The following is a 57,671-nucleotide window of genomic DNA, read 5'->3' on the forward strand; positions in this document are numbered from 1 at the left end:
GCGGCCGGCACCTGCTGACGGCAGCTTGAAAGAAAGAAGCCGCCCGAGGGCGGCTTCTTCATGCGTCATCGAAAATGCTCAAGCGTCGCGAGGCTGCTTGTTACCAGCTATAGCTCAGCCCCAGCTGTGCACTCGTCTGGTGATAGCCCGACGCACGCTGCAACGACAGCCCGCCCCAAGCACCGATGCCATTGGCGAACTTCACCGAGGCACCGCCGCTGAACTCACCACGGCTGCGCGGGATGCGCGCATCCACACGTTCATCGTCCATGCTGACCTGCGATTCTGCGCGGGTGTGCAGCCAATGGGCCGCCAGATACGGCTGTACCTGTGCCGCGCCATTGCCCCAGCGGGTGACACCGGACAGGCGCAGGCCGACGCGGCCGAACAGCCCATCGGCATCCTCGGTGGTCACCACCGTGCCATTGCTTTCGACGTGGCGCACGTCATCCCAGCGGTTGTAGCCGACCTGCAGTTGCGGCTCCAGGAACACGCTGGCATTGGCAGCGCCACCCACACGGAAGGCGTAGCCGGTTTCCACGGCACCCTGCCAGGCGCGGCTATCGTAGCGCTCGCCTGCCAGGCCGACACCTTCCACGCGATTGCGGAACTGCGCCCGCTGCACCGAGCCATCCACATAGAAGCCGGCGTACGGATCGACTGCATTGCCGCCCCGCCAGGTGCCATACACGCCCAGCGCCTCACCCTTGACCTTGCCACGGGCGTAGTAGCCGGTGAGCGCATTGGTCGAGGTGCTGCTGGCATTGCCGCTGGACAGCATCACGCCTACGCTGCTGCCACTATCGGCGCGCCACACATCCGCGCCGACGCTCAGCGCCTGGCTGTTGCCGCGGATATCCAGCTGGCGGCTGACCGCGTCGAATCCGGTGCGCGCGCCATCCACGCGGGCCCAGGCGCGGCCACTGTTCTGGCCGGCATGACGGTCGTGATAGCCGATCTGGAACATAGACTGGGCTGCCTGCAGGTTGGCCAGGTATGCACCCGCTTCCGGGCGCAGGACCGGCTGCGGGTCAGGCGTGGGATCTGGCGTCGGGTCCGGCGTAGGATCCGGATCGACCGGCGTGCAACCGGGCAGGGTGGGATCGGCCACGCAGGGGTCCGGCACCACCGGCAGCTCGGAGCGCAGATACCAGTTGCCGTTGTCCGTGCCCTTGAACAGGAAGTACTCGTATTGCCCGCCGACGGCGCGCCCGGCCAGATCGAATTGACCGTTCGATGCGCCAGCGACGCTGATCAGCTCGATGCCCTGGTCTGTCACGGCACCGGCGCCCCCGACATTGTTGACGCGCACGTTGGCCTGGCCGCTGGTGCTGCCACCGATCACGAGCTTGTCGCTGGCCGAATCATCGCCGGCCAGTGCGGTGTTGAACAGGATGGTGCCGCCGTCGCTGCTGAAGTCACCGCCGACCTCCAGCGTGTGGAAGGTGCTGCCGTCGCCCATCGAGATTTCACTGCCACTGCCCAGGGCCAGCGTGCCGACCTGGCTGTCGCCGGTCAGCGCCCATTGCGATTGCGCCAGGCTGAGCGTGCTGATGTTCTGCAGCTGACCTTGGAGGGCAGAGCGGGTCATGTCGATATGGGCGAATGCGCCGGACTCGACGCGGATGTCGCCACGCAGCTGGGAATCGGCCACATGCACGTTGGCCGTCGCCGTATCGCGAACATCCAGCATGACGCCATTGCCGCCGGTCAGCTGGGCACCATTGCGCAGCGTGATATCAGCGTTGGTGTCGATGGGCGTGTCGCCATCCGGAGCATTGGCAACCACGATGGCGCTGTCGTTGCGGCCCAGAACGTGGGAACCATCAATGACGAACGTTGCGCCGGTCTCGATTTCACCGGGGCCGACGAGATAGTCGTTCTCGACGATCAGCAGGCCGTGTTTGTCGCCCGTTACCTGGCTTCCATCGCGGAACGTGGCGTGGCTGCCATACGAGATGTACCCGATACCGCCGTCATAGAAGCCGGCAAGACCGTTGTCCACACCCACCAGTTCGGAGGCGCTCAGGTCAGCGGTCGCGCCGGCCCAGGCGCCGATGCCCATTCCCTTGCCCTGGATGTAGGTGCGCTCGGCCGTCAGTTGGGAGGGCACGTCCGGCGTGCTCGGCATGCGCGCTACGGCCAGTGCCAGGCCTCGGCCTGTATCAGACACGATGCGGCTGTCGTACAGCTCACCGATCGCGCTGCGGATGATCAACCCCGTGTGCCCGGCCGTGTCATACAGGCTGCCGTTGCGGAAGGTCACGCGCGTCCCCTTGTCCGCTTCGACTTTGCCGGTCGCTCCGCCATCACGCACGGTCAGTTCGGCGCCGTTGTACAGGCGCCAGTCTTCCATCGGGGAGGTGGAATCGACGATAGCGATACCGCCATTCTGATTGCCTGCCTTCACGGCAGTAGGCGACAGTGCCAAGGCGACCATCATCGGTAGCAACGCGGTGGTGAAAGTGGGCTTGTTCATGGTGACCTTGGCGATTGAAAGTGGGTTGATCGCGCCAGTTCCATCGGCCAGCGTGAGCAGGCGCACACTCTGGAGGCGATCAAGGTCACGAAATCTAGGTGTCGCGCGGGGCCGTGGCTATGCAACTTGTTGTATTTGCGACACCGCCATGCGGCCCGCAGATGATCCATTCAGGAAGTGCCCCGGTGCTGCTGCCGAGCGAATCCAGCCCGCACCGCAACATGCCAGCCCCACCGGCCAGTGCTAGGATCAACCTCACCTGAATCGATCTAAATTCAACGCCATGACAAAAACGGGGACGGTACGGTGGTTGGGGCTCGCGGTAGGGGCGATGTTGGTGGCCGGCACCGCCACGGGAGCGCCGGCGAAGGTCGGCGAACGCGCGTACGCCGCGGTGGATCCGTTCATCGGGACGGCGGGGGAGGGGCATACCTATCCCGGTGCCACGGTGCCGTTCGGCATGGTGCAGCTCAGTCCGGACACCCGCATCCAGCCGCGTGAGAAGGCGTATGGCTGGGCGGCAGGCTACCGGCATGACGACACCAGCATCGTCGGCTTCTCGCACACGCATTTTTCCGGCAGCGGCCATTCCGATCTGGGCGATGTGCTGCTGATGCCGGTGCGCACCGATGCCAGCCTGGAGCGTGGCGATCCGGACAAGCCCGGCAGCGGCTATACCTCGCGCTTCCGTCACGATGACGAGCGCGCCGAGCCGGGCTACTACGCGGTCACCCTGGATGACCCCAAGGTACGCGCGGAGCTCACCACCAGCACCCGCGTGGGCGTGCACCGCTACACCTATCCGGCCAACCAGCCCGCGCGCGTCCTGCTGGACCTGCGCACCAGCCTCTACGACTACCCGGGCAAGATCATGTGGTCGCGCCTGCGCGCCCGCGAAGACGGCACCATCACCGGCTTCCGCGAGACCCGCGGCTGGGCACCGGGCCGCCAGCTGTATTTCGCGATGCGTTTCTCGCGGCCACTGACCGGTCACGCCTTCCACAACACCGAGACCGACATCGCCTACAAGGGCTTCCCGCCGCCGGGCCACCAGAGCCCGGCGCAGCGTGCACAGATTGAAGGGCGCCAGTTGGTCGGCACCTTCGATTTCGGCGCGCTGGACACACCGCTGGTGGTGACGGTGGCGATCTCGTCGGTCAGCGAGGCCGGGGCGATCGCCAACCTGGAAAGCGAAGTGCCCGGCTTCGATTTCGACCGCGTCCGTGCCGAGGCCAAAGCGCAGTGGACGCAGGCGCTGTCGGTGCTGGATATCGACGGCCCCGAGCATGACCGCCGCAGCGCCTACACCGCGCTGTATCACAGCCTGCTCGGGCCGACCGTCTTCATGGACAGCGATGGCCAGTACCGCGGCTCGGACAACGCCGTGCACCGCGCCGAGGGCTATACCAACTACTCGACGTTCTCGCTGTGGGACACCTACCGCGCCCTGCATCCGCTGCTGACCCTGGTGCAGCCGGAAAAACGCAACAGTGATTTCATCAATTCACTGCTCGCCCACCAGCACAACAGCGCCTACGGGATGCTGCCGGTGTGGGCGTTCCATGGGCAGGAAACGTGGTGCATGATCGGCTACCACGCCGTGCCGGTGATCGCCGATGCCTACCTCAAGGGCATCCGTGGCTTCGATGAGAACAAGGCATTGGCCGCGATGGTGGCCACCGCCAATTACGGCCCGTACGATGGCATCGCGCAGTACCGCGAGCTGGGCTGGGTGCCGATCGATGAGGAGGGCGAGGCGGCCAGCAAGACGCTGGAGTACGCCTTCGACGACTGGACCATCGCGCGCATGGCCAAGGCCATGGGCAACACGAAGGTCGCCGATGAGTTCGAGAAGCGCGCCACCAATTGGCGCAACGCGTACGACAAGGACACCGGTTTCATGCGGGCGCGCAAGCGTGATGGCAGCTTCCGCACGCCGTTCGATCCGAGCGCGAGCGGTTACGGCACGGACTACACCGAAGGCAACGCCTGGCAGTACTCGTGGTATGTGCCGCACGATGTGGCCGGCCTGGCCGCCGCGCACGGGGGCAGCGACGCGCTGCTGGCCCGCCTGGACGAGGTGTTCGAGGCCAAGGTCGACCCCTCGATCTTCGAACACATGGAAGACATCACCGGCCTGATCGGCTGGTACGCGCACGGCAACGAGCCCAGCCACCACGTGGCCTACCTGTATGCCCATGCCGGGCAGCCGTGGCGCACCCAGGCGCGCCTGAAGCAGATCATGGACACCCAGTATGCCGACCGTCCCGATGGCCTGGCCGGCAATGACGACCTGGGCCAGATGTCGGCCTGGTACGTGTTCACCGCGCTGGGCTTCTACCCGGTCGCCCCGGGCAGCGGCGAGTACATCATCGGCCGTCCGTTCCTGCCCAAGGCGGCGCTGCACCTGCCCAACGGCAAGACCTTCACCATCGTCACCGACGGGCTGGGCAAGGGTCACGACTACGTCGGCGCGGTAACCCTCAATGGCCAGCCGCTGCAGCGCACCTTCCTGCGCCACGACGAGATCCTGGCCGGCGGCGAGCTGCGCTTTACCCTGCAGGCCGAGCCGAACAAGGCCTGGCCGGGGCAGGGCGCAGAGCAGCCGTACTCGATGTCCCACTGACGGGCCTGCGGACCCTCCTTCTGGCCAAAATGGGATTTATGTCCAATTTGGCCAGAAGGGGTATAGTGGGCACATCCCGTCCTGGAGCGTGCCATGACCCTGCCACTGGATCTGCCCGGCCTTGAGAAGGCCACTGCCTCCTCGGTGAAAACCCGCGGCTGGCCCAGCCTGATGCGGACCGTCCGCGAGAAGCAGGCGCTGGTGATCACCAACCACAATCACCCCGAAGCGGTGATCGTGGATATCAAGACCTACCAGGAACTGCTGGCCAAGGCGGCTGGCGGCGATGCCGATGAGCGAATGGGAGAGCTGGAACGCCTGCGCGCTGCGTTCGACACCACGCTGGCCAGCCTCTGCCGTGAGGGTGGGCTGGGCAAGGTGCTGGGTCAGCCGATCCGCCGCGGCCGCAAGGTCGCCCTCGGCAGTCCACTCTGACCGATGGGACGGATTCTGGTGCTGGCCGGCGTCAATGGCGCCGGCAAGAGTTCACTGCTGGGCATGTGGCTGGAAGAAGAAGGCCTGACCTGGTTCAACCCGGATACGTTTACCCGCCGCCTGGTCGAGATGGGCTGGGCGCTGGGCGAGGCCAATGCCGCGGCATGGAATGAAGGCGCGCGGCGGCTGCGGCAGGCGATCGACGAAGGCACCGACTTCGCGTTCGAGACCACGCTGGGCGGCAACACCATCCCGCGTCTGCTGCGCGAGGCCTGCGACCGCCACCACGTGGCAATCTGGTTCTGTGGCCTGCAAAGCGTGGAACTGCACATGCAACGCGTCGCCGCACGGGTCAGCCGCGGCGGGCATGACATTCCGGCCGACAAGATCCGCGCCCGCTACGATTCCTCGCGCGAGAACCTGCTGGCCCTGCTGCCGCACCTGGCCGAGCTGCATGTCTACGACAACAGCGCCCCGGCCGATGCCGATGGCGCCGAACCGCTGCCGGTGCTGCAGCTGGACCGCAACGGGCTGCACTATCCGGCCTCGGCGATCGAGCTGCTGCAGACGCCGGACTGGGCCAAGCCGATCGTGATGCGCGCGATGGAGCTGCACGGTATCCGGTGAGGCACGGCTCGCGGCTGCGCCTTGAGACGCGCTCAGCCCACCGGCTCGTGGATGGGGCAGCCGTTGAACCGCGAACGGAACTGACGCGAGGCGGCCATCACCACGCGGCGCGCACGATTCAAGCCGCCGAGCGGACGATGTTCGGCCAGTGCGTGCCACGGCGCGAACGCCAGTGCATCCTCGACGCCGGGCGAGGTATCGGGTTGCCACGCCTGCTGCTGCGCCACGCTCAGGCGTGCGACCGGCAGGAACGGGCTGTCCGCCTCGGGCCAGGCAACCGACGCATCTTCGATCGGCATGCGCTCCACATCGCGGCACAACTGCACCCGCAGCTCCCATTCGACCGGATTGGGCAGGTCGGTGAAGAAGGCCACCACCGCGTCGCGCTGCGCATCTTCGTCCGAGCCGATCTTGTCACCGGTCAGCGCAAGCAGCGCAGGTGAGACCGGGGCGAGGGAAAACTTGGCCATGTACGGGCCATACAGGAACGGCACCTGGCTGAAGAACGTCTCCCCCAGCGGATGATGCTGCGGCTCACCGCCCATGCCCTTCAACGTGGCACTTTGCCCGCCGACGGCTTCAAGCGCCGCCTCGGCACCGCGCAACGTCGCCGAGATCATCCGTTTGGTGCGGGGCATCCGCTCGGTCGTGGCGGCCAGCAGTTTGGCCGCGCGCAGGAAACCAGCCACGCCGGGGGTGTTGAAGGCCGGACCGTTGACCATCAGGAAATCCTGCGTGTGCTGCTCCTCGGCGCCTTCCGCCCGCGGGCCCTGCACGCCGATCACCTTGAGCGCCATCGCGCGTGGGGTGGAAACCGAATCGGGGAGCTGCTCGGCTGGCGGCGAGGACAATCGCACCCGCGCGTCGTAGCTGCCGGGCCGCGCAAACAGGCCGTGGCGCAGCTCCGCCGGCAGTTCGTCCAGTACGCGCAGCCGGCCCTTCAACAAGCCCTGGCCCTTGGCATGCACCGCGCGGTGGGCGTGACCTTCCTGCTCGGCCACCGTCAGCGCCATGCGCGCGAACACCTCGGTCAGCTCACGGATGTGCGTGGCTTCGTCTGCGTCGGCGTGTTCGAGCGAGGCGTGGTAGAGAACGGGTGGGCGCAGGGCCATGGAGGCTCCGAAGGGGACAGGGTGTTTTCGACGCTAGGCGCGTCGGTGTTAGTCCGGCGCGCTTTGTTGTGAAGGGGCTCTGCACGCGTGCTCAGGGGTCGTCCGGCCACGCTTTCAGCAAGGGCAGTGGATCGTAGGCACCGTCGGTTCCATAGATGCCCCAGTGCAGATGTGGCGGGGTCCCCTTGGCATTGCCGGTGTCACCGACATAGCCCAGCACGTCGCCCTGCTCGATGATGTCGCCACGCGCCAGGCCTTCGCGCCAGTCATCCAGATGGGCGTAGTAATAGCGTTCGCGCGCCGGCCCCATCACCCAGACCTGACGCCCGCCCAGGCCGCTTTCGCGGATATCGGCAACGATCCCCGGGGTAGCGCTGCGCACCTCGGTGCCCCGCGTGGCGAAGATATCCACGCCGGCATGCGTGCGGTCGCGCCCGCGAGGTGCACCGAACGTATCGGCCACCTGGCGGGCGGCAACGCCGGCCACCGGCACAGGCAGGGCGGTGGGCGCGGGCATCTGCGAGAGGCGCCACAGCGCCCGGGGCGATTCGGCGATGGGGCTGTTCCACACCACCCCGGCCACCACGATGCAGACGACCAGGACGAACACCCGCACCAGCCAGCGTCGTACGCGGCGGGCCGGGGAGGTGGCGGGTGGCGGGGAACTCACGGTGTGCTCCCGGCCGTTTTCTTCGCCGCGGTGCGTCCCGACACATGCAGATGCGCTGGCACATGCCAGCGCCACGGAAACTCGATGGCCTTGCTGATGCCGATCCGGGGCCCGACCACCGGGGCTTCCGGTGGCGGCATCCCATCGGACACGATGCGGATGCCGCGGTCATTACGCACCAGGTCCGCGCCGTCCAGGGCTTTGGTGATACCCATGGCCTGCGACAACCGGCCCGGGCCACTGGCCAGATCGCGCGCGCGCTTGATCGCCGGCCGCGCTTCCTGGATCAACGCCAGTCCCGCCACCGGCTCCAGCGCCCGCAGCAGCACGCCCCAGCCTTGGCCGATCTCGCCACACACCGCGTTCGAGCCCCAGTGCATGCCGTAGCTGAAATACACGTACAGGTGCCCGGCTTCACCGAACATCGTGGCGGTGCGCGCGGTCATCCCGCGATACGAATGCGCCGCCGGGTCCTGGTCACCTGCATACGCTTCCACCTCCACGATGCGCCCCGCGCGACCGTCATCGCGCACCAGCAGCTTGTTCAGCAGCTCGGGCGCCACTTCGGCCGGGTGGCGCTGATAAAAGCGCCGCGGCAGAACCTTCCACGTCTTCATGATCCTCCGCGCAATGGATACCCCTTGCCAGTCCGAAACGAGCGCTTACTGTGACGCGGCGAGGGTCAATGCACGATCAACGCCGTCATCGTCACGCCGCGCTCGCCCGGCATTCGCGGCAGGTTGATTGGCGCAGGTCAATCCTCGAGGCCCGTCTCCGCCGCCACGCAGCACGCACCGTGCCCGCCAGAAAGCGCCTGAAAATCGCGACCTTCAACGTCAACGGCGTGCTGACCCGGCTGCCGCATCTGCTCGCCTGGCTGGCGCGCGAACAACCGGATATCGTCGCACTGCAGGAGCTCAAGGCCACCCAGGAGGCCTTCCCGGAGGCCGCCATCCGCGATGCAGGCTACGGGTGCATCTGGCAGGGACAGCGCTCATGGAATGGCGTCGCGCTGCTGGCGCGCGGCCAGGACCCGATCGAGAGCCGGCGTGGCTTGCCCGGCGATCCGAAAGACGACCAGAGCCGCTATCTGGAAGCCGCCGCGCACGGGGTGATCGTAGGCGGCCTGTACCTGCCCAATGGCAATCCGCAGCCGGGCCCGAAGTTCGACTACAAGCTGACGTGGATGCAGCGGCTCCACAAGCACGCCAAGACGCTGGTCGCATTGCCGCATCCGGTCGCACTGATCGGCGATTTCAACGTCGTGCCGACCGATGCGGACATCTACGATCCCAAATCGTGGCGCAAGGACGCGCTGCTGCAGCCAGAGGTGCGCGCGGCGTATCAGGCGCTGCTCGGGCAGGGCTGGACCGACAGCCTGCGCGCGGTCCACGGTGACGCACAGATCTTCACGTTCTGGGACTACTTCCGCGAGCACTTCGCCCGCGACCGTGGACTGCGGATCGACCATCTGCTGCTCAATCCCGTGCTCGCGCCCGGGCTCAAGGACGCGGGCGTGGACAGGTGGGTGCGCGCCCTGGAAAAGCCCAGCGACCACGCACCGACCTGGATCGACGTGCAGGCGCCGCCGAAGCCTCGCTAGCCGCAATGCCGATATCGAAAACACCCCGGACGGGGTAGAGTCCTCCGGCAGGTCGTTTGCGAGGATATTGCCATGCCATATCGGAAAAGGGACATCGCCCCGGGCGTCGGCGAGGGCAAGCGACTGCCGGCGGGACCGGAGACGCCGGTGTTCTGCCGGGCGCGCGAGTATCCGGCGGGCACGATCATCGCGCTGCACCACCATCCGGACCGCCATCAACTGGTGTATGCCGAAACCGGCGTGCTGGTGGTCCAGGCCGGGGCAGGGCGCTGGGTGGTCCCGAGCACGCGCGCGATCTGGATCCCGGCCGGCATGGGCCACAAGGTCAGCTGCATCGGCGCGGTCGGCATGCGCAGCCTGTATATCCTGCCGCAGGCGATCGCCCAGCCGCCGGCCAGCGCATCGACGGTCTCGGTGACACCGTTGCTGGCCGCCTTGATCCACGCAGCGATGGACGTACCGACGCCCTACCGCGCGCAGTCGCGCGACGGGCGGCTGATGCAGTTGATTCTGGATGAGTTGCAGATGCTGCCGGTACTGCCGCTGCATCTGCCCCAGCCTGCCGATCCACGCCTGCAGGCGATCAGCCGGCAGCTGGAATCCGCGCCGGACGATCCGTCCACCCTGCAGGACTGGGCCCGCCGCCTCGGCGTGGATGTCAAAACCATCCAGCGCCTGTGCGCACGCGAGCTGGGCATGACCTTCGGGCAATGGCGGCAACAGGCGCGCCTGCTGCGTGCCTTGGAAAAGTTGGCGCACGGCGAAAAGGTGATCGACGTGGCGCTCGCGCTGGGCTATGCCAGTCCGAGCGCATTCACTGCGATGTTCAAGAAGCGCTTCGGGCAGCTGCCGAGCCAGTTCTTCCACTGAGGGCAGATCCAGTCTCTCCGAGCCACGCCGAAGCCAGTTGCGCCCGTCGTTCGTTTGGATCTTTGATGATGCCCGGGCCTCGCCTAACGGCCTGACCAGACGTCAATCGAATTTGTTCGCACTAGCGTGAGAGCGCTGGAGTGAGGCGCCTCTTTTGATTTCCCAGCTCCACCACGATGGCGGATATTTGATTCTTATATTGATCCAGGCTGGCACTTTCAATCGATGGAATTCTTGCGTCCCACGGCTTTATAACCAGGCGCTCTGCACCATCAACAATAAAGAATGCCGCCAGATCGCCGTCAAATGTCTCGATACCAATGGGCAGGCATGAGCTTCTAATGTCCTCTTGCAAAAGGCCTGTAAATTGATCGTGCAAATTACGGGCGTTACAACGCACTGGCTTGTACTTGGTCAGGCGAAAGCTCAAGTCTTCAAACGCGCCAACAAGTGCGTTTGTCAAAACTATTTGATCAAAGTCGCCCAGGGCGGTTGAGGCGAATTCAAGTTGGCATCTGGAAAACAGGTGCTTCCTGTCGTCTGAGAGAAATGTGACCAATTTTGCAAATGGGACGCTCACTTTTCCTGACTCCGTAAATGCAGCTCTCATCACGCCAAGTGCCGTGCGCCCCCGGAGCCTTTCTCCAGGACGAGGTGTCAACGATGCCTTGGATCCAGCGCCCCTGAAATTCCCTGATGAGAAATCAGGCGTTTCAGTGTACTCGGGCTCCCTGGTCGAGTGCTGTGTTGCTGCATGGTCTGCGCCACCCGCAACGGCTGCCCGATTTAAAAAAATCGTGGGTCAGGCGCTCCCGCTTGTCGTTGTAGCCACGCTCTGAGGTAGCCGCCTCAGTGCATGTTCGTCTTCGGCAGGAACGCCGTCGCCAGCCCGAGCAGCGGCAGGTACGAGGTGAAGTGGTAGACCCATACGATGCCATGCACGTCGGCCAGGTTGCCCAGCCCGGCTGCACCGATACCGCCGATGCCGAACATCAGGCCGAACATCAGGCCCGACACCATCCCCACACGGCCCGGCACCGCCTCCTGCGCATACACCACCAGCGCAGCGAAGGCCGAGGACATCACCAGCCCGACGGCCACCGCCAGCACTGCAGTGCCCATGAGGTTGGCGTAGGGCAGGGCGAGCGCGAACGGCGCCACGCCCAGGAAGGAAATCCAGATCACCGCCTTGCGACCGATCCGGTCACCGACCGGGCCACCAATGAAGGTGCCCAGCGCGACCGAGGCCAGGAAGATGAAGAGGTACATCTGGCTCTGCTGCACGCTCAGGCCGAAGCGTTCGATCAGGTAGAAGGTGAAGTAGTTGGTGAACGAGGCGATGTACACGAACTTGGCGAACATCAGCACCGCGATCACCGCGATGGCCTGGATCACCTTGCCACGGCTCAGCCCGACACCATGGCTCTTGGCGAGGCTCTTCATCTTGGCCTGGCCATGCTGCACGGTCCAACCGGTGAGGCGGAACAGCACGGTGATGGCCAATGCAGCCGCCAGCATGAACCAGGCGATGGCACGCTGCCCATGCGGAATCACGATGACGGCGGCGAGCAGCGGCCCGATCGCCGAGCCGGTGTTACCACCGACCTGGAACGTGGATTGCGCGGTACCGAAGCGGCCGCCCGAGGCCATCCGCGCCACCCGCGAGGCCTCCGGATGGAAGGTGGCCGAACCGATGCCAACGATGGCCGCGGCGATGAGCAGCATTTCGTAACTGGTGGCCATCGCCATCAGCGCGATGCCGACGAACGTGGCGATCATGCCCGACGGCAACAGATACGGCAGCGGCCGCTTGTCGGTGTACATGCCTACCCACGGCTGCAGCAGCGAGGCCGTGACCTGGTACACCAGGCCGATGATGCCGATCTGGCCGAAGGTGAGCGAGAACTCGCTCTTGAACATCGGGTACACCGCCGGCAGCACCGCCTGGATCATGTCATTGAGCAGGTGCGCGAACGCTGCGGCACCGACGATGCGGATCGCAAAGCCCTGGTTGGGGGCGGGGGTGAGCGGCTCGGTGGGAACGACGGGTGGTGCAGCGGTTTCAGTGGTCATGGGGGCACGATCAGGAGCAGGGGACACCCAGGCACCGTGCCTGCGCTGCAGGTGGGCCGCGGGAAACAGGACGCCTAGGGTAGGTCGGCGCTGATGCCCCGTCTCTCGCGAATTGGGCGGTGCTCGTCGCGATCAGGACATTCGCGCCGCCCCCCACGCCATTGCATAATCGACCGACCGCCGGAGGGCGGGCTATTCCATTGCAGGAGGCAGGACAGGATGTTGCCGATCAGAACACTGGTGATGGCGCTGCTGCTTTTCAGTGCCACCACCTGGGCGAAAGCACCTGCCGAACCGGTGCACGCCGAGCAGATCTTCACCCGCTGGCTGGCCGCCTACAACGACAGCAATGGCGAGGCGCTGCAGGCCGTGCTGTCGACCTACGGGATCGACCACACCGCGCAGCGGTATCTGGATATCCGCGAGACCTTCGGCTCGTTCGAGGTGCTGACCAGAACCGTGCAGACACCCGATACCGTCGCGGCCATCGTGCGCGGAACATCCAGTGATCGCGGGGTGCTGATCACCGTGGCCATCGATCCGGCCAACAGACCGCGGCTCAAGACCTTGCAGCTGGAAGGCGTGGAGATACCCGACGCGTTCAAGCCCGCGCGGCTTGAGATGCCCGTGCTCATCGCGCAGAGCCGTGCCCGTATGGATGCGCTGGCAGCACAGGACAAGCTCTCAGGCACCTTCCTGCTGGCGCAGGACGGCAAGGTGCTGATGACGTGGCAGGGTGGGCTGGCTGACCGTGACCAACGTATTCCGGTCGATAGCACCATGACGTTCAGGCTCGCCTCGTTGAACAAGATGTTCACCGCGGTGGCGATCCTGCAGTTGGCCGAGGCAGGCAAGCTGACACTGGACGATACGATCGCCCGCCACCTGAGGGACTATCCCAATCAGGCGGTCGCAACATCCATCACGATCCGCCAGCTGCTCAACCACACCAGCGGCCTGGGGGAAATTTTCGACGAGGCGTTTGAAAGCCGGAAGGCATCGCTCAAAACGCTGGCCGACTATTGGCCCGTGTATGGCGCTGCGGCACCGGCCTTCAAACCCGGCACCCAGGACCAGTATTCCAACTATGGTTACATCCTGCTCGGCTCGATCATCGAGGCGGCGTCGGGTCAGTCGTACGACGCCTACGTGGAACAGCACATCTTTGCGCCGGCGGGCATGACCTCCACGGGGGCGGCGCCCGAGGCGACCCTGGTGCCAGGCCGCGCGGTTCCCTACACACTGAGCGACGGCCAATGGGTGCGCGAGACCAACACCCTGCCGTTGCGCGGTACATCGGCGGGCGGCGGTTACAGCACCGCCCAGGATCTGCTCCGGTTCACCGAGGCGTTGCGCAGTGGCCGGCTGATCCCGGCCGCGGGCTTGGACGCGGCCACCTCGCCGCAGAACACCAAGGGGTGGTACGGCTACGGCTTCATGGTCAGCGGCGAGGGCGAGCGACGCCAGTATGGCCACGAGGGTGGGGCGCCCGGTGCGAATGCCGCGCTCATCGTGCTGCCGAGCAACGGCTACGTGGTGATCGGGCTGAGCAATGTCGATCCCGATGCGATGGAGAACGTGGTCAACTTCGTCGGCAATCGCCTGCCGCTGTCGCAGGCTCGCCTCAGCGCCAGCCCAGCAGCGCCGGCAACGACGAGGCCAGCAACGCGATCCCGGACACGGTAAGCAGGCTGAGCACGATCTGCCGGAACCGCAGGTCGCTGATGCCGATGTAGAGGCGGGTGCCGAGCAGGGTCGGGATCAACATGGCGGGCGCGACGATGGCGAACATCGGCAGCATCTCGCGGGTGACGATGCCGGTGCCGACATAGGTGCCCATGGTCACCAGCAGCATCGACAGGTTGAAGTTCTGGACCACGGAGCGCTGCACGTCGCGTTCGTAACCGCGCAGCGTGCACCACAGCGTCGGCAGGGTGCCGGTGAAGCCGCCCAGTCCGCCCATGATGCCGCCGGCAAATCCCACCACACCATCGGCCGCGCGCCCGCCCGCCGTGACCCGCGGCAGTTGGCGGGACAGCAGCATGGCTGGGCACCACAGCACCAGCAGCGTCCCCAGGATGGCCTTGAGCCAGTTCATGTCGAGCATGGGCAGCAGGTAGACGCCCAACGGAATACCGGCCAGCCCACCCAGAACAAAGGGCAGCAGGGTCTTCAGATTGAAGCCGCGGCGCACGGTGAAGGCCGCCAGCACCTGACCGGTCAGGGCGCCGAACACCGAGAGGGTGGCCGCGAGCTTGGGATCCAGCACCCAGGCCCAGAAGGACAAGGCCACCAGCCCGAAGGCGAAGCCCGACAGCCCCTGCACGAAGCCCGCCACGATGGCGCCCAGCGCCACCATCAGGTAGATCGAATCCACGATGACTCCTTACTGGCGCTCTGCGAACGCATCCGTTGCGCGCACCAAGGCATCGGCGGTCGCCGGTTCCGTTGCGCTGTGACCGGACACCACCATCTGCAGCGAGGCCTCGGGCCAGGCACAGGCCAGGTCCCAAGCACTGCGCGCCGGACAGATGATGTCGTAGCGACCCTGCACGATCACGCCGGGCAAATGCCGGATGCGGCCGATATCGCGCAGCAGCTGCGCATGATCGAGGAAGGCATGGTTGCGGAAGTAGTGCGCTTCGATGCGCGCCTTGGCCAGGATGTGCAGCGGATCGTCACCGGACACCGCATCGACGTCGTGTTCCAGCGTGGCAGCGTGATCTTCCCATCCCAGCCAGGCCTGCGCGGCGGCGATGCGGGTCGCCTGGTCCGGGCTATCCAGGCGGCGCCAGTACGCGGCGATCATGTCGCCGCGCTCGTCTTCAGGGATATGCGCCTCGTAACGCGCCCAGCGCTCCGGGAACACCCAGCGTGCACCGCCATCGGCTTCGGCGAACCAGCGGTTCTCTTCGGCACGGCCGAGATAGACCCCGCGAAGGATGAGGCCGGTTGCACGTTCCGGATGCGCCTGGGCGTAGGCGAGTGCCAGCGTGGAGCCCCAGGAACCGCCGAACACCAGCCAGCGCTCGATGCCGAGCCGGGTGCGGACGATCTCCACGTCGGCGACCAGGTGCTGCGTCGTGTTGTCACGCAGCTCACCGAACGGCGTGGAGCGGCCGCTGCCGCGCTGGTCGATCAGGACGATGCGATAACGTGACGGATCGAAGAAGCGCCGGTGGGTCGGCGATACGCCTGCGCCCGGCCCACCATGCAGGAACACCACCGGAATGCCGTCAGGATTGCCGCACTCCTCGACGAACAAGGTGTGCAGGTCATCGACCGCCACCTGATGGGTGAGGAAGGGCGTGATCGCTGGATAAAGCGTGCGCATGGTGGCGTCCTGCGGAAAACTGACGCCACATGATACCGCCCGGGTTCGTCCAGACGCGCCCGTGACGCGTCACAAAGGTGGAGGGCTGTCCCTGTCGCGCTGCACCCGCGTTCGATACGCCGCCACGTTGTCACCACGGATGCGTCGCTCCTGCGTGCCGATCACCGTATCGACCTTGCGGTCCGCGCCGGTCACCGGCTTGGCCTCGATCGCGGTATCACGCTCGAACGCATGCGATTTGTCGGTATTGCGGTAGTACCGGTACAAGGCCCAGTACAACGCCGTTGCACCGGCCGGGCCGGCGGCAAGCAGCCAGAGTCCACTGTCATCACTCATGAGGCAGCTACCAGGAAGAAGAGAACGAGGGCTTCAATGATGGTCCCGGTGGTGAGCGCGGCCAGCAGCAGCTTCCACTGCTGCACGGGCACGCTGCCCATGGTTTCACCGGTGCGGCCGTTCACCGCGATGTAGTGCAGCATGCCGCCATTGCGGCCCGGCTGGTGGTAGGAGTACAGCCACACCGGCAGGTACATCGATACCCAGCGTGTGCCGTGCACATCCACGCGCTCGCGTTCCCAGCGCACGCCACGATCGTAGCGACGTACCGAGCCCTCCACCTGGGCACGGGCGATCGACAGCAGCTGATCTTCCAGCCGTGGGCGCAGCTTTTCCACGTCGAGGTTGCGTTTTTCCGAGGTGAAGCCGGCCAGATAAGAAGCGTTCCACTTCAGGGCGTTCTTGGTATCGAACGGCAGGATCGCGTTGATGATGTTGTTGGTGTTGGTCTGCGTATCGAGGTTGCCACGCTCGGCCGAGGATTCCATGGTGAGATCGTCCACGGTGAAATCGACCTGGCGGTCCACCTGGTAAACGTCGGCGTCGTAATACGTTTTCTTGTTCTTCTCGGTGCCGCGCGTGTACTGCCGGGTCTGGATCTCGCCCTTGCCGGATACGCTGGCGCTGACATTGCTGTCTACCACCATGTAGGGCAGGTAGACGCCGGAGACGTTCTCGGGCGTGAACTGATCCTTGAATGCCTTGAGTGCGAACAGGCGGCGCTTGTCCACGAACTGGCGGATCCGCGCGACCGCATCGTCCTTGCTGATATGGAACGGCAGTACCGCATCGGGCACCGCGCCGTTGGAGATCTGCTCGTTGACCCCGAACACATGGCGGCACCAGTGGCAGCGGGCGGTCATGGTGCTTTCGGTGTTGATGGTGACTTCGGCACCGCAACCGGTGCACTTGAAGCTCATCAGGCTGGCGGTATCGGCCTCGATGTCGCGTGCACCGGACGCGATGACCGTGCCACGCAGCTCGCCGATGCCTTCACCAAAGCCGAAGGCCTCCTCAACGCGCTCGCCGTGCCATTCGTGCCGGCAGAACTGGCAGGCCAGCACATCGGTGCCCAGCTTGAGCCGGATATCGCTGGAGCCACACTTCGGGCAGCGGTTGAGGCCGTCCTTGAGTTCGGCCGCGGCGGTGTCCAGCGCGACCGGATCGGGGGCCTGCACCTCATCGCGGATGGCCTGGGGCAGGGTGGCCGGATCCACCGGGAAACTGCCCGGCAACGGCGGCACATCCCGGGGCGAGCCCGGGCCGGTGACCGGCGCCGCCGGAGAGGGCGGCAACGGTGGCGGAACCGCCGGGATCGGTGGTGGAATCTTGGGGTCGGACATGGTGTCGATGCGCTCGGTGTCTTACAGCCCCAGCGCCTTGGCCTTGAGCTTGTCGTAGTCGTCCTGGGTAATCAGGCCGAGGTCGAGCATCTCCTTGGCCTTCTTCAGCTTGGCGACCGGATCATCCGCCGCCGGAGCAACCGGCTGCTGCATGCCGCCGACCCCGAGCATGCCCGAGGCCATGCCCACGCCGACCAGGCCGGCAGCACCGCCGTTCTCGCCGGCCGACTGGATGCCCTGGGCAACACTGGCCTGCAGGTTGGAATTGCCACGCGAACCGGCCAGCGCATCGGCGCGCTGCACGGTCTTGAGCAGCTCGCGGGTGTTGGCGTCGTACTCGATCGAGACAATGGCGGTCTTGACGATGGCCAGGCCACGGTCGGACTTCCACTGGTAACCCTGCTCGACGGCAGCGGACAGGCTCTGCGCAAAGCCGAGCGAATCCTGCTGCAGCTTGGTGATGCGGTTACCCTTGGCCGGATCGTTCGTATACAGGCTGAAGGCCGGCGCGAGCGAGCCCACCACTTCATTGAACAGCTGGCTGGCGGCGGCGTTGTCCAGATCGGTGAAGTCGAACACCTGGCCGGGCTGGAGGTAGCTGGCCGGCACGAAATTCTTCACGAACAGGATCGGATCGACGATCTTCAGCGTGTACGAGCCGCGCGTGACCGCGCCGACCTGCGTGCCGAGGAAGCCATCGTCCCAGTAGATTTCGGACTGCGTACCGAAGCGGTTGTCGGGCAGTTCCTTCAGTGAGACGAAGAACGCCGCCTGCTGCGACCCCGGCTGGCCACCGAACTTGAAGCGCTCCCAGCTCTGCTTGATCAGCGGGCTGACGAAACCGTCGCCGGCGAAGATCGACTGCGAGTTCAGATCATCCGAGCGCCATTCATAGCCACCCGGTTCGGCGACGAAGCCGGTGATCGCGCCGTCCTGGAACAGCAGCAGGCCGTACCCTTCGGGCACGACGATCTTTGAGCCGTTGGTGATGATGTTGGAGGAGGCGCTGGTGTTGGAGCCCCGGCCGGCATTGGTGCCCCGCGGCACCGCCGCGAACAGCGCTGCCGTGGAGGGCAGGCCCGTCGGCACGGTGTAGAAATCCTTCCACTGGTCGGCCAGAACACCACCGACTGCCCCTGCCACTGCCTGACGAAGACCCATGACCCACTCCCTGCGATTGGTGGGCGGGCACCGTGCCCGCCATGCTCGCCTGACTATATCAGCAGCCGGTGCACCGACAATGGCGCCTCTGGCCCGGCCGCGGTGCCGGGTCAGGTAGCCGCTGCATCCAAACGGCTCCGCCGCCCGTAGACCGGCCATGAACCCCAACTCGCCGATCGCCCGTAGGTGGCCTACGATGGACGCTGACCTGCCTGCTGCAAGGATGACGCCCTTCGAGGCTGCCCGGATGACTGCCGCACCTGCTCAACACCCGGTGGAGCTGAAAGCCTGGGCTGCGGACGTGGCGGCGATCGCCAGCACGCGTGATCGTGAGTGTTTCATGCGGATCTATGATCACTTCATGCCGCGCCTGTGCCGATATCTCAACGGGCTGGGCGCACCTCACGGCGTGGCCGAGGACCTGGCCCAGGAAGTCCTGCTCAAGCTGTGGAACCGGGCCGACCTCTACGATCCGGAGCGGAGCAGCCTGGGCACCTGGCTGTACCGGGTGGCCCGCAACCTCCATATCGATCGCGTGCGGCGCGAGCACATCTGGGTGCATGCCCACGAGGTGGTCGAGCAGGCGGCGGAAGAGGAGGACGGTGGCGGCTCCCTGGCCGAGCTGCACACCGAGCATGTCCGGCTCAAGCAACGGCTGGATGAACTCTCCGCCACCCAGGCACGGTTGATCCGGATGTCCTATTTCGAAGCAAAGACCCATGCCGAGATCGCCAACGAGCTGAACATGCCGCTGGGTACGGTCAAATCACACATCCGGCGGGCCTTCCTGCAGCTGCAGGCGTTGATGGGAGAGCAGCGATGAATCCTCGCCACCATCTGGATCCGACCACCGTCCTGGGCTTTGCCACCGGGACCTTGGCCGCGGAAATGTCCGTGGTCGCCGCCGCGCACCTGGAAGCCTGCGCGCACTGCCGGCAGCAGCTGCGTTCGGCCGAACGGGTGGGCGGGCTGCTGCTGGAACAGCAGTTGTCGCCGCCTTCCGCGGAGGATCGCCAGGCGGCACTGCGCGAGGCGATGCTTGGCAGGCTTGATGCGCCGGCACTTCCTCAGGTGGCGCGGGAGGGTGCGCAACCGGGCCACGCGCGGGCGCACGATCCGGATCAACTGCCGGCCGCGCTGGCCCCGCATTTCGGGACGTCCTACCGCTCGCTGAAATGGCGCTGGATGGCGCCGGGTGTCCACTGCATCCGTGCACCGGCGCACCCGTCGTTGATCATGCTCAAGATCGCCCCCGGCAAATGCCTGCCCATGCACAGCCATGGCAACAGCGAGCTGACCCAGATTCTCCGCGGCGCCTATGACGATTCACTGGGACATTTCGCTCCCGGCGATGTGGCCGATCTGGACAGCGACGTCGAGCATCAGCCCGTGACCACCCCCGGTGTGGCGTGCATCTGTGTGTCAGCGCTGGATGCGCCGCTGGTCTTCAGCGGGTGGTTCGCGCGCAAGCTGCAGCAGGTGTTCAAACTCTGACGTCCGCGCCACCGCGTAGGGCCAGCGCTTACCAGTCGGTCGGCGCGTAGTCCTTCAGGAACTGGCCCCAGACGTGTTCGCCGGTATTGAACCCATGGATGATCGGATCGACGATGCGCGCGGCGCCGTCGACGATATCCAGCGGCGGATGGAAGCGTTCTTCCTTTACCTTCTTGGCCGCGATGTCCGCCGGATCCTCGTCGGTCACCCAGCCGGTGTCGACACTGTTCATGTGGATGCCGTCGTTCTGGTAATCGGCGGCCGAAGTGCGCGTCATCATGTTCAACGCGGCCTTGGCCATGTTGGTGTGCGGGTGGCGGGTGGTCTTGAAGTTGCGGTAGAACTGCCCCTCCATCGCCGAGACGTTGACGATGTGCTTGTCGCGCTCCGGCGTGCGCAGCATCAACGGCTTCAGGCGCGCATTGATGATGAACGGCGCGATGGCGTTGACCAGCTGGGTTTCCAGCAGTTCCACGGAGGGCACTTCGGCCATCAGCATGCGCCAGGAGTTGCGGCCGCGCAGATCCACCTGCTGCAGGTCCTGATCCAGCCGGCCATCCGGGAACAGATGCTGCTGGGCGACCAGCTCATCCTCCAGCAGCGGTACCTGCGACAGCTCGGCGGCACGGGTCAGCCCGTTGGCGGCATTGAAATCACGCCCCTGGACCACCGGCAGCGCGGCCGAGGCCGTGGTGCCAAGCAGTTCGGCACTGCGCAGGCCCTCGTAATCGCCGATCAGCTTGCGCAGCGTGTCCGGCACGTCCTGCAGCGGCGCGGTTTCGCCGGCCATCATGTGCGCATAGAACTGCGGCGGGCGGCGCACGGTCTGGCAGGCGTTGTTGATGATGAAATCCAGGCGCGGCCGGGTGGCCAGCAGCTCGTTGCAGAAGGCCTCCACGCTCGGGGTATGGCGCAGGTCCAGGCCGTACACCTGGAGGCGGTGGCCCCACACGCCGAAGTCCGGCTCTTCGGCGTAGCGCGCGGCCGAATCGCGCGGGAAGCGCGTGGTCACGATCAGCTCGGCACCGGCCCGCAGCAGCTTCAGGCCGGCCTGGTAGCCGATCTTGACCCGGCCGCCGGTCAGCAGCGCGACGCGGCCGGTGAGGTCCGCCGTCTCGGTGCGCTTGACGAAGTTCAGCTCGGCGCAGGCCGGGCACATCTGGTCATAGAAGTGGTGCAGCTGGGTGAACTTCTGCTTGCACACGTAGCAGTGGCGCAGTTCCGGGGAATGCACCGGTTCCGGCGTGGCCGCCGCATTCTCGCCGTTGGAGGCGTCATGCAGGCCGGCCGCGTGCGGCGGGAAGTAGTTCGGGGTGCTGAACACCGGTTTGCGGCGCAGGGCGCGGATACCGGTCTGCGCCAGCAGCGCCTCGGACTTGGCCACCTTTTCCTGATGCCGCGCCTTGGCCTGCTGCTTCAGCTTGGCCCGGCGGGCCTTGGGCTCGGGGTGATACACCTTGGCCACCACCTGGTGCAGGCGGACGCGATCAGCCTCGGGCAGCGCATCGAGCACGCTGCGGTCGGCTTCGATGGCCTCCAGCAGGTCCAGCGCGGTGCGCAGGCGGTCGGTCAGGGGCAGGTCGTCGTCGGCAAGGGGCAGGGCGGTGGTATTCAATTCGGATCCGGAAAGCAGCAGGAAAACGGGCATGGGGCGCCGCGCGACGGCCCCTGACGGGGGCATCCGCCAGCAGCCCGGGGCATACGGTGGGCCGCTATTGTCCCTGATCCTGGGATTTGGTGCTGATCAGGCGGTTCTTCGGCCCTGTGTCGTTGCCGCACTGTGCCCGTGACGGGCCGGGGATTCGTGCAGCCCGGTGTGCAGGCCGTTCCGTTTGCCCTGGGACACCAGCTTCATCCCGTCTGGATCGATGGTCAGCGTATAGGTCTCGTCGCCGATCTTGACTTCCCGGCGCAGTGGTTTATCGAGTGGCGTCATGACGTGCTACGGCTTCGGCGGCGAAGTGTGTTTCGGCTCCGCACCCGTCTCGGTGCCATGCCCGGAGTCCTGCGCCTCGGAGGCTGCGGTTCCACTGCCGCCCCCGGGCACGTTGCGGGCCGGCTCACTGCCTGCTGCCGGGGTGGGCTGCTCGATCGCATCGGCGTGTTTGCCCTGAGTGGTGGGCGCGGGCGGGTTGCAGCCGGCCAACGCCAGCGCCGCGAGGGCACTGAACAACACGGTTCGCATGGCGATTCTCCGGAAGTGAGACGAGCCCGCGTTGTAACGCCGATGCCGTGCGCAGTGCGTGAGTCATCACTTATCACTCCGTGATGACAGACAGGGGGAGTAGCCTTGTCGCCGTCGAAGCTTAGCCGTTCCGTGGTCTACGGGCGGGGAGCCGGCGTGTTACGGAGCAGAGTTCACATCATGAGTATTCCCGAGGGATTGGACGAGAATCGGCGGGCGCACGGCCTCACACGAAGAGGCTTCCTGCTTGCGGTCGGTTCGGCTTCCCTGCTCGCGGCCTGCCGTGACAAAGCGCCTGCGGTGGCAGCGCCGGCTGCAACGGCGCCTGCGGCCAAGACCGATACTGCCTTCCTCGAACTCTCTCATGCCCTGACCGGCAAGACCGATCTGGACCCGGCCACGGCCGACCGGATCGAGCAGGCGTTCGCCCATCTTCAGCCCGAACTGCATGCGCAGTTCCCCACCCTGGTCACACTGGCAGGGCAGGTGACCGGCGCGCAGGCGCTGATCGCGGCGGCTGGCGACGCGAAACCCGCCGCGTTGGCCATCATCACCGCCTGGTACACCGGCACCGTGGGCAAGGGCGTGCACGCCGTGACCGTGTCCTACCGCGATGCGCTGATGCAGCGCTGCGTGGATGACGGTCTTTCACCACCTACCTACGTCCAAGGCGGCCCCGCCTGGTGGACCGCTGCGCCGCCGCCCCCGATTCGCGCCCACGCCTGAGCCTGCGCGGTCCTTTCTCCCCTGTTATCGATTTGGAACCCCTCTCATGAAAGCTCCGGTTTTCCGTGATGGCGACGCCGATGCCGACGTCGTGATCGTCGGTTCGGGCGTCGTCGGTGCATTGATCGCCCACCAATTGGTGCGCGCCGGCAAATCGGTCCTGGTCCTTGAGGCCGGCCCTCGTCTGAACCGTTCCGACGTGGTCGAGAACTGGCGCAACGTCAGCTTCGAACGGCGCATCGGCAGCGATTTCCAAGGGCCGTTCCCGCAATCGAAATTCGCGACGGCGCCTCTGTATTTCCCCGCCAACGATTACGTCGGCCTGACCGGCCCCGATGCCAGCAGCTTCCACCAGGGCTTCATCAAGGCGGTCGGCGGCACGACCTGGCACTGGGCCGCGTCGTGCTGGCGCCACCTGCCGGTCGACTTCAAGATGCAGTCCGCCTACGGGGTCGGCCGTGATTGGCCGATCAGCTACGAGGACATCGAGCCGTACTACTGCCGCGCTGAAGAGGCCATGGGCGTCTCCGGGCCGAACGATCCCGCGCAGCAGAGCCCCTCGGAGCGCTCCAAACCGTACCTGGCCGACATGATTCCGTGGGGCAACGGCGACACGGTGTTCGCCGAGGTGGTCAATCCACACGGCTACAACCTGGTGCCGATTCCGCAGGGGCGCATGATCAAGCCCTGGAATGATCGCCCCGCGTGCTGTGGCAACAACAACTGCCAGCCGATCTGCCCGATCGGGGCGATGTACAACGGCGTCCATACCGTGCAGGCCGCCGAAGCGCTGGGCGCCAAGGTGCTGGCCGAAGCGGTGGCGTACAAGATCGACACCGATGCGCAGAACCGGGTCACCGCCATTCACTGGTATGACAGCGACAAGGTGAGCCACAAGGCTACCGGGCGCAGTTTCGTGATCGCCTGCAACGCGTTGGAGACGCCGCGTCTGCTGCTGCTGGCCGCCAACGAACAGAACCCGACCGGCATCGCCAATTCGTCCGACCAGGTCGGGCGCAACATGCTGGACCACTCCGGCTTCCACTGCTCCTTCATTGCGGACCGCCCGATCTGGCTCGGGCGTGGCCCGGCGCAGTCCAGCTGCATGGTCGGGCCACGTGACGGCGCGTTCCGGTCGGAGTATTCGGCGACCAAGATCATCCTCAACAACATCAGCCGGGTGGCGATCGCCACCGACCAGGCGTTGAAGATGGGGCTGGCCGGTGAGGCGCTGGACGCGGAGATCCGACGCCGCGCGATCTACGGGGTGGACCTGTCGATCAGCCTGGAGCCGCTGCCCGACCCGAGCAACCGCCTGACGCTGTCCAAGACCCGCGTCGATGGCCATGGCCTGGCCTGCCCGGACATCCATTACTCGCTGGGCGACTACGCGCGCAAGGGCTACGACAAATCCTGCGAGCAGCTGCGGCACATCGGCACGCTGTTCAATGCCGAAGAATTCGTGATCACCACGGCACTCAACGCCAACAACCACATCATGGGCTCGACCATCATGGGCGCCGATCCGCGCGATTCCGTGGTCGATGGCGATTGCCGCGCGCATGATCACCCGAACCTGTGGCTGCCGGGCGGCAGCGCGATGGTCTCGGCCAGTGTGGTCAACAGCACCTTGACCATGGCTGCGCTGGCCCTGCGCGCGGCCGATGCCATCGAGCGTGCCGCATGAAGACCGTCCTGCTCATCGCATTGGGCCTGTTGGCCGGCGTCAGTCACACCGCGCGCGCCGATGACACCGTCGAACGTGGGCGCTACCTGTCCGTGGCCGCGGACTGCGTGGCGTGCCACACCAGCCCGAAGCAGGGCAAGCCCTACGCCGGCGGCTACGCCATCGCCTCGCCGCTGGGCGAGATCTGGGCGAGCAACATCACCCCGTCCAAGTCCCACGGCATTGGCAACTACACGGAGGTCGATTTCGCCAAGGCGGTCCGTGAGGGCGTACGCAAGGACGGTGCCCATCTGTATCCGGCGATGCCGTACACCTCCTACGCCAAGCTGACCGACGAGGACATCCACGCGCTGTACGTCTACTTCATGCAGGCGGTCGCACCGGTGAATGAAGAAGCACGTACCACCGAACTGCCATTCCCCTTCAGCGTGCGCTCGTCCATGTCGGTGTGGAATCTGCTGTTCCTGGACAAGACCCCCTTCAACCCTGATCCGGCGCAGAGTGCGCAATGGAATCGGGGTGCCTACCTGGTGGAAGGGTTGGCGCACTGCTCCAGCTGCCACAGTCCACGCGGGCTGATGATGCAGGAGGTGGGCGGCAAAGCCTTCGCCGGTGGTTCGCTGGGCGATTGGTATGCGCCCAACATCACCTCGCACCCGATCAGCGGGATCGGCGGATGGACCGATGACGAACTGGCCCAATACCTGAAGACCGGCCGGGTTGAGGGCAAGGGGCAAGCCGGTGGCGGTATGGCCGAGGCGGTGACGAACAGCCTCTCCAAGCTGCGCGATGAAGACATCAGCGCCATCGTGACTTACCTGCGCACCGTGCCGGCCGTGGCCGACAAGGACGCCACACGTGCGGCCTTTGCCTGGGGCGACCCCACCGCGGCGCCGGGCGAACAGCCGGTGCGTGGCACCGATGCGCCCCTGGCCTCCGGTGGAGTGCTTTATTCGGGGCTATGCGCAAGCTGCCATGGCCCCCAAGGGGAGGGCAGCAAAGACGGCTATTACCCCTCGCTGGTGCACAACAGCACCGTCGGCATGACCCGGCCGCAGAATCTGGTGGCCACCATCATCGGCGGCATCGACCGCGAGGTGGACGGCAAGCACGTGGTGATGCCGCACTTTTCGGAAGGTTCGTACGTTCAGGCGCTGAGCGATGCCGACATCGCCGCCGTCGCGAGCTACGTGCGGACCACCTTCGGGCCCGGTGACCAGGTCACGGAAGCCCAGGTCGCGCTGATCCGCGATGGCGGTGAGAAACCGCTGCTGGCCAAGATCGCGCGCCTGTGGCTGCCGCTGCTCATTCTGGGGCTTGCGGCTGTCGTGGTGGTGATCCTGCTGGTGCGACGCGCGTGGACCAGGCGCAAGCAGCGGAGGGCCTCGGCATGAAGCGCACTTCCCTCGTTGTAAGCCTCGGGCTGCTGGCATCCGCGGCCGTCCTGCCGGCATGGGCGGCTGAACCACAGGTCCCCAAACCCAAGGCCGTGGACACCATTGCCCAGACACCGCTCAGCGCCGACTGGGCGGCCCGCACCTGGCTGCAGGACCGAGGCGTGACGCCGAGCGCCCGCATCGTGATCGCCACGGGCGTCAACAGCGACGGCTACAAGGGTACCGGCTGGTCCACCGCCGAGCACGTTGATTTCGGCGCCATGATCGATACCGGCAAAGCCTTCGGCTTTGACGGCACGATGCGGGTGGTGTTCTCCGACCGCTTCGGCAATGCGGTCAATGACCGCTCGACCGGTTCCTACGTGCAGAACCAGGCGTTCTATGGCCAAGGGCAGAACCTGCGCTTCAACGAGCTCTCCTACGAGCGCTGGCTCCTGGACAAGCGGCTGAGCCTGAAGGGCGGCTTCTACTCGATGGGCAACGACTTCGGCGGCTTGCCGTACACCTGCAATTTCAACAACAACGGCCAGTGCGGGCATCCGCTGGGGCCGATCTACAGTTCCGGCTGGCTGGACAACCCGACCGGCCAGTGGGGCCTGCGGGTGAAGTGGGCCGATCCCTCGGGCTGGTACGCACAGACCGGCATTTACGATGTCGTGCCGATGCGCAAGCAAGCGGGTAGTGGTTTCCGCGTGTCCGACCGTGGCAAGACCGGCCTGTTCCTGCCCGTGGAAGTGGGCTACAGCCACGGCAACACTGGCGAGCACTACGGTGGCACCTACAAGGCCGGCTACTACCTGGATACCTCCAACGCCGACGACATCGGCAATCCGGCCGCACCGCGCGCCTCGCATCGCAGCGGTTCGTACATTCAGCTGGCGCAGCGCGTGCTGAAGCCCGAAGGCGACACCGTGCGCGGTCTCTCGGTATTCGGTGTGGCCACGCGTGCGGATGCCAAGACCGGCCTCATGCGTTACTCGTGGGAAGCCGGCCTGAGCTGGCGTGGTCTGGTGGCCTCGCGCGAGGATGATGTGCTGAGCCTGGCATGGACCCGGCTGGATATCTCCGACCGTCTTGCCCAGTACCAGCGCATCACCGGCAAGGACGTGCAGAGCAACGAGCAGTTCGTGGAGCTCAACTACGGTGTGCAGGTCACTCCGTGGCTGGTCCTGCGGCCTGCGGTGCAATATGTGGCCCGCCCTGGGGCGTATGAGAGCCGCCCGGACAGCTGGGTGTTCACGCTGCAGGCGCAGGCCACGCTGTGATCACACGGCACTGCGTCACACCAGTGCCACGACGCCACGGCATCGCTACAGCAGCAGCAACGCCGCGATCAGCGCCGGCGGCATCACCAGTACCCCCAGCTTGAAGAACTGCAGGGCGCTGACGTTCTCGCCCTCCCGACGCAGCGCGACCAGCCACAGCATTGTGGCCAGCGACCCGGTCACCGAGAGGTTCGGCCCCAGATCCACGCCGATGAGCAGCGCCGCGCGGGTGTGCACCGGCAGGTCCGCCATCTGCCCCAGCGAGCCGGCCACCAGCCCGATGGGCAGGTTGTTGGCCAGATTGCTCGCCACCGCTGCCGCGATCCCTGCCACCCAGCTGGCTTCCGAAGGCGAGGTCCGTGCCAGCGCTTCCAATGCGTGCGCTGCCGTGCGGATCACCCCGGTCTGGGCAACGGCCTCGACCAGCACGAACAGGCCTGCCACCAGGGGCAGTACCCCCCAGGCGACGTGCCGCAGTATCGGCATGGCACTGCGACGCTGGCGCAGGCGAACCGCCGCCAACGTGAGCGCACCGGCGCAGAAGGTCGTCACGCCGAGCGGGCCGTTCATCGCCGAGGTCGCCAGCAGCACGATGCCGGTGAGCCCGACACCGATGGCGCACAGGCGACCGCCCTCGGACAGGGCGCGGTGCTCGATCCGCTCCGCCAGCGGGTGTGCGATCTGACGGCGTTGAGCCAGGCGCAGCACCAGATACGTCATCACGATCGCGGCCAGCGACGGCAGGCTGAACTGCCGCAGCCACTCTGGCAGCGAGGGCATGTGGCTGCCGAACACCACCAGGTTGGCGGGATTGGAAATGGGCAGCACGAAGCTGGCTGCGTTGGCAATGAACGCGCAGACGAACAGGTAGGGCAGTGGATTGGCGCGGGCCGCTTTGCAGGCCGCGTACACCGCCGGTGTCAGCACCACGGCGGTGGCGTCGTTGGACAGGAACATGGTCACCAGCGTGCCGACCAGGAAGACCAGATCAAACAGACGCCGCCCGGATCCCTTGGCGTGCTGGACGGCATACATGGCCAGCCAGTCGAACAGACCTTCGTGACGCGCCAGCTCGGCCAGCACCATCATGCCGATCAGGAACAGGTAGACGTCGCCGCCTTCCGCCACTGCCGCGATGGCCGTCGGCACGGGCACCAGCCCGGTCGCCACCAGCAGCACGGCAGCGCCCAGTGCCCAGACATACTCGGGGATCCGCCACGGACGGAAGATGACACCGAGGGTGGCAACGGCAGTCACTATCCAGATGATCAGGGAGGGTGTGGGGACGTGCATGGAGGGGTTGCTTGGGCACACGGCTTGGCGAACGCGACATCATACCCAGCGAGCGGGGGAACCATGCCTGCATGCCCAGATGAAGCCCCCGGATACGCCGCGTTTGCCAACGCGTTAAAATGGCCCACCGCCGACGCCGCTCCAAGGCCCATCGCAATGCCTTACGCCACCCGCGACGCGATCCAGCGTCTGCGCGACCAGATCCCGACCTTCCGCTGCATCGTGGGGTGCACGGATTGTTGTGGCCCGGTCACCGCCTCAAGCGAGGAAGTGGCGCGGCTGCCGGTCAAGACCGATGCCGAGCACGCCGCCGCACTGGAGGACCTGAGCTGTCCGTATCTCGGCAAGCAGGGCTGCGAGGTCTACGAAGAACGCCCTTTGATCTGCCGCATGTTCGGCACGACCCCCAGCCTGCGCTGCCCCAACGGCCAGCGGCCGGTCTACATGCTGGATGAGTCGGTGGAGAAAGAAATCCATCACTTCCTGCGCAGCACCCGGCAGGTGCTCATCTAGCAGCGCGAGGCCTCCAGCGAGGCCCAGGATCAGTTCGACCTGCGGGTACCCAGCCGCCATATCGCCAGGCCGCCGTATAGCACCAGCAGCGCGAGCAGGGTCCAGAGCTCGTGGCTGACTTCGCCCAGGCTGGCATCCATCTGATTCAACCGCACCATCAGGTTGATGCCGGGGGTGGTGGGCAGCAGGTGCGCCAGTGCGACCAATGCCGGCGGCGAAGTGACTGCCGGCCAGGACAGGTTGGCCAGGAAGAACAACGGAATCGAACAGGCGATCACGACCTGGAACGCGCGCTCGCGAGTGGCGAAGAAACTGCCGACGAACAAGCCGAATGCCACCGTGGCGGCGATGAACAACGTGCCGCCCAGCAACTGCCCGAATGGATTGCCACCGCGCGGGTAGTCCTGCACCCAGGCGGTGAAACCGGCGTAGTAGAGCAGGCCGAGCAGGCCGATGGCGCCGAAGCCCGCCGCCATGCCGGCCAATGTGGGCAGCTCGAAACGCAGGCGCCGACCCAGCGCCCACCGCCGGGCGCCGAGCAGCACGCCGATGCCCATGAGCAGCGTCTGATGCACGATCAGCTCCGCCACGCCGGGCACGATGGCGCTGCCGTACCCTTCCTGCGTGTTGAACAGCGGCCGCTGCACCAACGTGATCGGCGGTGCCTGGGGTGCCCCCATGAACGCCGCCTGGGAGACGGCCGCCTCACGCGCGAACGCGGTCAGGGCCTCGGCCACGCCGCCGAGCACCCAACTGGCGCGGCCAAGGTAGGCACCGTTGCCCATCAACACCAGATAGCCGTGGCCGCCGCGCAGAATGTCCCGTTCAAGGTTGGCCGGGATCAGCAGAATGCCTTCGGCCTTGCCGGTTTCCAGCACATGGCGCGCCTGGTCGATACTGGCCGGCTGATCGACAATGCGGACCGTGTGCAGCGCATCCACCCGTCGCAGCAGCTCACGGCTGGTTGCACTCTGGTCGTGGTCGACCACCACGATGGGCAGATTGCTGGCAACCTGGTGGCGGTACGCAGCAGGGTAGAAGAACGAGTACAGCACCACCGCGCCGACCATCAGCACAACGGCATAGCGGTCGGTGAGCACCGTGCGCAGGGTCAGGCGGAGGCTGTCGACGAAGCGGCTCATGCGCCGGTCCCGTGCGGTGCGCCCGGTAGCACGGGATCGGTGCTGCGCGCGGCAGCGATCAACCGCCAGCCACCGATGCCACCGGCCACCAGCACCATCAGCAGCAGCGTCCCCAGTGGCCAGAGTGAGACACTCCACGGCGCGCCGACGAACTGCTGCTGGGTCTGCAGCTTCACGTAGGCGGTCAGCGGCAGCAGGAGATTCCAGATGCGGGTGAACAACGGCGCATCCACCACGGGGAAGGTGGCGCCGGAAAATGCCAGCGCGGTGCCGATGCTCAAGCCGATCGCCGAGAGTGACGTACCCATGTCCCGGGTGAGCCCGACAAACAGCAGGGCTACCGCCGCACAGGCCAGGTAGAACACCGGTTGCCCCAGCATCAGCAGCAGCGCGCTGCCGGCGATGCCATCGCCACGGAGCAGGGCAAGGTAAAGCACCCCGAGCGCACCGTAGACCGAGAACAGCAGAACGTACGGCACGACTTTGCCAGCGATCGCCGACCATGGGGTGTCGCCCAGCCAGTCGCGCAGGTGCCCATCGCGGACCTCACGGCCAAGGCTGGCTGCAACTGCCAGTGCCAGCCCCAGTGAGAGGATCGCCGGGAACAGCAAGGGCAGCAGGAACAACTCATAGCTGCGCGCCGGATTGTGCAGGATGTCCGACTGCACGGCGATCGGTGGCGCGCGCAGCTTGGCCGGGCCGACCTGCTTGCCGATGCGCTCGCCCAGCAGCCGCGCGTTCCAGGCGCTGACCGCCTCGACGATATCGCGCACCGCGGATTGGCCGGTGGTGAGGTAGGTGGCGTTGTAGTACGCGAACACCGTGCCCTGTTCGCCGCGCAGTGCCTGCCGCGTGGCATCGCGCGGCACCAGTACGACCGCAAAGACGTCCAACCGGCGCAGCTGCGATTGTGCCTCGGCCAGGCTGGACGGCTGGCTGGCCACGCTGACGCCGGGGCTGGCATCGAGCATGCGGGCCAGCTGCCGGCTTTCAGCACTGCGGTCCAGGTCGACTATGGCGATGGGGATGTCGCGCATCACCGAGGCGGCAAACAGCCACGCCATCAGCCCCAACATCACGACGGGCAGCAGCGTGATCAGCAGCAGATCGGCACGATCGCGGCGCAGGTGCTGAAGCTCGCGCTGGAACGAGGCCGCAGCGCTCGCCCACACCGGCCGGCTCATCCCTGCGGCCACCCGAACAACACGCTCATCCCGGGCCGGAAGCCTTCCACCGGCTCGACCGGGCGCAGCCGGATTTCGAAGCTGCGCACGTCATACCCGGATGACTGCCGGGTGGCACGCCACGTGGCGTAATCACCGGCGGGATTGATGAAGTACACCTCGAACTCCGCATCACGATCCAGCGCGGGGACCGTGCCACGCAGACGGGTTCCGACCTTCAGACCCCGCATCTGCGACTCGCGCAGGTTCACCGAGACCCACATGCGATCGATGTCGACCAGGGTGAAGACCGGGTAGCCGGCAGGCACCAGCTCGCCGATATCCGACATGCGCTTGTTGATCTCGCCGGCCACGGGCGCGCGGCCATTGACCTCATCGCGGGCGGCGTTCACTTCTGCCACCGCGCCCTGCGCCTGGCGCACCTGGCCCTGGGCGGCGCGTTTGTCCTGGTCGCGCGCGCCGGCCAGCGCCTGGTCGTACTGGGCCCGCGCGGCGTTGGCCAGCTCGCGCGAACTGCGCGCCTGGGCCAATGCCTCGTCACGTTTCTGCCGCGTCATCACGCCTTCGTTGAAGAGGTTCTGCACGCGCTGATATGTCGCATCGGCCAGGGTGGCACCGGCCTCGGCACGTTTCCAGTTGGCCTGCGCGGCGCGGATATCCTCGCTGCGCGCGCCTTCATCGGCTTTGTCGGCCACCGCACGCGCCGCTTCGAGTGCACCGTGCGCCTGTTCTTCCTTGGCGGCGACTTCCGGGCTGTCCAGCACGAACAGCACTTGGCCGGCGGTGACCCGGTCCCCCTCGCGCACTTTCAGCTCGGCCAGCCGGGCGGTGATCTTGGCGGCCACGTTGATGGTGTCGGCGTCGGCCATGCCCTGCAGCTGTTCGGCCGGGGTGCGCCAGGCCAGCCACAGCCCAAGCACCACCACGATCGCCAGCACCAGCCCGATGAGGATGCCGACCCTGCGTTTTTTCGGCGGCGGCGCGTCGGCCGGTGCCTGCAATGTGTCATTCATGCGTGATCACCTCGTCGCCCCGGCGGCGGAATTCTTCATATCGGTCCATCTGTCCACTGATCTCCAACAGCTGGGCCAGCGCCACGTCATATTGATAGGCCGCCTGTGCGCGCTCCACCTGCGCGCCGCCCAGCCCCAGCCGTGCATCGATGACGTCCAGCGAGGTGGCCTGGCCCTCGCGGAAGGCCAGCTCCTGCAGGCGCAGGTTTTCGCGGTTCTGTTCGATGCTGCTGTCCAGCAACAGGTACTGCTGGCGGGCGGTGTCCAATTCGTACCAGGCCTTGCGCACGCCCAGCGTCACCTGGTTCTCGGCTTCGCGCAGGCCGGCTTCGGCCTGTTCCTGCTGCGCGCGGGCGGCGCTGATCTGGGCCGGGCGTGAGGTGGGCGAGAGGAAGGTGTACTTGAGGCCGATGCCGAACGCCCAGTCCGGGTCGGTGAGCATTTCGTCGCGGCGGCGGAAGTCGTACTGGCCGAACAGGAAGATGGTGGGCTTGAGCTTGGCCTGCTGCACACGCACGCCTTGCTCGGCCTGCGCCACCAGGGCGCGCAGCCGGGCGATCTGCGGCTGCCGGGCCTGTGCATCGCGTTCGAAGGCGGGCAGCGCACCGATCGGCGCGCGATGCACGAACAGAGGCGACAGCGGCCGGACTTCACCGCCGCTGCGCAACAGCGTGGCCAGTGCCGCCTTCAGGGTCTGCAGATCATTCAGCGATTTCTGATAATCGCGCTCGGCCTTGTCGCGGGCGACGTTGGCCTGCAGGCGCTGGGCGCGGGTGGCGAAGCCCTCGCGCTCCAGTTTCAACGCATCATCAAGGTGGCGCTGCAGCCCATCGCGCACCTCGCGACGCACATCCACCGCCTGCTCGGCGAGGCGCTGGCCGAAATAGGCCTGGGCCAGCTGTACGCTCAAGGATTGGCGCTGCGATTCGCGCTCGGCGCTGGCCTGGTCGGTCGCGCCTGCCGCGGCCTGTTGGGCGGCCGGGATCAGCCCGCCGGTATACAGCGGCAGCACGGCAGTGACGACGGGCCGGGTACGCCAATCGCGCTCGGTGAACTGCAGTGGCGAGTCGATGCCGAAGGCCTCGGCAACCGGGGCAAGCGAACCGAGGGGCAGGGTCAGCGTCTTCTGAAACTGCAGGCGGCGCACTTCCCCGGTTATCTCCGGAAGACGCAGCAGACGGGTGGCGTCCTGCAGGTCCTGCTTGTTACGCACCGACGCATCCGCCGCGGCCAAGGCATCGGAGACCTGCTCCAGCCGCTGCTGGGACTGCTGCCAATCCAAGGCGGGGATTACAGCGCCGTCGGGCGCGGCTTGGGCGAACGCAAAAGCACTGCAGAGCAGCAGGGGAAGACTGTAAAGTCCTTTTAGCGCGCGCGTTGGCGGCCATTGCCGGCTCACGAGGGGGCAGCTCCATGGGGTGTAACGGCAAGAGGGTAGTGTGCGCCGCGTGAAGTGCGGGTCTTCACACATCTCGGTACCCTTGTTGTCTTTGCCCATCAATGGACTGACTGCGGACAAGTCGAAAAGCGGCTGCAGCTTCGGCGATGAGGCGTTTCTTCGCGGTAGCGTCGGCCCCCTCGCCAACACGCCACTGCCCAGCACGCCGGCAGTAGACCCTGTGCAGGTACGCGCGCCGTCGGCGCGCTACCCGCTGGCGGCCTTCAGGGAGGGGCGAGAGGGAGAGGGGCAGTTTCTGGTGGATGTGGATGCACAGGGGCGCACCTTCGGCGCGAACGTGGTGCGCAGTTCGGGTCACCGTGACCTGGATCGCTCCGCTCTGGAGTGGATTCGCACACTCCGGTTCTTCCCCGCCATGGCCGGAGGGATGCCGGTGGCCGGCCGTATCCGGATGCCGGTGAAGTTCGAGATCGGCGGGCGGCAGATGCCTGAGGACAAGATGCATATTCCGGCTACTGCGCCCGCCGAGTAGACCGCCCAAGGCCCGAGAGCAGTACCTCCAACGCCTCTGCCCCATCGTGGTCAGTCCGCTCAACCTGACCCGGGCGGCCGGCCAAGTGGCGCACTGCACATTGACAATTCTCCTATCAGGACGTTTATATCCCATTCGGGATGATTGCCTGCCGCATGGGTCAGTCCTCCCTTGAACGCTCTCCGGGTCGGATCCGTGGGGCGACACGCGCTTCAGTACGCCATTCAAGAGAGCACGACATGACAGCAGTAAAGGGTTGGCGGCGGTTTCGGCGATGGGTGAAGTGGATCCTGCTGGGTCTGCTCGCGCTCGTGATCCTTCTCACCCTGGTCGGGGTGGTGTACGAGGCGCTGGCGCGCCGCAATGCAGAGGTGGACCACCCGCTGCGCGGCCAGATGGTCGATATCGGCGGACGCCAGATGCACATCGAGTGTCGCGGCAGTGGCACCCCGACCGTGATCTTCGAGTCCGGCCTCGGCACGGGCGGCACAATGGACTGGACCCGGGTGCACGACCGGATCGCCCGCTTTACCCGTGCCTGCGCCTACGACCGCGCCGGCATCATGCGCAGCGATGCGAAGGACACCCCGCAGCGTGCGTCGGCCGTGGCCGATGACCTGCACGCCCTGTTGAAAGGCGCGGGCATCACCGACCCGCTGGTGCTGGTCGGCCATTCCATCGGCGGGCCGTACATCCGGACCTATGTGGGGCGCTACGGCGAGCAGGTTGCCGGGCTGGTGATGGTCGACCCCTCGCACCCGGATCAGATCGCCCGGCTCGGCAGCGTGGTGAGCATCGATGTCCACCCGAAGAAGGTGTCGCTGTTGATGCATACCGCCACGGCACTGTCGCGGACCGGCCTGGTGCGCTTCCTGTTCTCGCGCGCCGATCATGGCCCACGCCCGAAGGATGAGGCCGCGGAGATCACGGCCTTCTCCAGTGCCTCGGTCACGGGCGCGACCGCTGAACTCGACGGCTTCGACAGCACCATGGACGATGCCCGCGCGGTCACGTCGTTTGGCGACCGCCCAGTGATCGTGCTGACCGCGTTGAAGCCGTTCAAGCCCGACGAGCTGAAAAAGATGGGCCTGACGGCGGAGGAGGGCGCGCGGTTCAAGCAGGAATGGCGCACGTTGCACGCCGAGCAGGCCGCCCTGTCCAGCCGTGGGCAGCGACAGATCGTGAGCGATGCCGGCCACTACATCCAGATCGATCAGCCTGATCGCGTCGTGGCTGCGGTTCGCGAGGTCGTGGATGACGTGCGTGCGCAGGCGCGCACCGACAAGGAGATGAAATGATGAAACGCACCCTGCTCTGGGCGGGCGTATCGATGCTGTTCGCCGCCAATGCGGCCGCCGCCGATTATGACCTGGTGATCCGTGGTGGACGCGTGCTCGACGGCGCCGGCAATCCGTGGGTCCGTGCCGATGTGGCGGTCAAGGAGGGGCGCGTGGTCCAGGTGGGCCAGGTCCCCGGGCAGGGCACCCGCGAGATCGACGCGACGGGGCGCTATGTGTCGCCGGGCTTCATCGACATGATGGATCAGTCCGGCGCGGCGCTGCTCAAGGATGGCGCGGCCGAGAACAAATTGCGGATGGGCGTGACCACGCTGATCGGCGGCGAGGGCGGACCGCCGGTGCCTGCGGCGGGGATGCCGGGCTACTTCAAGCAGCTCGAAACGCAGGGTATCGCGGTCAACTTCGGCACGTACTACTCCTCCACCCAGGCCCGCGTGCATGTCATGGGCGATGCCGCCGGTGCGCCGACCCGGAAGCAGCTGGATGCCATGGGCGAGCAGGTGAAAATCGCCATGGAAGCCGGCGCGTTCGGTATCTCCAGCGCCTTGATCTATGCACCCAGCAGCTTCCAGAGCACCTCGGATCTGGTCTCGCTGGCCAAGGTGGCCGCGCAATGCGACGGCTTCTACGCCACGCATATGCGTGACGAGAGCGAGGGCGTGGTCAAAGCCATTGAAGAGGCCATCGAGATCGGCGAGAAGGGCGGCGTCAAGGTAGAGATCTTCCACTTGAAGGCTGCCTATGCGCCGGAGTGGGGCAAGCTGATGCCGCAGGCGCTGGCGACGATCAATGCAGCGCGGGACCGCGGCGTCGATGTTGCCGCCGATCTCTATCCGTACACCGCCGGCGGCACCGGGCTGGAAATCATCGCGCCGAGCTGGGTCTGGGCGGATGGCCTGGAGAAAGGTATCGAGCGCGTGCGCGATCCCAAGGTGCGCGAGCGGATGAAGAAGGAGGTCGCCGCCGGCTCGATGCCGGGCTGGTCGAACCTGGTGCATGCCTCGGGTGGATTCCAGAACGTGCGTCTGGCCAACAGCTTCAGTGACAAGTACCGGCGCTTCCATGGCAAGACGCTGGCCGAGATCGGTGCCGAACTGAATCTGGATCCGGCCGATGCGGCGTGGGACATCGCGCTTGAAGGGCTGCCCAATCGGGCGGTCGCGCTGTATTTCATGATCAGCGAACAGGATGTGCAGCTCGCGCTGCGCCAGCCCTGGGTCAGCATCGGCAGTGACGCGGCCGCTGCGGTGAACTACGGCAGCGACGGCGCCATTGGCCTGCCACACCCGCGCGCGTATGGCACCTTCCCGCGCATCATCGCCGAGTATGTGAAACGGCAGCAGGTGCTGACGCTGGAGGATGCGGTCCGCAAGATGACCAGCTGGCCGGCGCAGCGGATGGGGTTGAGCGATCGCGGGCTGATCCGTGAGGGCATGCGCGCCGACATCGTGTTGTTCGATCTGGACACGCTGGATGATGTGGCGAGCTGGGACGCGCCCGCCGGCGCGCCGACCGGCATCGAAACCGTGATCGTCAACGGTGTGGTGAGTTTCGAGGGCGGCAAACCTACCGGCGCCCGGGCGGGCTCGGCGCTGCGCCATCAATGCCGCACGCGCTGATCCACGTGCGCGCTCCAACAACCACAGGACACACCTCATGATCCGACACGCCTCCGGTTGGAGTCTTCTCTCTCTGGCGCTCGCCGCCTCCGCGCCGGCACTGGCCGCCGCACCACCGATCACCAGCGCGGAGGATCTGGGCACGGCGGTCTCGGCACAGATCGCCTGCGCGGGCATTTTCGTGGCCAACCGCGCCGAGGCCGACGTGCTGCGCGATGACATCCATGCACTGGCGCCATTCACCAGGACGGTGGCGCTGGCGGTCGATCGCAAGGCAGGGACGGTCACCGCCTCCGCGCCTGGTACGGCCAGCCGAACGGCGTTGCATCGCCCGGCGGTCGGCTGCACGCTGACCACGGGCGACGTGCCGCTCACGGCGCTGAAGGCCCAAGCGGCCCAGCTCACGCCACTATCGCCACTGGCGGCGCGCCCGTGGCCACAGGGCGACCGGCCGGTACCGGCGCTGCAGGCCGCCGCAGAAGCGAAGCTCGACCGTGCCGCACTGGATGCGGCCGTGAGTGCGGCCTTCGATGAGCAGAACGTGGGCGGTTACCCGGACACCCGTGCGATCGTGGTGGTGCAGGGTGGGGCGATCGTTGCCGAGCGTTACGCGCCCGGCTTCAACCAGAACACCCGCATGTTGGGCTGGTCGGCCACCAAAAGCATCATGGGCACGCTGGTTGGCCTGCTGGTGGATGACGGCGTGCTCGAGCTGGATGACCCCGCCCCGGTGCCGGAATGGAAGGGCGAAGGCGATCCACGTGGCGCCATCACCCTGCGCCAGTTGCTGACGATGTCCAGCGGGTTGGCCTTCGTGGAGAGCTACAAGCCCGGCAACGAATCGATCAAGATGCTGTTCGAGGCCGGTGACATGGGCGCGCTGGCCGCCGCGATGCCGCTTGAACATGCGCCAGGCACGCACTGGAGCTATTCCTCGGGCACGACCAACATCCTGTCGCGGATCGTCTTCCAGGCCACCGGCGGCACTCTGGAGGGCATGACCCGATTTGCACAGACACGGTTGTTCGAGCCGGCCGGCATGCGCAGTGCGCTGATCGAGCCGGACGAATCCGGTGTCCTGGTCGGCAGTTCCTATGGGTATGCAACGGCGCGCGATTGGGCGCGTTATGGGCTGCTGCATCTGCACCACGGTGAGGCCGGTGGCAAGCGGCTGCTGTCGCCGGAATGGCTCGGATTTGCGCTGACACCCACCCCGGCCTCGGCGCGCCCGTCTTACGGCGCGCAGCTGTGGTTGAACCGGGCCGCGGCAGCGGAAGAAGGTCGCAAGGTGCTGCAGGACGTGCCGTCCGACGCGTTCATGGCGATGGGCCACAACCATCAGATCATGGCGGTGATTCCCTCGCAGGATGCGGTGATCGTGCGCCTGGGCTGGACACCAGAGGGGCAGAAGTTCGACTGGAACAAGTATCTGTCGCAGATCGCGGCCGCGCTTGCACCCGCAGCGGTACCTGCGAAGTAATCCGTAACGCGGCACGAAGGAGGGGCGCCGGACACGGCGCCCATTGACAGTTCTCTGCACAGAGAACTAATGTCTCGATGTGAGAATTACTCACCTTGAGGCAGGGAAACCCGATGTGCTCGATCAAGCTGTTGGCAACGCCCGCTGTGGCGCGTGACGTGGCCGCATCCGGAGTGAACGCCTGATGGCCCGCCTCACCCTCGGCATCGCAGTCGACGCGCTGCGCCTGGCCGCGCCGTTCCGCATCGCCAGCCACGTCTTCGACAGCCGGCTGGCCTGCCTTGTCACCCTGGATGACGGCACGCACGTCGGCCGCGGTGAGGCGACCGGCGTCTATTACCTGGGCGAAGACATCGAGACCATGCGCATCCAGCTCGAAGCGGTGCGTGATGCCATCGAGGCACACCCCACCCGCGAGGAACTGCGCGCGATCCTGCCGGCCGGTGGCGCACGCAACGCGGTTGATGCTGCCCTCTGGGAGCTGGAGTCGAAGCAGGCGGGCAAGCCCGTGTGGGCGCTTGCAGGCCTGCCGCCGCCGCGGCCGCTCCCCACGACCTTCACGGTCGGCGCCGATGAGCCGGCGGCCATGGCGGCCGCTGCGGTCGCGTATCGCCAGGCGCGTTCGATCAAGGTCAAATTGACCGGTGATCTCGACCTGGACATCGCACGCGTCGCGGCGATCCGTCAGGCACGCCCCGAGGTATGGCTGGGGGTCGATGCCAATCAGGGTTACCAGGTCGGCGATCTCGAGCGGCTGGTGGCAGCGATGGTGGACGCCGATGTGGCGCTGATCGAACAGCCACTGGCGCGCGGGCGCGAGGCCGATCTGGATGGATTCGTCTCGCCGATTCCTCTGGCCGCCGATGAAAGCGCGCTCACCCTGGCCGATGTCGAGGGCCTGAAGGGGCGCTTCAACGTATTCAACATCAAGCTCGACAAATGCGGCGGCCTGACCGAGGCGCTGCTGATCGCCGCCGCGGCACGTCAGGCCGAGCTCGGCGTCATGGTCGGCTGCATGGTCTGCAGCAGCCTGGGCGCTGCGCCGGGCTTCGTAGTCGGGCAGTTGTGCGATCTCGTCGACCTGGACGGGCCCACGTTCCTCAAGCAGGACCGCACGCCCGGGGTGCTCTATCGCGACGGCACGATCTGGTGTGACGAAGCGGTCTGGGGCGCCGGACGCTGAGGTTTCGGGGCGCGCCTGGCGCATGAAGTGATGTCAATGCTGCGACGCAGGATTGACAGTTCTCTGAACAGGACTATTGTGTCCTACATGGGCTTACAAATAGCCATTTATCCCAGGAGCGTCACTGCCAGGCCGGCCCCCACCCCAGCACGACGGGGTGCCTGACTTCCGCATCCCGTGCCCATTGCCGTGGGCGTCCAGCTTCGCTACCGAGGTCTCATCACATGAGTCACTGTTCGCTCCGAATGAACGCGTTGTCGTTGGCCTGCACTGCAGGCATCCTGGCCTTGGGCTGCAGCGCCACGGCACTGGCACAGGTCGCCGCCGAGAACCCCAACCGCGACGACGTACATACGTTGGGCACTGTGACCGCGACCGCGCAGAAACGCGTGGAGGTGGTCACCGATATCCCGATGTCCATCAGCGTGATCAGCGAAGAGCAGCTCGACCGCCTCCAGGTCAACAACATGAATGACCTGGCCGGGCTGGTTCCTGGCCTGCAGATCACCAGCCTCGGTGCGCCGGGCCGCTCGACGATCTCCATCCGCGGCATCACCCCGATGGGCAACACCGCCTCGACCTCGATCTACGTTGACGACGTGCCGCTCACCGCCAATGGCTCACTGTCCGGCGCCACCTCCGGCATGTTCGACCTGCTGCCGTACGACGTGCAGAACGTGGAAGTGCTGCGCGGCCCGCAGGGCACGCTGTACGGTGCCAGTGCGCTGGGCGGCGTGGTCAAGTACGTCACCAAGCGGCCGGACCTGGAGTATTTCTCAGGCCGCGCCGGCGCCACGATGCGCGTTGTCGACGATGGCGGCCGGGTGGGCCATTCCGAGCGCGCCGCGGTCAATGTGCCGCTGGTGAAGGGTCAGCTGGCCCTGCGCGCCAGCTACGCCGAGCAGACCAGCCCGGGCTGGATCGACAACAGCGTCCTGCACCGCCGCGACACCAACGATGTGTACCAGAACGCCGGCCGCGTTTCGCTGCTGTGGAAGGCCTCCGATACGGTGGACGTGCTGCTCACCGCGATGCGCCAGGAAAACAAGGGCGACAATTTCGCGACGGTCGCGCTCGACCCGGCCACCTTCAAGCCGAAGCTGCCCGGCTACTCCAACGAGTATCTGTTCCTGCAGCCGAGCACGATCAAGTACGACGTGTACGGCCTGACGGTGGACTGGGATCTGGGCTGGGCCGACTTCACTTCCGCCAGCAGCTGGATGAAATCCAACGCCTGGCGCCTGCAGGACCAGTCGGTGGAGTACATCCCGTTGCTGGGCCAGAAGCCGGGCGTGGGCCCGGTGATGGCATACGCCGGCCTGGACACGGATATCGAACTGAAGAAGTGGACCCAGGAATTCCGCCTGACCTCCAAGGGCGACAGTCGCCTGCAATGGCAGCTGGGCGCGTTCTATACCGATGAAGATGCCGCCTACATCGAGCGCGGCAGCGCACTGAGCCCGGCGTTCAATCCGGTGCTTGATCTGTTCACCGCCTCGGTGCTGACCACGTACAAAGAGAAGGCGCTGTTCGGCAATGCCACCTGGAAGTTCACCGACCGCTTCGATCTGGCCTTGGGCGTGCGCCATGCGCGCAATGACCAGCAATTCCGCCAGACACTTGGCGGTCCGTTGGGTGGCGATGGTGTGCAGCGCATCACCGACTCCTCGGAAAGTGTGACCACCTGGAGCGCCAGCCCGCGCTTGTTCCTGGGCGAAGACACCATGGCCTACGTGCGGGTCGCCACCGGCTACCGCGCAGGCAGCCCCAATCCCATCCTGCCGGCCGCCCCGGAGGTGCCTGCGCAGGTCAAGTCGGACACGTTGATCAACTACGAAGCCGGCCTGAAGAGCCACTTCTGGGATCGTCGTGCACTGGTGGAAGTGGCGGCATTCCGGATCGACTGGGATGACATCCGCTTGAACCTGCTCACCGCGCAGGGCATCTCCTATGGCGTCAATGGGGGCGAAGCACGCAGCCAGGGCGTTGAATTCACCGGCGCACTGATGCCCGTCGACGGCCTGCGCCTGAGCGGCAGCCTGGCCTACACCGACGCCAAGTTGACCGCGCCGATTCCCCCGGCCCGCCCGGGCGGCCCGAACCAGGCCGAATCCGGTGCCCAGTTGCCGCAGGTGCCGGAATGGGCCGGCAGCCTGCAGGCCGACTACCAGTTCCCGACCAGTGGCGAATGGGGCTGGAGCGTCGGCGGCGCGCTGCGCTATTACGGCGAGCGTGCGGCATCGGTGGCTTCAACGCAGTCCTTCGACTTGCCCAGCTACACCACCGTCGATCTGACTGCCGAAGTGAGCAGCCAGAACACGACCGTGCGCTTCTTCATCACCAACCTCACCAACAAGGACATCTACGTCGCCGCCGGCAGGACGATTCCTGCCGCGGGCGCGCAGCAGTACCGGCGCTGGAATGCGGTGATGATGCAGCCGCGTACCGTGGGTGTCTCGTTGGATTACAGCTTCTGATCCAACGGGGCCGGGCAGTGCGGCACCTTCGGGGGCCGTACTGCCCGGTAACCGTGGCCGAAGCGGATATGCTTGCACGGATCCGATCCCCGACCCGCAGGCAGCAGCGCGATGCACGCCAGAAGATGTTCCGTCCTGCTTTGTGCGGCGCTGCTGTGTGCGGCGCTGCTCACCGGTGGATGTGCACGCACCAAGCGGGAGACCGTGTTCTCGTCAGACACGCTGAAGGTTGTGGCCGTGACGGAAAGCAGGCTGGATATCAACAGCAGCAAGTACCAGCACCACACCACATACGCCGTTTACGTGAATGGCAGTGCGCTGTCAGATAACGACTTTGCGACGCTGCTGCAGGATCCTGACACCACAGACGCCCCGTTTGTGCATACCGATGCGGTGGTGCTGGACGAAGTCGCGGTGCTGCTGGCATCGCACAATCGTGACAGCTCACGCTGCTGGACAACGCGGCTTTCCGGAAGCCGCGGCAGGGCCACGCTGGACAAGATCACGACAGGGACCGCCGACTGCAGCATCCGTCCGGCATCCCCGGGCTGGCGGGCGCTCTACGATGACCGCAGTGATCTCATCCTGATCCGTGAACACCCGTTCCAGGTCCATCCCATGGCGGGGTACGGGTACGTCCTGTGGATCGATGGCGACATCGCCGCCCTGTATCACAAAGACCGGGACCATGAGCGACTGGTCGTCAGGCTGGCGAGGATTTCGTCCGACACGCCCCTCGCCGAGCAGACACTTCCGATGCGGACCTATGCGGAGCCGGACCTTCTGTATGCCTCGCCTGAGCTGCGCCGCCAATGGCTGTTCGATAACTTCACGGTGGCCATGGGGGCATCTCCCTCGATCCAGTTGCGCTCCGATCATCAACTGCAGACGATCACGCCCGAGGTGTGGGCGCAGTACCAGGAAAACGACCGGCAGAACAAGGAACTCGATGCCCAGGCACGTGCCGCCGGGAATGCCTGGATCGAGGCCCAGCGCCGGGAGTTGATGGAAGCAGATGCCAGGGAGCGCGACGCCAGGAAGTAGGGCGGTTGCCGGCCCCATCGTCGCTGCTTGTTGGCAGGCGCCCACCGCCCTAAGATCGGCGGCATCACATGGTGTAATCGGGACTCACATGGACGTCGTCGTGCAACCGCTCGCCACCGATCTCGGTGACCGCATCATCAAGGTCAACCACGCTGGTGAGCATGGCGCAATCTGCATCTACAGCGGGCAGATCCTCCTGGCCCGTCTGACCGCGCCAGACAGGGTGGGTGAGCTGCGTGAGTTCCGTTCTCACGAGCGACGGCATCGGGCCATTTTCGGTGCTGAGCTGGAGCAGCGCGGACGCGCCCGCTGCAGGAGCTACTGGCTCTGCGGTATCGGCGGCTTCGTGCTGGGTGCAATGACTGGCCTGCTGGGCCGCGGGGCCATCGCGGCGACGACGACAGCCGTTGAGAGCGTGGTGCTTCGCCACCTTGAGCATCAACTGTCCCTGCTGGAGGGTCACGACCCTGCCGCGGTGACGGCAATCTCCTCGATCATCGCTGACGAGCAGCAGCATCATGACCAGTCCCTCCAGCAGGCGCCTGCTGGCGCGTTCTGGCCGAGGGTTCTCAGCCCGATCGTCTCCGGCGCGACGGAAGCGGTCATCTGGCTGGGGATGCGGCTGTGATCCTGCCTGCCGACAACGGAGCGATTTGGCATGTTCAACACCCTCAATTCCGGTATTCCAGAGGTCTGGTGTTTCAGTGATAGAGACCCGCCTGCTCCAACAGTTCATTGCCGTGGCCGAGGAGCTGCACTTCAATCGCGCCGCCGAGCGGCTGCACATGGCGCAGCCGCCGCTGAGCCAGGCCATCCGCAAGCTGGAGGGCGCCGTCGGAGCGCCGTTGTTCGAGCGCACCCCTCGCAGCGTCGCGTTGACACCGGCGGGTGCAGCCTTTCTTGAGACCGCGCGCCGTACCGTGCAGTTGCTGGAGGAGGGCGTCGCCCAGACGCGCCGCGTGGCCCAGGGCATGGAGGGCCACCTGACGCTCACCTTCATCAACATCGCCCCCTATGCTTCGTTGCTGCAGGCACTGCGCCGCTTTCGTGAGCTCAACCCGGGCATCGCCTTCACGATGCGGGAGGCAACCACCCAGGAGCAGGTCAACGCCCTGGAGCAGGGAGAGGCGGATATCGGCTTCATGCGGACACCGGGCACCACGACGCCGCACCTGCGCATGGAAAGGCTGCTGAGTGAACGGATCTGCGTCGCGCTGCCGGCCGGTCATCCGCTGGCGGCGAAGGCGCGCATCGACCTGGCATTGCTCAGGAACGAAGCGTTCGTCGCCTCGCCCCGGACACTCGGCAAAGGATTTCATGACCAGCTGATCGGCCTGTGCCAGACAGCCGGGTTCGTGCCCGACATCGTGCAGCACGGCCGGCAGATCCAGACCTTGATTGCATTGGTGGCTGCGGGGTTCGGTATCGCGCTGCTGCCCGCTTCGCTGGCGACGGAAACGCGCGAGGACGTCGTGTTCCGGCCGCTCCAGGTGGATGCGGCCGAGGACGTGTCACGGCTGGACCTGTTCATGGCCTGGAACGAGACCCGGACCTCCGCGATCCGCGACCGGTTGATACAGGCAGTCCTGCAGACCCTTTCTCTGCCCTGAGGTGACAAGACGCGCGGCGTCTTGCTGCGGGATGTAAACCGTCCTTCACCCGCACATGGCCAGGCACTAGGCTTGCGCAGCTCTGCTGTATAGGACCTGCGATGCCTGCTGCCATCTATGTGTTTTCCCTGTGCGCGTTCGCGTTCGGCCTCTCCGAGTTCGTGGTCGCGGGATTGTTGACCACGATTGCCGATGACCTCGGGGCGCGGATATCCCTCGTCGGCACGGCCATTGCCGCCTATGCACTGGGCGCGGCCATCGGCGCACCGTTCATCACCGCCCTGGTCGCGCACTGGCGGGACCGGCAGATCCTGCTGCTGGCCACGGCATTGCTCGGGCTGGGCAGCCTGCTGATGAGCGCCTCGCCCAATCTGATCACACTGCTGGCCATCCGCTTCGTGGTCGGCCTCGGCCACGGGGTCTTCATGGCGGTCGCCTCCGACGCGGCGACCCGGCTAGTGGACCCGCAGCGTTCCGGACGGGCGCTGTCGGTGGTGTGGATCGGGTTGACCCTCGCACTGGCATTCGGCGTCCCCATCGGCACCTATCTGGGCAGCGTGTGGTCGTGGCGCGTGGTCTTCCTGTCCATCGGCGTCCTCAGCGTGGTCGGCATGCTGGGCCTGGCGTTGTGCATGCCGAGGGGAGCTGCCGGCTCGGCCCCGACCCGCGGCGGTGCATGGAAGGGCATCCAGGCCATCATCCATCCCCAGCTCCTGACGACGGCCGGTATCGGCGCGCTGGTGAGCATCGCGACGTTCTCGTTCTTCACCTTCGTCTCGCCGTATCTGCAGCACGTCACCGGTGTGGACGTGCAGTGGCTGAGCCTGGGCATGCTGTTGTTCGGCGTCTGTGCGATCGCAGGCAATCTGCTCGGGGGCGCGCTGGGCGACGCGATGGACGGGGAGCGCAGCCTTCAGTTGGCACTGTGCGCGTTGGCGTTGAATCTGCTCGGGCTCTACGTGTTCGCCAGCATGCCGGCCATGATGCTGCTGCTGATCGGTGCGCTGGGCACCTGTTTTTTCTGCATCGTGACCCTGCTGACGCTGCGTCTGCTCAAGCAGGCGCAGCGCTTGATTCCCGCCTACAGCCCGGTGGCGGCGGGGTTGAACATCGCCTCCTTCAACCTGGGCACCGCGCTCGGGGGCGCCATGGGCAGCCTTACGATCAGCTATGCAACGCTGGCATCGGTACCGCTGACAGGGGCCGTGGCCGCGGTACTGGCGGGCACCGTGTTGTATCGCCTTGCTCGCCGCAGACACTCATAAGGTGTACTGGCGCGCCCAGGGCACGATCAACAGGCCGACGATTCCGCCGGCAAGCATTTTGCCGCCCTCTACGGTTCCCCAGTTGCTCCCTCCCAGGTCCACGAACACATCATTGATGTCCGAGAAATGGCGACGGGAGGATTGCAGCTGCCCGGTGGGAATCACAGCTTCTACCAGTTCCAGCGCATGCCCAGCTTGCCGTTCCACGCAGTCGCGTGGCCGTTGAAACTCCAGCTGTAGTCGATATCGGCATAGAGGTAGCCGGTCTGGGTGACCTGCCAGGTTCCGCCGATGCCCACTTCGCCCCATGAGCCGCCCATATCGACGGCAAACGGTACGTATCCGCTGTTGGTGGCGAACGCGGCGCTGGGCGTGCCCCGGAATTCGTGCCACACATTGGCGCGCAGCCAGGCATTGCCGCTGCGATTCAATCGCGCGCCGATGCGCCCGACCAGCGAGTCACCGTCGCTGAAGTGCACCTGCGCGGTGTGATCATCGAGGTCATCGACGTCGATCTGTTGCCAGATCACCTGCGCCTGCGGCTCCAGACGCCAACGCCCGTCCTCTCCCGAGGACCCGTCGCGCTCGTTGAGTAAAAACGGCCAGCCGCCTTCCAGCGACAGCGCCAGCCCATCGGCATCGACAAAACTGTCGGACGTGCGCGGGGACTGCAGTCGCATGTCATACCAGGTGTACTGGGCCACGGCGTCGATATAGGCGCCTTTGGCGGAGAACGCTGTCCAGTAGCCGCCGACCGAGCCGGCCTTGAACCGGTCCGTGCCGGCATGGAAGCGGTAATCCAGGAGGTTGTGTCGCACTTCGCCCTTGCCTTTGCCATACGCCAGGTAGAAACCGGCGTGACGGCGGCGCCGGTCATCGGCATCCACGCGCCGGTAGAGGTCGGTACCGATCTGCAACGCATCGAAACGGTAGTCGAAGTCGGGGCCGCGATCGCCATAGATGCCGCGCCGGCCACCATCATGTTCGCCGTCGTGGCCGAGATAGCGCATCCAGGCGCCGTTGAATCCACTGCGTTCGGTATCCAGGTCGCCGCGCTGATGCAGTAGTTGCTCGTCGCCGACCCGTTCGTGCAGGGTATCGATCAGGGTGCGGCCGTACACCTGTGCCATCGCCGGTGCGGCCGCGATCAGCGACACCTCCTGGCGATAGGCCGGGGGCGGAGACGGGGCAGGCGGTATCGGCGGAGGTTCGGGTGGCGGCTTGGGTGGCGGGCTGGGGCAGGGGGGTGCCGGTGCACCCGGGCTCGCGCAATCGATCACCGAGCGCAGGTACCAGCTGTTCTCCACGTCCGGGCCGGAGAGCGTGGTTGCACCGCCGCGGTACAGGAAGTACTCGTAGGGGCCGGCCACGACCGGCACGGACAACGCGAAATTGTCTGCCGTGCTGGTGGCGTTGGCTGTCTGCACCACGCCGATGCCATCGGCGAGCGTAAGGTCGCCCCGGCCGCCACTGTTGCGGATTTCCAACGCGCCAGGGCCGCTGCTGCTGCCGTCCACCACGACCAGCTGATCCGAAGGGGAGGCATCGTCACCCAGCCAAGTGTTCAGCGCGAGCGTGCCATTGCCGCTGTAGCGGGACACGGTCAGGGTTCTGTAGCTGGCCACTTGGGCGGGATCTCCGCCGGGCACCGCGAACACGATCCGGCTGCGATCATTGAGCAGCGTGGTGAGCGTGGAGCTGCCGGTCAGATTCCACAGCGTGTCGTGCAGCGCCACATTGGAGAGGCTGCCGGGCAGGGTGATCGCGGCGCCGGTGAGCACGCTGCCGGTCGCGGTGATGCTGGCAATGGTCGGGGTGTCGGCGGCCGGCAACAGCGGCATCTGCATCGGCATCGCCATCGGCATCGGCAAGGGCGCGGCCGGATCATCGGGCGGCAGGTCTGGCGGGAGCACGGGGACCGCCGCATCCATCCCATCGAAATCGGCGATGGCACCGACCTTCAGCCACAGATCGCGCCCGCCTACCGTCGCACCGCTCAGGTCGATCTGCGCTGCGCCAATGGCGCCTATGCCGGGGCCGTCCGCAGCGGATAGCGTTGACTGCGTAACGAACGCTGACGCTGGGGCGGGGTCGCCACGGACCAGCAACGCCGCTGCGCCGGGACCGGTCGTGGCGAGCGTGGTATCCGCCACGTCCACCCGGCCGCCGTTCCATGCCACCGCAGCGTGGGCCAACGCACCACGGGTAGTCACGCGGCTGCCGCCGCTCAGCAGCAGGTGCCCATTGTCGGCCCAGGCAATCAGTCCGTGCGCCTGCACGCCTGTGGTGGCGATGGTGCTTGCCGTCGCGGTCAGCAGGCTGTCGGCATACGCGGCCAACCCGTAGCCATGCAACCCGCTGGTGGTGACGGTCATGCCGCTCGTACGAATCTGCCCGGCACCCGCCGCGCGTGCGCCGATGGAATCGGTGCCGCGCGTGGAGACACTCACACTGGCCAGGGTCGCGATCGTATCCACGCCCTGGATGTTGAAGCCTTCGCTGGCGTTGCCCAGCGTAGTGATGCTGCTGCGTGCGCCGTCAGCCTGACCCGTCACCGGAGTGACGTTCATCCAGACCCGGCCGCCGGCCGTGCCCACGTATACGCCATGCCCGGAAATGCCCGAGGGGACGAATGCGGCTGGATCGGTCACCGCGTTGCCGCCGGCATCCACCGGCCGCCCAAACGTCGGCAGCGCCAGATCGGTTCCCAACAGCACGCCTGTGTGGAGGGTGTCGCCGCTGGAGATCAGCGTGCCAGCCGTGCCACCGCTGGCGTTGAGCGTCATCCCGGGGCGGCCGGCATTGATGATGGTGGAGCCGGCGCTGTCGATGGTGCCGCCCGTCGCGTTCAGGCCGATGCCACCCGCGCCACCGCCGCCGATGTAGAGATTGCGCGCAGTGATGCGGGTTGCCGCGCCATCGGCACGGATGCCGCCCCCGCTTCCCGAGGTGGTCAGGGTACTGTCGGTGACGCTGACCTGCGCACCAGCCTGGCCATACACGCCGTTGGCATTGAGATCCGTGGTGCGCGTGTCCATGCGCAGCAACGTGGCCTGCGGTCCGGCGGCGCCGGCCGTGCCCTGGACCAGCACGGCATTGGCATTGATGCCGTGCGTGGTGATCACCGTGTTGGCCGCCTGCAGCCGCGATGTCGCCGAGGCGGCCTGGGCGACCAGTACGCCGGTGCTGTTGTTGCCAAACGTCTCGATCCGCGTCGAGGTGGCCAGCGGTGACCCGTCGGCGGCCACGTCCAGGCGGAGCGTGCCGCCGCTGGACGACACCTGCGCACCATTCGCGCCGGTGGTGCCGGTGGCCACATAGGCGGCCGGATCGGTCGTGGCATTGCCACCGGCATCCACCGGCAGGCCATAGCTGGCGGCGAAAGGATCGGTACCGAGCTGTATGCCTGTGAGCAGGACATTGCCTTGGCTGACCACCGTGCCGCCGCTGGCTGCCTGCAGACCAACCGCCGCGTTGCCGCCGGCAATGCCGGAGGTGTAGACGGCACTGCCGCTCAGCGTGAGCGTGCCTGAGGTCAGCGCATGGGCAGCGATGGCACCGTTGAGCAGCGTTGAGAGGCGCAGCCCGTTTGCCGTGAGCGCGCTGCCACTGCCTTCGGCGCGCAGCGCATTGCCGGTCTGCCCCGCAGCGATGACGATACCCGGCGCTCCTCCGAGTGTGACCGTGCTGCCGCTCCCGGCCAGCACGCCGTGCGCATTCTGCCCGGCCACGCGGATGTCCAGCCCATCAACCTGCACCTGGGAGGTGCCGGCGGCCGACAGCCCGTGCGCGGTGGTGCCGATGGCGTTGATGGTCAGCCCGGACACGGTGCCTTGCCCATCAGCGAACACCAGGCCGGTCGCGCCGGTGCCGGTGGTATCGATGGAAAGTTGGGATGCCTGGAGGCGCGAACCGGTGCTAAAGCGTCCACCACTGTTGTTGTTGCCGCGGGTCACGATGTTCACCGCATGCACGTCGAACCGCGCGCCGCTGGCGCCGAGCAACCCGTGGCTGCCATTGGTTGCTCCGGCGCCGGTGCCCAGGATATGGATCGATGTGGTGCCACCCGTGGGAATGCCGGCGCTGTCCACATTCAACCGGACGGTGCCGTCACTGGCACTGATGCCGTGGGCCGCCGTTGCGGCCTTGCCCACGTAAGCGCTGGGATCGGTGACGAGATTGCCGCTGGCGTCCACCGGCAGACCGTAGGTGGCGGGGTTGCCGGGTTGCGTCCCCAGCACTACCCCGGTGGCAATGACATCGCCGCTGCCGGTGAAACCGCCGCCCTCCACCTGGATGCCTTCGCTGTTGGCCAGGGTCGTGTAGAAGCGCGTGCCGTTCGAGGTCAGCGTGGTGCCTGCCTCCAGGCGGGCAGCAGGACCCCCGGCACCCAGTCGGCTGACGGTGGAGCCGGCCGCCAGGAAGTTCACCGCGCCCACGTTGGTCGAGCACACCGTCGCTGTGTTGGCGGCACTTGTGATCAACGCCACCGCGCCGGTAGCGTTGATCACGCCGGCATTGGCGGCATAGAAGGCCGGTGCACCGGCGGTGATCGGCGCGTACGTGCCGCTTGCGATCGTCTGGACCGTACCGTTCGCGCGGACCTGCTGGGCGGGTACGCTTGCCGGTACCGTAATGCAGCTGGCCGCGCCCACGCTCTGCGCCAGTGCGCACCAGGGGGCCGACGTAGCCAGACCGACCACGAGCAGGCTGCCGCGGATCGATTGCGGTGACACGAACGTACCCGCACACGTCACGCCGGATGCTGCTCGGCGACCAGATCGGGAAGTGTCCACGTTTTATCCATGATGTGCTGTGTTGGTCTACATGCACGAAGCATCTCGAACAGGGTGTCCAATGTGTCTGGCGTGTCACGTCGTATGGTCATCGGACCTTGACCGGGAGGCAGCTTGCCGGGCAGCGACGCGGTGTCGCCACGCAAGGCGGGCACCGGGTGTCACTCGAGTCTGGCCACAGCGCTTTACGCGCTCAACCGCAATACGTGCGGGGTGAGGGCAGTAAATCTACCGGCACCCGCGGCGCTCAATCATTCCTGGGCGTGGCTACGTGCCAACCGCAGATCCACCATGCGTCGACCGCCCTGTTCATCCAGGGCCTTACCAAAAACGGCGCACAGCATCCCGCAGACAGGCAACGCAGCGCTGACATCGGCCCGGGTATAGTGATCCTGACTTCACCGCAAGGATCGAAGCAATGCAGAAGGGCTCGGATCTACTGGTCAAGGCGCTGGAGAACGAAGGCGTCGACCGCATCTTTGGTGTCCCGGGCGAGGAGAATCTCGACTTCCTCGAGTCGCTCCGGACCTCGCACATCGAGCTGGTGCTCACCCGCCACGAGCAGGCGGCCGCATTCATGGCCGCCACCCACGGCCGGCTCACCGGCAGGCCCGGTGTATGCCTGGCCACGCTCGGCCCGGGCGCGCTGAATCTCTCCACCGGCGCGGCCTATGCCCACCTCGGCGCGTGGCCGATGATTCTCATCACGGGGCAGAAGCCGGTGATGAGCGCCAAGCAGGCACGGTTCCAGATCGTGGATATCGTGGCCTCGATGAAGCCGCTCACGAAAATGACGCGTCAGATCGTCAGCCCGGCCGCGATTCCGGCCACCGTGCGCGATGCCTTCCGCGTGGCCATGGAAGAGCGCCCCGGGCCAGTGCATCTGGAGCTCCCGGAGGATGTCGCCGGCGAGGAGGTCGAAGATATCCCCGTCATCCCGGTCCATCCACTGGAGCGTCCGGTCGCACCGTCTGCAGCGCTCGACCGCGCAGAAGCGGCCATCCTGGCCGCCAACCGGCCGCTGGTGATGATCGGGGCGGCCGGAAGCCGCCCGTGGCTCGCCGAGGCGCTTTCCGCGTTCGTCGCGCGGACCGGCCTGCCGTTTTTCAACACGCAGATGGGCAAGGGCGCCGTCACCGGCGGCTCCAACCTGTACATGGGTACGGCCGCACTATCCGAGGGCGACTATGTCCACGAAGCCGTTGCCCGCGCCGATCTGATCATCGCCATCGGCCATGACACGGTCGAAAAGCCGCCCTTCCTGATGAAGAGCGGCGGCGGCCCCAAGGTCATCCATATCAGCTTCCAGTCCGCCACGGTGGAGCAGGTGTATCACCCCGATATCGAGGTCCTGGGCGACATCGGGGCCTCGGTGGATGCTCTGGCCGGGCGGCTGGAAGGCTGCTTGGCGACTGACGACGGCATGATCGAGCTGCGCCAGAAGATCCTGGCCCGTCTCAATGACCGCGCCGAGGAGGACCGCTTCCCGGTCACGCCGCAACGGTTGGTGCATGACGTGCGCCAGTCCATGCCCGACGACGGCATCGTCTGCCTCGACAACGGCATGTACAAGATCTGGTTCGCCCGTAATTACCGGACGCACGTCGCCAACACGCTGCTGCTCGACAACGCGCTGGCCACCATGGGCGCGGGCCTGCCATCGGCGATGATGGCGGCCATGTTGTATCCGAAGCGGCGCGTCATGGCCGTGTGCGGTGACGGTGGCTTCATGATGAATTCGCAGGAAATGGAAACCGCCGTGCGGCTGGGACTCAACCTCGTCGTAGTGATCCTCAACGATAGTGCCTACGGCATGATCCGCTGGAAGCAGGCTGTGGACGGTTTCGAGGATTTCGGCATGCGCTTTGGCAATCCGGATTTCGTGAAGTATGCCGAGACGTATGGCGCGAAGGGGAGCCGGGTGACCGCAGTCGACGAGCTGGTGCCAATGATCGAGGCTGCTTTCGCTGGCGGCGGTGTCCACGTGCTGGATGTGCCGATCGACTATGCCGAGAACACCCGCGTGCTGGTGGACGAGCTGCGCAACCGCACGCCGGACGTGGGCTGCGCGTGATCGCCCCTGCTGACCCTTTCGCAAGGAGCTCAAGATGTTGACCGTCGTACAGGCCTTTGATCGCGCCCCGATCGCAGAGATCGGGCTGGATACCGCCGCCGCGCTGGAGCGCAAGCTCAGTGCTGCCGAGAGGGTCTTCAAGAACCGCGACGGCTGGCTCGCCCCGCACCAGCGCATCGCCATCCTGCGCAAGCTTGCCGCCCTGATGGATGCCAAGCGCGACCACCTCGCCCTGCAGATTGCACGCGAAGGCGGCAAACCGCTCCCGGATGCGATCATCGAGACCACACGTGCGATTGATGGCGTCCACAACGCGGCCGACGAGCTGCGCAACTTTGCCGGTCGCGAAATCCCGATGGGTCTTTCCGCAGCGTCCGAGGGCCGCTGGGCGTTCACGACCCGGGAGCCCATCGGCATCGTGGCGGCCATCTCGGCGTTCAATCACCCGCTCAACCTGATCGTCCATCAAGTGGCACCGGCCATCGCGGTCGGTTGCCCGGTCATCATCAAGCCGGCCTCGGCAACGCCGCTGTCCTGCCTGGATTTCGTGGCGATGGTGCATGAAGCCGGGCTGCCCGAACCGTGGTGCCAGAGTTTCCTCCCGGACGGCAATGACCTGGCCGAGGCGCTGGCCACCGACAAGCGCATTGCCTTTCTGAGCTTCATCGGTTCGGCGAGGGTAGGGTGGTCGCTGCACGCCAAGCTGGCACATGGCGCACGTTCGGCGCTGGAACATGGCGGGGTTGCGCCCGCCCTCGTCGACCGCAGCGCTGACCTGGCCAAGGTCATCGAGCCGATCGTCAAGGGCGGCTACTACCACGCCGGCCAGGTGTGCGTGTCCACACAGCGCATCTTCGTCCACACCGACATTGCCGACGATTTCACCCAGGCCCTCGTCGCGCGCGTTGAGCGGCTGCGAACCGGCGACCCGACCCTGAAGGACACCGAGGTGGGCCCGCTGATCCAGCCACGCGAGGCCGACCGCGTGGCCGAGTGGATTGACGAAGCGGTGAGCGGCGGTGCCCAGCTTGCCACCGGCGGCAAGCGCCTCTCCGAGACCATGTTGCAGCCCACCGTCCTGCTCGATCCGGCCAGTGACGCACGGGTAACCACGCAGGAGATCTTCGGCCCGGTGGTGGCGGTCTATCGCTACACCGACTTCGACGAGGCGATCACGCGCGCCAACGCCCTGCCCACCGCCTTCCAGGCCAGCGTGTTCGCGCAGGATATCGACATCGCCATGCGCGCCGCCAACCGGCTGGATGCCTCGGCCGTGATGATCAATGATCCGACTGCGTTCCGCACGGACTGGATGCCTTTCGCCGGCCGCCGCGAATCGGGTTATGGGACGGGGGGCATTCCGTACACGATGCGGGATATGTCGCAGGAAAAGATGATTCTGATGCGCAGGAGTTGAGTACTTCCTGATGCCTGACACCTGTCACTTGTGATGGGTCGGTGCAAAGCGAGAATGAACCCATTCCCGCACGGTGCTGCATCGCCGGCACCCACCCCCTCAAGGACTCTCCGTGATCATGCTGCAGCACCTCATCTCGAACACCCCTGTGTGGGTCTGGGCGCTTCTGGTCTTTCTGGTCACCCGTGGCGTCGCCGCCATGAAACCCGGAGAAACCTCGCTCACGAAACTGGCGATCGTGCCGGCCCTATTTACCGCTTGGGGAGTCTGGTCGCTGGGCCACCGCTTCGGTAGTTCCTGGGAGGCGTGGGGGGAATGGCTGGTCGGCATCGGTGCGGGCATGGGCCTTGGCTGGATGCTGCTGCGACGGGCAACGCTCACCGTCAACATGTCCACGGGGAGGTTGTGGCGCAGTGCGGACTACAGCCTGCTGCCGCTGCTGCTGCTCACGTTTGTGGTGAAGTACGGCTTCGAGGTTGCGCTCTCCGCGTCTCCTTCACTGAGCGCCGATGGCAGTTTCCGCGCGGCCTACCTGCTGTTGTCGGGCGGTTTCACCGGCATCTTCATTGGCAAGTACGTGCGGTACCTGCGCGCCGCGCGGCTTGTCATGCCAGGCAGGAAGCTGGAAGCGGCAGGCTGAAGCCACCGGGGTCACATACACCGTATCGGCGATTGCAAACGTCGCTATTGACCTGAATCGCGGTTGAGGTAATAGGCTGCTCAGCCCAGCTTCCTCAGGATGGATTCTCCCATGTCGTTGCCGACGTCTGCAGCGCGGGCAACTGATGCTGCTTGTCTGGATCCTGGGCGCATTCTTCCTGTTCAACGGGTCATGGGCGTGAGCGCTAGGCATCCCGTTTGAGCCACGCGACCAGCGCCGAGAATGCCGGCGAGGGTTGCCGACGGTTCGGATAGTAGAGGTGATAGCCGGGGAAGGGGACACACCACTTGTCCAGGACGGCCACAAGCCGCCCCTCGGCAATGTGATCGGCCACCATCGGCTCGGGCGCATACGCCAGGCCCAGCCCGTCGAGTGCGGCATTGATGACGTGGACCATGCTGTTGAACACCAGCGGCCCGTCGCCACGCACGGTGAATTCCTTGCCCTTTTCCTCGAATTCCCAGGCATAGATGGCGCCGTTCGGGCGGTGCCGGATGTTCACGCAACGGTGGCGCGTGATGTCGGCGGGTTTCCTGGGCTTGGAATGCGTCTCGAAATAATCGGGAGACCCCACCACGACCAGCCGCCAATCCGGGCCCACCCGGACCGCGATCATGTCCTTGCTCAGCGCCTCACCCAGCCGGATGCCCGCGTCGAAGCGCTGTTCCACCACATTGGTGAAACCGTAGTCGACGTAAAACTCGAGCGTGATGTCCGGATACTCGGCGAGGAACCCGGCCAGGCGGGGACGGATGATGGTCTCCATGGAGTCGTCCGTGCAGGAAATCCGCAGCGTCCCGGCCGGGCGGTCGCGCAGGTCGCCGAGTGCCTCGACGCTTGCGCCGATGGCCTCGAAGTGCGGGGCAATGGATCGCATCAGGCGCTCACCCGCCTCGGTCGGGGAGACGTTGCGGGTGGTCCGGGCCAGCAGCCGGATGCCCAGGCGCTCTTCCAGCAGCCGCATCGAATGGCTCAACGCAGACGGGGTGACGCCCAGGCGAGCCGCCGCCTTGGTGAAACTCTGCTCCTGCGCCACCACCAGGAAGGCTTGCAGGTCGTTGGTCTTCACTGCGCTCATGGGCCAATTGTGAGCTCAACTCAGCAATGCATCAACGTTCAGCCGGCTTATCGCGGTAACGGCCCGGGCCTATCGTGGCGTCCTCACTCCTCCAGAGGCGGTCCGCATGAAACCCACCACGCTGCTGCTGGCGCTGCTCGCCAGTCACCTCGTTCCACATTCCGCGTGGGCTTCCGACGCGCCAGCGGCCACCAGGACCACGGGGGCGGACAATTTCTACAAGAGCGACCGGGTGACCGGCGAACGCGTCCGGTTCAAGAACCAGTACCAGATGGAGGTGGTGGGCACGCTGTACCGGCCCGAGGGTCTGGGACGCGACGGCCGCGCGCCGGCCGTGGTGGTCGGTCATCCGATGGGCGCGGTGAAGGAACAGAGCTCGCATCTGTACGCGCAGAAGCTGGCCGAACAGGGCTTCGTGACCCTCGCGATCGACCTGTCCTTCTGGGGTGAAAGCGCGGGGACGCCGCGTCACCTGGTATCGCCGGAAATCTATTCGGACGACATCAGTGCGGCCGTGGACTTCCTGAGCACGCAGTCGTTCGTGGACCCGGAACGGGTGGGCGGCCTGGGCATCTGTGGCAGCGGCAGCTTCGTGATCAGCGCGGCGAAGATCGACCCGCGGATCAAGGCGATCGCGACGGTCAGCATGTATGACATGGGCGCCGCCGTGCGCCAGGGGCTGAACCATGCGCAATCGCTGGAGCAGCGGAACGCGGTGATCCAGGCGGCCGCGCAGCAGCGTCTGGTGGAGTTCAAGGGCGGGCAGCGCGTGTACGTGCCCGGGACCGTGAACACGCTCGAGCCCGATACCCCGGACGTGCAGCGCGAATTCTTCGACTTCTACCGCACGCCGCGCGGCGCTTACGCGGCCGCCGGCGAGCGCCCTGAACTGACCACGCAGCCGCTGTTCAGCAGCTTGGTCAAGTTCATCAACTTCCATCCGTTCAACGATATCGAGACCCTTTCGCCACGGCCGATGCTCTTCATCTCCGGCGACACCGCGCACTCCCGTGAGTTCAGCGAAGACGCATATCGGCGGGCCGGCGAACCGAAGGAGCTTTACTGGGTGAAGGGTGCCGGGCACGTGGACCTGTATGACCGCGCCGACCTGATTCCGTTCGCCAAGCTGACGACGTTCTTCCAGCAGAGCCTGGCCGGGAAATGAGTCGT

General features: G+C 66.2%; 49 protein-coding genes and 1 pseudogene (1 of these 50 running past the window's edge). 28 read left to right on the forward strand and 22 right to left on the reverse strand.

The annotated features are described in order from the left end of the window. Positions 1-100: 100 nt before the first annotated feature. Positions 101-2,479: an autotransporter family protein gene (locus ACE026_RS01875; protein WP_486037456.1), complete on the reverse strand. Its 2,379-nt coding sequence runs from the start codon at positions 2,477-2,479 to the stop codon at positions 101-103. A gap of 331 nt (positions 2,480-2,810) precedes the next feature. On the opposite strand from ACE026_RS01875, the gene ACE026_RS01880 reads away from it, so the two are divergent. The 3 genes from ACE026_RS01880 (at position 2,811) to ACE026_RS01890 (ending at position 6,167) form a co-directional block, all read left to right on the forward strand. Continuing rightward, positions 2,811-5,105 carry a GH92 family glycosyl hydrolase gene (locus tag ACE026_RS01880; protein ID WP_486037458.1) on the forward strand — a complete coding sequence of 765 codons (2,295 nt, stop codon included), beginning with the start codon at positions 2,811-2,813 and terminating at the stop codon, positions 5,103-5,105. Between the two features lie 93 nt (positions 5,106-5,198). Continuing rightward, positions 5,199-5,540: a type II toxin-antitoxin system prevent-host-death family antitoxin gene (locus ACE026_RS01885; protein WP_486037460.1), complete on the forward strand. Its 342-nt coding sequence runs from the start codon at positions 5,199-5,201 to the stop codon at positions 5,538-5,540. 3 nt (positions 5,541-5,543) lie between these two features. Next, on the forward strand, positions 5,544-6,167 hold the full coding sequence (locus ACE026_RS01890) for an ATPase (RefSeq protein WP_486037462.1): 624 nt from the start codon (positions 5,544-5,546) through the stop codon (positions 6,165-6,167). 32 nt (positions 6,168-6,199) lie between these two features. On the opposite strand, the gene ACE026_RS01895 is transcribed toward ACE026_RS01890, so the two are convergent. The 3 genes from ACE026_RS01895 to ACE026_RS01905 form a co-directional block, all read right to left on the reverse strand. After that, a complete protein-coding gene (locus ACE026_RS01895) occupies positions 6,200-7,279 on the reverse strand; it encodes a catalase family protein (RefSeq protein ID WP_486037464.1) in 1,080 nt (359 codons plus the stop codon). Between the two features lie 91 nt (positions 7,280-7,370). Then, positions 7,371-7,949: a M23 family metallopeptidase gene (locus ACE026_RS01900; RefSeq protein ID WP_486037466.1), complete on the reverse strand. Its 579-nt coding sequence runs from the start codon at positions 7,947-7,949 to the stop codon at positions 7,371-7,373. Continuing rightward, positions 7,946-8,566, reverse strand: a complete 621-nt coding sequence (locus ACE026_RS01905; RefSeq protein WP_486037468.1) for a DNA-3-methyladenine glycosylase — start codon at positions 8,564-8,566, stop codon at positions 7,946-7,948. The genes ACE026_RS01900 and ACE026_RS01905 overlap by 4 nt, the downstream gene beginning before the upstream one ends. A gap of 179 nt (positions 8,567-8,745) precedes the next feature. On the opposite strand from ACE026_RS01905, the pseudogene xth reads away from it, so the two are divergent. Further along, a pseudogene (xth, locus tag ACE026_RS01910) lies at positions 8,746-9,537 on the forward strand (exodeoxyribonuclease III); the annotation flags it as partial. An 87-nt stretch (positions 9,538-9,624) separates the two neighbouring features. Further along, positions 9,625-10,422 (forward strand): AraC family transcriptional regulator, encoded by a 798-nt coding sequence (locus ACE026_RS01915; RefSeq protein WP_486037470.1) that lies wholly within the window; start codon positions 9,625-9,627, stop codon positions 10,420-10,422. Between the two features lie 121 nt (positions 10,423-10,543). Here the strand turns inward: ACE026_RS01915 and ACE026_RS01920 are convergent, their stop codons facing one another. Both ACE026_RS01920 and ACE026_RS01925 read right to left on the reverse strand, forming a co-directional pair. Then, positions 10,544-11,002 carry a hypothetical protein gene (locus ACE026_RS01920; protein ID WP_486037472.1) on the reverse strand — a complete coding sequence of 153 codons (459 nt, stop codon included), beginning with the start codon at positions 11,000-11,002 and terminating at the stop codon, positions 10,544-10,546. 269 nt (positions 11,003-11,271) lie between these two features. Beyond that, positions 11,272-12,495 (reverse strand): MFS transporter, encoded by a 1,224-nt coding sequence (locus ACE026_RS01925; protein WP_486037474.1) that lies wholly within the window; start codon positions 12,493-12,495, stop codon positions 11,272-11,274. Positions 12,496-12,738: 243 nt separating this feature from the next. Here ACE026_RS01925 and ACE026_RS01930 point away from each other — a divergent pair, with 243 nt between their 5' ends. Next, on the forward strand, positions 12,739-14,181 hold the full coding sequence (locus ACE026_RS01930) for a serine hydrolase domain-containing protein (RefSeq protein WP_486037683.1): 1,443 nt from the start codon (positions 12,739-12,741) through the stop codon (positions 14,179-14,181). Here the strand turns inward: ACE026_RS01930 and ACE026_RS01935 are convergent. The 5 genes from ACE026_RS01935 to ACE026_RS01955 form a co-directional block, all read right to left on the reverse strand. Beyond that, positions 14,120-14,872 (reverse strand): sulfite exporter TauE/SafE family protein, encoded by a 753-nt coding sequence (locus ACE026_RS01935; RefSeq protein ID WP_486037476.1) that lies wholly within the window; start codon positions 14,870-14,872, stop codon positions 14,120-14,122. The two genes, ACE026_RS01930 and ACE026_RS01935, sit on opposite strands and share 62 nt — an antisense overlap. 9 nt (positions 14,873-14,881) lie before the next feature. Then, the gene (gene pip / locus ACE026_RS01940; protein ID WP_486037478.1) at positions 14,882-15,829 is read right to left on the reverse strand and encodes a prolyl aminopeptidase; all 948 of its coding nucleotides are present in this window, start codon (positions 15,827-15,829) and stop codon (positions 14,882-14,884) included. A gap of 69 nt (positions 15,830-15,898) precedes the next feature. Further along, a complete protein-coding gene (locus tag ACE026_RS01945; protein WP_282260025.1) occupies positions 15,899-16,165 on the reverse strand; it encodes a hypothetical protein in 267 nt (88 codons plus the stop codon). Next, a complete protein-coding gene (locus ACE026_RS01950; protein WP_486037480.1) occupies positions 16,162-17,508 on the reverse strand; it encodes a TFIIB-type zinc ribbon-containing protein in 1,347 nt (448 codons plus the stop codon). The genes ACE026_RS01945 and ACE026_RS01950 overlap by 4 nt, the downstream gene beginning before the upstream one ends. 21 nt (positions 17,509-17,529) lie before the next feature. Beyond that, positions 17,530-18,669 (reverse strand): SPFH domain-containing protein, encoded by a 1,140-nt coding sequence (locus ACE026_RS01955; RefSeq protein WP_486037482.1) that lies wholly within the window; start codon positions 18,667-18,669, stop codon positions 17,530-17,532. Positions 18,670-18,865: 196 nt separating this feature from the next. Between ACE026_RS01955 and ACE026_RS01960 the strand changes: the two genes are divergently transcribed. Together ACE026_RS01960 and ACE026_RS01965 are read left to right on the forward strand one after the other, a co-directional pair. Then, positions 18,866-19,492, forward strand: coding sequence for a sigma-70 family RNA polymerase sigma factor (locus ACE026_RS01960; protein ID WP_486037484.1), 627 nt, complete (start codon positions 18,866-18,868; stop codon positions 19,490-19,492). Then, positions 19,489-20,163, forward strand: a complete 675-nt coding sequence (locus ACE026_RS01965; protein WP_486037486.1) for a ChrR family anti-sigma-E factor — start codon at positions 19,489-19,491, stop codon at positions 20,161-20,163. The genes ACE026_RS01960 and ACE026_RS01965 overlap by 4 nt, the downstream gene beginning before the upstream one ends. Before the next feature lie 28 nt (positions 20,164-20,191). On the opposite strand, the gene ACE026_RS01970 is transcribed toward ACE026_RS01965, so the two are convergent. From ACE026_RS01970 to ACE026_RS01980, 3 genes are all read right to left on the reverse strand, one after another. After that, complete coding sequence (locus ACE026_RS01970; RefSeq protein WP_486037488.1) at positions 20,192-21,778, reverse strand: SDR family NAD(P)-dependent oxidoreductase; 1,587 nt, start codon at positions 21,776-21,778, stop codon at positions 20,192-20,194. Positions 21,779-21,907: 129 nt separating this feature from the next. After that, a complete protein-coding gene (locus ACE026_RS01975) occupies positions 21,908-22,099 on the reverse strand; it encodes a hypothetical protein (RefSeq protein WP_486037490.1) in 192 nt (63 codons plus the stop codon). A 6-nt stretch (positions 22,100-22,105) separates the two neighbouring features. Further along, positions 22,106-22,348, reverse strand: a complete 243-nt coding sequence (locus tag ACE026_RS01980) for a hypothetical protein (protein WP_486037492.1) — start codon at positions 22,346-22,348, stop codon at positions 22,106-22,108. 105 nt (positions 22,349-22,453) lie between these two features. Between ACE026_RS01980 and ACE026_RS01985 the strand changes: the two genes are divergently transcribed. The 4 genes from ACE026_RS01985 to ACE026_RS02000 are packed head-to-tail and all read left to right on the forward strand — an operon-like array spanning position 22,454 to position 27,423. After that, complete coding sequence (locus tag ACE026_RS01985; RefSeq protein WP_486037493.1) at positions 22,454-23,074, forward strand: sugar dehydrogenase complex small subunit; 621 nt, start codon at positions 22,454-22,456, stop codon at positions 23,072-23,074. 46 nt (positions 23,075-23,120) lie between these two features. After that, the gene (locus ACE026_RS01990; protein WP_486037495.1) at positions 23,121-24,761 is read left to right on the forward strand and encodes a GMC family oxidoreductase; all 1,641 of its coding nucleotides are present in this window, start codon (positions 23,121-23,123) and stop codon (positions 24,759-24,761) included. Then, positions 24,758-26,155, forward strand: a complete 1,398-nt coding sequence (locus ACE026_RS01995; protein ID WP_486037497.1) for a c-type cytochrome — start codon at positions 24,758-24,760, stop codon at positions 26,153-26,155. Before ACE026_RS01990 ends, ACE026_RS01995 begins: the two co-directional genes overlap by 4 nt. Next, the gene (locus ACE026_RS02000; protein WP_486037499.1) at positions 26,152-27,423 is read left to right on the forward strand and encodes a carbohydrate porin; all 1,272 of its coding nucleotides are present in this window, start codon (positions 26,152-26,154) and stop codon (positions 27,421-27,423) included. Before ACE026_RS01995 ends, ACE026_RS02000 begins: the two co-directional genes overlap by 4 nt. A gap of 45 nt (positions 27,424-27,468) precedes the next feature. On the opposite strand, the gene ACE026_RS02005 is transcribed toward ACE026_RS02000, so the two are convergent. Further along, positions 27,469-28,716 (reverse strand): arsenic transporter, encoded by a 1,248-nt coding sequence (locus ACE026_RS02005; protein ID WP_486037500.1) that lies wholly within the window; start codon positions 28,714-28,716, stop codon positions 27,469-27,471. A 156-nt stretch (positions 28,717-28,872) separates the two neighbouring features. Here ACE026_RS02005 and ACE026_RS02010 point away from each other — a divergent pair, with 156 nt between their 5' ends. Next, positions 28,873-29,229, forward strand: a complete 357-nt coding sequence (locus ACE026_RS02010) for a YkgJ family cysteine cluster protein (protein ID WP_486037502.1) — start codon at positions 28,873-28,875, stop codon at positions 29,227-29,229. Between the two features lie 29 nt (positions 29,230-29,258). Here ACE026_RS02010 and ACE026_RS02015 read toward each other — a convergent pair whose 3' ends face one another. Genes ACE026_RS02015 through ACE026_RS02030 form a run of 4 tightly spaced genes read right to left on the reverse strand, consistent with a single transcriptional unit; the run spans position 29,259 to position 33,913 of the window. Continuing rightward, positions 29,259-30,371, reverse strand: coding sequence for an ABC transporter permease (locus ACE026_RS02015; RefSeq protein ID WP_486037503.1), 1,113 nt, complete (start codon positions 30,369-30,371; stop codon positions 29,259-29,261). Beyond that, entirely contained in the window at positions 30,368-31,555 is a 1,188-nt protein-coding gene (locus ACE026_RS02020) for an ABC transporter permease (RefSeq protein WP_486037505.1), read from the reverse strand. The genes ACE026_RS02015 and ACE026_RS02020 overlap by 4 nt, the downstream gene beginning before the upstream one ends. Then, positions 31,552-32,568: an HlyD family secretion protein gene (locus tag ACE026_RS02025; protein ID WP_486037506.1), complete on the reverse strand. Its 1,017-nt coding sequence runs from the start codon at positions 32,566-32,568 to the stop codon at positions 31,552-31,554. The genes ACE026_RS02020 and ACE026_RS02025 overlap by 4 nt, the downstream gene beginning before the upstream one ends. Then, positions 32,561-33,913 carry a TolC family protein gene (locus ACE026_RS02030; RefSeq protein ID WP_486037685.1) on the reverse strand — a complete coding sequence of 451 codons (1,353 nt, stop codon included), beginning with the start codon at positions 33,911-33,913 and terminating at the stop codon, positions 32,561-32,563. Before ACE026_RS02030 ends, ACE026_RS02025 begins: the two co-directional genes overlap by 8 nt. A 139-nt stretch (positions 33,914-34,052) precedes the next feature. Here ACE026_RS02030 and ACE026_RS02035 point away from each other — a divergent pair, with 139 nt between their 5' ends. The 10 genes from ACE026_RS02035 to ACE026_RS02080 all read left to right on the forward strand — a co-directional run bounded on the left by ACE026_RS02035 (position 34,053) and on the right by ACE026_RS02080 (position 46,475). Next, entirely contained in the window at positions 34,053-34,499 is a 447-nt protein-coding gene (locus ACE026_RS02035) for an energy transducer TonB (protein WP_486037508.1), read from the forward strand. 278 nt (positions 34,500-34,777) lie between these two features. After that, entirely contained in the window at positions 34,778-35,797 is a 1,020-nt protein-coding gene (locus ACE026_RS02040) for an alpha/beta hydrolase (RefSeq protein ID WP_486037510.1), read from the forward strand. Further along, on the forward strand, positions 35,797-37,416 hold the full coding sequence (locus tag ACE026_RS02045) for an N-acyl-D-amino-acid deacylase family protein (RefSeq protein ID WP_486037512.1): 1,620 nt from the start codon (positions 35,797-35,799) through the stop codon (positions 37,414-37,416). The genes ACE026_RS02040 and ACE026_RS02045 overlap by 1 nt, the downstream gene beginning before the upstream one ends. A 37-nt stretch (positions 37,417-37,453) precedes the next feature. Next, positions 37,454-38,896: a serine hydrolase domain-containing protein gene (locus ACE026_RS02050; protein ID WP_486037514.1), complete on the forward strand. Its 1,443-nt coding sequence runs from the start codon at positions 37,454-37,456 to the stop codon at positions 38,894-38,896. A 184-nt stretch (positions 38,897-39,080) separates the two neighbouring features. Next, entirely contained in the window at positions 39,081-40,079 is a 999-nt protein-coding gene (locus tag ACE026_RS02055) for a dipeptide epimerase (protein WP_486037516.1), read from the forward strand. Between the two features lie 224 nt (positions 40,080-40,303). After that, a complete protein-coding gene (locus ACE026_RS02060; protein ID WP_486037518.1) occupies positions 40,304-42,556 on the forward strand; it encodes a TonB-dependent receptor in 2,253 nt (750 codons plus the stop codon). A gap of 72 nt (positions 42,557-42,628) precedes the next feature. Next, positions 42,629-43,600 carry a hypothetical protein gene (locus ACE026_RS02065; protein WP_486037520.1) on the forward strand — a complete coding sequence of 324 codons (972 nt, stop codon included), beginning with the start codon at positions 42,629-42,631 and terminating at the stop codon, positions 43,598-43,600. Between the two features lie 88 nt (positions 43,601-43,688). Beyond that, on the forward strand, positions 43,689-44,228 hold the full coding sequence (locus ACE026_RS02070) for a demethoxyubiquinone hydroxylase family protein (protein WP_486037522.1): 540 nt from the start codon (positions 43,689-43,691) through the stop codon (positions 44,226-44,228). 76 nt (positions 44,229-44,304) lie between these two features. Beyond that, positions 44,305-45,210 (forward strand): LysR substrate-binding domain-containing protein, encoded by a 906-nt coding sequence (locus ACE026_RS02075; RefSeq protein ID WP_486037524.1) that lies wholly within the window; start codon positions 44,305-44,307, stop codon positions 45,208-45,210. A gap of 101 nt (positions 45,211-45,311) precedes the next feature. Further along, the gene (locus tag ACE026_RS02080; protein WP_486037526.1) at positions 45,312-46,475 is read left to right on the forward strand and encodes an MFS transporter; all 1,164 of its coding nucleotides are present in this window, start codon (positions 45,312-45,314) and stop codon (positions 46,473-46,475) included. Here ACE026_RS02080 and ACE026_RS02085 read toward each other — a convergent pair. Then, positions 46,470-46,682: a hypothetical protein gene (locus ACE026_RS02085; protein WP_486037528.1), complete on the reverse strand. Its 213-nt coding sequence runs from the start codon at positions 46,680-46,682 to the stop codon at positions 46,470-46,472. The genes ACE026_RS02080 and ACE026_RS02085 overlap by 6 nt on opposite strands. Next, positions 46,646-51,211, reverse strand: a complete 4,566-nt coding sequence (locus tag ACE026_RS02090; protein WP_486037529.1) for an autotransporter outer membrane beta-barrel domain-containing protein — start codon at positions 51,209-51,211, stop codon at positions 46,646-46,648. The genes ACE026_RS02085 and ACE026_RS02090 overlap by 37 nt, the downstream gene beginning before the upstream one ends. Before the next feature lie 478 nt (positions 51,212-51,689). Between ACE026_RS02090 and ACE026_RS02095 the strand changes: the two genes are divergently transcribed. From ACE026_RS02095 to ACE026_RS02105, 3 genes are all read left to right on the forward strand, one after another. After that, positions 51,690-53,345 (forward strand): acetolactate synthase large subunit, encoded by a 1,656-nt coding sequence (locus tag ACE026_RS02095; protein ID WP_486037531.1) that lies wholly within the window; start codon positions 51,690-51,692, stop codon positions 53,343-53,345. Between the two features lie 34 nt (positions 53,346-53,379). Then, positions 53,380-54,762, forward strand: coding sequence for an aldehyde dehydrogenase family protein (locus tag ACE026_RS02100; protein WP_486037533.1), 1,383 nt, complete (start codon positions 53,380-53,382; stop codon positions 54,760-54,762). Positions 54,763-54,874: 112 nt separating this feature from the next. Continuing rightward, positions 54,875-55,402, forward strand: a complete 528-nt coding sequence (locus ACE026_RS02105) for a DUF6622 family protein (RefSeq protein WP_486037535.1) — start codon at positions 54,875-54,877, stop codon at positions 55,400-55,402. A 205-nt stretch (positions 55,403-55,607) separates the two neighbouring features. On the opposite strand, the gene ACE026_RS02110 is transcribed toward ACE026_RS02105, so the two are convergent. Continuing rightward, positions 55,608-56,501, reverse strand: a complete 894-nt coding sequence (locus tag ACE026_RS02110; protein WP_486037537.1) for a LysR family transcriptional regulator — start codon at positions 56,499-56,501, stop codon at positions 55,608-55,610. 106 nt (positions 56,502-56,607) lie between these two features. On the opposite strand from ACE026_RS02110, the gene ACE026_RS02115 reads away from it, so the two are divergent. Further along, complete coding sequence (locus ACE026_RS02115) at positions 56,608-57,666, forward strand: alpha/beta hydrolase (RefSeq protein WP_486037539.1); 1,059 nt, start codon at positions 56,608-56,610, stop codon at positions 57,664-57,666. Continuing rightward, positions 57,663-57,671 carry the 5' portion of an MFS transporter gene (locus ACE026_RS02120; RefSeq protein WP_486037541.1) on the forward strand. The gene runs 1,203 nt beyond the window's last position, so 9 of the gene's 1,212 nt are visible here — the first part of the coding sequence; it begins with the start codon at positions 57,663-57,665; its stop codon lies beyond the right edge, outside the window. The genes ACE026_RS02115 and ACE026_RS02120 overlap by 4 nt, the downstream gene beginning before the upstream one ends.

This window comes from Stenotrophomonas sp. AGC87 (assembly GCF_057333975.1).

Coding starts and splice junctions, on each gene's coding strand:
- ACE026_RS01875 (WP_486037456.1), bottom strand. CDS start 2,479: ATGAACAAGCCCACTTTCACCACCGCGTTGCTACCGATGATGGTCGCC.
- ACE026_RS01880 (WP_486037458.1), top strand. CDS start 2,811: ATGTTGGTGGCCGGCACCGCCACGGGAGCGCCGGCGAAGGTCGGCGAA.
- ACE026_RS01885 (WP_486037460.1), top strand. CDS start 5,199: ATGACCCTGCCACTGGATCTGCCCGGCCTTGAGAAGGCCACTGCCTCC.
- ACE026_RS01890 (WP_486037462.1), top strand. CDS start 5,544: ATGGGACGGATTCTGGTGCTGGCCGGCGTCAATGGCGCCGGCAAGAGT.
- ACE026_RS01895 (WP_486037464.1), bottom strand. CDS start 7,279: ATGGCCCTGCGCCCACCCGTTCTCTACCACGCCTCGCTCGAACACGCC.
- ACE026_RS01905 (WP_486037468.1), bottom strand. CDS start 8,566: ATGAAGACGTGGAAGGTTCTGCCGCGGCGCTTTTATCAGCGCCACCCG.
- ACE026_RS01915 (WP_486037470.1), top strand. CDS start 9,625: ATGCCATATCGGAAAAGGGACATCGCCCCGGGCGTCGGCGAGGGCAAG.
- ACE026_RS01925 (WP_486037474.1), bottom strand. CDS start 12,495: ATGACCACTGAAACCGCTGCACCACCCGTCGTTCCCACCGAGCCGCTC.
- ACE026_RS01930 (WP_486037683.1), top strand. CDS start 12,739: ATGGCGCTGCTGCTTTTCAGTGCCACCACCTGGGCGAAAGCACCTGCC.
- pip (WP_486037478.1), bottom strand. CDS start 15,829: ATGCGCACGCTTTATCCAGCGATCACGCCCTTCCTCACCCATCAGGTG.
- ACE026_RS01945 (WP_282260025.1), bottom strand. CDS start 16,165: ATGAGTGATGACAGTGGACTCTGGCTGCTTGCCGCCGGCCCGGCCGGT.
- ACE026_RS01950 (WP_486037480.1), bottom strand. CDS start 17,508: ATGTCCGACCCCAAGATTCCACCACCGATCCCGGCGGTTCCGCCACCG.
- ACE026_RS01955 (WP_486037482.1), bottom strand. CDS start 18,669: ATGGGTCTTCGTCAGGCAGTGGCAGGGGCAGTCGGTGGTGTTCTGGCC.
- ACE026_RS01960 (WP_486037484.1), top strand. CDS start 18,866: ATGGACGCTGACCTGCCTGCTGCAAGGATGACGCCCTTCGAGGCTGCC.
- ACE026_RS01965 (WP_486037486.1), top strand. CDS start 19,489: ATGAATCCTCGCCACCATCTGGATCCGACCACCGTCCTGGGCTTTGCC.
- ACE026_RS01975 (WP_486037490.1), bottom strand. CDS start 22,099: ATGACGCCACTCGATAAACCACTGCGCCGGGAAGTCAAGATCGGCGAC.
- ACE026_RS01980 (WP_486037492.1), bottom strand. CDS start 22,348: ATGCGAACCGTGTTGTTCAGTGCCCTCGCGGCGCTGGCGTTGGCCGGC.
- ACE026_RS01990 (WP_486037495.1), top strand. CDS start 23,121: ATGAAAGCTCCGGTTTTCCGTGATGGCGACGCCGATGCCGACGTCGTG.
- ACE026_RS01995 (WP_486037497.1), top strand. CDS start 24,758: ATGAAGACCGTCCTGCTCATCGCATTGGGCCTGTTGGCCGGCGTCAGT.
- ACE026_RS02000 (WP_486037499.1), top strand. CDS start 26,152: ATGAAGCGCACTTCCCTCGTTGTAAGCCTCGGGCTGCTGGCATCCGCG.
- ACE026_RS02005 (WP_486037500.1), bottom strand. CDS start 28,716: ATGCACGTCCCCACACCCTCCCTGATCATCTGGATAGTGACTGCCGTT.
- ACE026_RS02010 (WP_486037502.1), top strand. CDS start 28,873: ATGCCTTACGCCACCCGCGACGCGATCCAGCGTCTGCGCGACCAGATC.
- ACE026_RS02015 (WP_486037503.1), bottom strand. CDS start 30,371: ATGAGCCGCTTCGTCGACAGCCTCCGCCTGACCCTGCGCACGGTGCTC.
- ACE026_RS02020 (WP_486037505.1), bottom strand. CDS start 31,555: ATGAGCCGGCCGGTGTGGGCGAGCGCTGCGGCCTCGTTCCAGCGCGAG.
- ACE026_RS02025 (WP_486037506.1), bottom strand. CDS start 32,568: ATGAATGACACATTGCAGGCACCGGCCGACGCGCCGCCGCCGAAAAAA.
- ACE026_RS02045 (WP_486037512.1), top strand. CDS start 35,797: ATGAAACGCACCCTGCTCTGGGCGGGCGTATCGATGCTGTTCGCCGCC.
- ACE026_RS02050 (WP_486037514.1), top strand. CDS start 37,454: ATGATCCGACACGCCTCCGGTTGGAGTCTTCTCTCTCTGGCGCTCGCC.
- ACE026_RS02055 (WP_486037516.1), top strand. CDS start 39,081: ATGGCCCGCCTCACCCTCGGCATCGCAGTCGACGCGCTGCGCCTGGCC.
- ACE026_RS02060 (WP_486037518.1), top strand. CDS start 40,304: ATGAGTCACTGTTCGCTCCGAATGAACGCGTTGTCGTTGGCCTGCACT.
- ACE026_RS02070 (WP_486037522.1), top strand. CDS start 43,689: ATGGACGTCGTCGTGCAACCGCTCGCCACCGATCTCGGTGACCGCATC.
- ACE026_RS02080 (WP_486037526.1), top strand. CDS start 45,312: ATGCCTGCTGCCATCTATGTGTTTTCCCTGTGCGCGTTCGCGTTCGGC.
- ACE026_RS02095 (WP_486037531.1), top strand. CDS start 51,690: ATGCAGAAGGGCTCGGATCTACTGGTCAAGGCGCTGGAGAACGAAGGC.
- ACE026_RS02100 (WP_486037533.1), top strand. CDS start 53,380: ATGTTGACCGTCGTACAGGCCTTTGATCGCGCCCCGATCGCAGAGATC.
- ACE026_RS02110 (WP_486037537.1), bottom strand. CDS start 56,501: ATGAGCGCAGTGAAGACCAACGACCTGCAAGCCTTCCTGGTGGTGGCG.
- ACE026_RS02115 (WP_486037539.1), top strand. CDS start 56,608: ATGAAACCCACCACGCTGCTGCTGGCGCTGCTCGCCAGTCACCTCGTT.